Origin of the sequence: Pontixanthobacter rizhaonensis, assembly GCF_012972675.1 — a bacterium.
Classification (GTDB): domain Bacteria; phylum Pseudomonadota; class Alphaproteobacteria; order Sphingomonadales; family Sphingomonadaceae; genus Pontixanthobacter; species Pontixanthobacter rizhaonensis.
On the sequence record NZ_JABCRE010000002.1, the window covers coordinates 232,672 to 289,691 of the forward strand.

Annotated in this window: 54 protein-coding genes and 1 tRNA gene (2 of these 55 only partly in view); 26 read left to right on the forward strand and 29 right to left on the reverse strand. The window is 56.5% G+C overall.

The features are described 5' to 3' along the window. Positions 1-297: the 5' end (the start) of an MFS transporter gene (locus HKD42_RS00980; RefSeq protein ID WP_246236613.1), read on the reverse strand. It extends 1,062 nt beyond the left edge of the window; only the first 297 of its 1,359 coding nucleotides appear in the window; the start codon lies at positions 295-297; its stop codon lies off the left edge, out of view. Between the two features lie 178 nt (positions 298-475). Here HKD42_RS00980 and HKD42_RS00985 point away from each other — a divergent pair, with 178 nt between their 5' ends. Further along, entirely contained in the window at positions 476-1,066 is a 591-nt protein-coding gene (locus tag HKD42_RS00985; RefSeq protein WP_170009460.1) for a class I SAM-dependent methyltransferase, read from the forward strand. 3 nt (positions 1,067-1,069) lie between these two features. Here HKD42_RS00985 and HKD42_RS00990 read toward each other — a convergent pair whose 3' ends face one another. Beyond that, the gene (locus HKD42_RS00990) at positions 1,070-1,885 is read right to left on the reverse strand and encodes a DUF7847 domain-containing protein (RefSeq protein ID WP_170009462.1); all 816 of its coding nucleotides are present in this window, start codon (positions 1,883-1,885) and stop codon (positions 1,070-1,072) included. Between the two features lie 62 nt (positions 1,886-1,947). Between HKD42_RS00990 and lipB the strand changes: the two genes are divergently transcribed. Then, the gene (gene lipB, locus HKD42_RS00995; RefSeq protein ID WP_246236808.1) at positions 1,948-2,649 is read left to right on the forward strand and encodes a lipoyl(octanoyl) transferase LipB; all 702 of its coding nucleotides are present in this window, start codon (positions 1,948-1,950) and stop codon (positions 2,647-2,649) included. Positions 2,650-2,657: 8 nt separating this feature from the next. Further along, the gene (locus HKD42_RS01000) at positions 2,658-2,894 is read left to right on the forward strand and encodes a hypothetical protein (protein WP_170009464.1); all 237 of its coding nucleotides are present in this window, start codon (positions 2,658-2,660) and stop codon (positions 2,892-2,894) included. A gap of 18 nt (positions 2,895-2,912) precedes the next feature. Here the strand turns inward: HKD42_RS01000 and HKD42_RS01005 are convergent, their stop codons facing one another. Further along, entirely contained in the window at positions 2,913-4,019 is a 1,107-nt protein-coding gene (locus HKD42_RS01005) for an alkene reductase (protein ID WP_170009466.1), read from the reverse strand. 57 nt (positions 4,020-4,076) lie between these two features. On the opposite strand from HKD42_RS01005, the gene HKD42_RS01010 reads away from it, so the two are divergent. Next, the gene (locus tag HKD42_RS01010) at positions 4,077-4,988 is read left to right on the forward strand and encodes a DMT family transporter (protein ID WP_170009468.1); all 912 of its coding nucleotides are present in this window, start codon (positions 4,077-4,079) and stop codon (positions 4,986-4,988) included. Positions 4,989-4,992: 4 nt separating this feature from the next. Here HKD42_RS01010 and HKD42_RS01015 read toward each other — a convergent pair whose 3' ends face one another. From HKD42_RS01015 to HKD42_RS01030, 4 genes are read right to left on the reverse strand one after another with little or no spacing between them, the layout of a single operon-like run. Further along, positions 4,993-5,904: a restriction endonuclease gene (locus tag HKD42_RS01015; RefSeq protein ID WP_211483470.1), complete on the reverse strand. Its 912-nt coding sequence runs from the start codon at positions 5,902-5,904 to the stop codon at positions 4,993-4,995. Positions 5,905-5,906: 2 nt separating this feature from the next. Beyond that, on the reverse strand, positions 5,907-6,893 hold the full coding sequence (nadA, locus tag HKD42_RS01020; RefSeq protein ID WP_170009470.1) for a quinolinate synthase NadA: 987 nt from the start codon (positions 6,891-6,893) through the stop codon (positions 5,907-5,909). Further along, positions 6,893-7,585, reverse strand: a complete 693-nt coding sequence (locus HKD42_RS01025) for a DUF4230 domain-containing protein (RefSeq protein WP_170009472.1) — start codon at positions 7,583-7,585, stop codon at positions 6,893-6,895. The genes nadA and HKD42_RS01025 overlap by 1 nt, the downstream gene beginning before the upstream one ends. After that, positions 7,570-8,451, reverse strand: coding sequence for an MBL fold metallo-hydrolase (locus tag HKD42_RS01030; protein WP_170009474.1), 882 nt, complete (start codon positions 8,449-8,451; stop codon positions 7,570-7,572). The genes HKD42_RS01025 and HKD42_RS01030 overlap by 16 nt, the downstream gene beginning before the upstream one ends. Positions 8,452-8,529: 78 nt before the next feature. Between HKD42_RS01030 and glpK the strand changes: the two genes are divergently transcribed. After that, the gene (gene glpK, locus HKD42_RS01035) at positions 8,530-10,002 is read left to right on the forward strand and encodes a glycerol kinase GlpK (RefSeq protein ID WP_170009476.1); all 1,473 of its coding nucleotides are present in this window, start codon (positions 8,530-8,532) and stop codon (positions 10,000-10,002) included. Between the two features lie 3 nt (positions 10,003-10,005). Here glpK and HKD42_RS01040 read toward each other — a convergent pair whose 3' ends face one another. Further along, the gene (locus tag HKD42_RS01040) at positions 10,006-10,533 is read right to left on the reverse strand and encodes a DUF1465 family protein (protein ID WP_246236615.1); all 528 of its coding nucleotides are present in this window, start codon (positions 10,531-10,533) and stop codon (positions 10,006-10,008) included. 28 nt (positions 10,534-10,561) lie between these two features. Continuing rightward, positions 10,562-10,759, reverse strand: a complete 198-nt coding sequence (locus HKD42_RS01045; protein WP_170009478.1) for a DUF465 domain-containing protein — start codon at positions 10,757-10,759, stop codon at positions 10,562-10,564. A gap of 189 nt (positions 10,760-10,948) precedes the next feature. Between HKD42_RS01045 and HKD42_RS01050 the strand changes: the two genes are divergently transcribed. The 5 genes from HKD42_RS01050 (at position 10,949) to tilS (ending at position 16,554) form a co-directional block, all read left to right on the forward strand. Beyond that, positions 10,949-11,104 carry a YdcH family protein gene (locus HKD42_RS01050; RefSeq protein ID WP_170009480.1) on the forward strand — a complete coding sequence of 52 codons (156 nt, stop codon included), beginning with the start codon at positions 10,949-10,951 and terminating at the stop codon, positions 11,102-11,104. 94 nt (positions 11,105-11,198) lie between these two features. Next, positions 11,199-13,469: a phosphoenolpyruvate--protein phosphotransferase gene (gene ptsP / locus HKD42_RS01055; protein WP_170009482.1), complete on the forward strand. Its 2,271-nt coding sequence runs from the start codon at positions 11,199-11,201 to the stop codon at positions 13,467-13,469. Positions 13,470-13,609: 140 nt separating this feature from the next. Then, entirely contained in the window at positions 13,610-14,461 is an 852-nt protein-coding gene (locus HKD42_RS01060) for a helix-turn-helix domain-containing protein (protein ID WP_170009484.1), read from the forward strand. A gap of 172 nt (positions 14,462-14,633) precedes the next feature. Then, positions 14,634-15,581: a tetratricopeptide repeat protein gene (locus tag HKD42_RS01065; protein ID WP_246236622.1), complete on the forward strand. Its 948-nt coding sequence runs from the start codon at positions 14,634-14,636 to the stop codon at positions 15,579-15,581. After that, entirely contained in the window at positions 15,538-16,554 is a 1,017-nt protein-coding gene (gene tilS, locus HKD42_RS01070) for a tRNA lysidine(34) synthetase TilS (protein ID WP_170009486.1), read from the forward strand. The genes HKD42_RS01065 and tilS overlap by 44 nt, the downstream gene beginning before the upstream one ends. On the opposite strand, the gene HKD42_RS01075 is transcribed toward tilS, so the two are convergent. From HKD42_RS01075 to rimO, 9 genes are all read right to left on the reverse strand, one after another. Next, on the reverse strand, positions 16,551-17,327 hold the full coding sequence (locus tag HKD42_RS01075) for a L,D-transpeptidase family protein (RefSeq protein WP_170009488.1): 777 nt from the start codon (positions 17,325-17,327) through the stop codon (positions 16,551-16,553). The two genes, tilS and HKD42_RS01075, sit on opposite strands and share 4 nt — an antisense overlap. Before the next feature lie 98 nt (positions 17,328-17,425). Beyond that, entirely contained in the window at positions 17,426-20,203 is a 2,778-nt protein-coding gene (locus HKD42_RS01080) for a phosphoenolpyruvate carboxylase (protein WP_170009490.1), read from the reverse strand. Next, positions 20,200-20,793, reverse strand: coding sequence for a bifunctional 4-hydroxy-2-oxoglutarate aldolase/2-dehydro-3-deoxy-phosphogluconate aldolase (eda, locus tag HKD42_RS01085; protein WP_170011997.1), 594 nt, complete (start codon positions 20,791-20,793; stop codon positions 20,200-20,202). Before eda ends, HKD42_RS01080 begins: the two co-directional genes overlap by 4 nt. Before the next feature lie 20 nt (positions 20,794-20,813). Then, positions 20,814-21,797 (reverse strand): glucokinase, encoded by a 984-nt coding sequence (gene glk / locus HKD42_RS01090; RefSeq protein WP_170009492.1) that lies wholly within the window; start codon positions 21,795-21,797, stop codon positions 20,814-20,816. Then, positions 21,794-23,605: a phosphogluconate dehydratase gene (gene edd, locus HKD42_RS01095; protein WP_170009494.1), complete on the reverse strand. Its 1,812-nt coding sequence runs from the start codon at positions 23,603-23,605 to the stop codon at positions 21,794-21,796. Before edd ends, glk begins: the two co-directional genes overlap by 4 nt. Continuing rightward, positions 23,598-25,037 (reverse strand): glucose-6-phosphate dehydrogenase, encoded by a 1,440-nt coding sequence (gene zwf / locus HKD42_RS01100; RefSeq protein ID WP_170009496.1) that lies wholly within the window; start codon positions 25,035-25,037, stop codon positions 23,598-23,600. Before zwf ends, edd begins: the two co-directional genes overlap by 8 nt. A 129-nt stretch (positions 25,038-25,166) precedes the next feature. Next, complete coding sequence (locus tag HKD42_RS01105) at positions 25,167-25,982, reverse strand: transglutaminase-like domain-containing protein (protein ID WP_170009498.1); 816 nt, start codon at positions 25,980-25,982, stop codon at positions 25,167-25,169. Continuing rightward, positions 25,983-28,904 carry a class I SAM-dependent DNA methyltransferase gene (locus tag HKD42_RS13255; RefSeq protein WP_246236633.1) on the reverse strand — a complete coding sequence of 974 codons (2,922 nt, stop codon included), beginning with the start codon at positions 28,902-28,904 and terminating at the stop codon, positions 25,983-25,985. Between the two features lie 293 nt (positions 28,905-29,197). Further along, a complete protein-coding gene (rimO, locus tag HKD42_RS01115; RefSeq protein ID WP_170009500.1) occupies positions 29,198-30,583 on the reverse strand; it encodes a 30S ribosomal protein S12 methylthiotransferase RimO in 1,386 nt (461 codons plus the stop codon). Positions 30,584-30,675: 92 nt separating this feature from the next. Between rimO and HKD42_RS01120 the strand changes: the two genes are divergently transcribed. Further along, positions 30,676-31,089, forward strand: a complete 414-nt coding sequence (locus HKD42_RS01120) for a DUF1761 domain-containing protein (RefSeq protein ID WP_170009502.1) — start codon at positions 30,676-30,678, stop codon at positions 31,087-31,089. A 30-nt stretch (positions 31,090-31,119) separates the two neighbouring features. Here the strand turns inward: HKD42_RS01120 and HKD42_RS01125 are convergent, their stop codons facing one another. The 4 genes from HKD42_RS01125 to serS are packed head-to-tail and all read right to left on the reverse strand — an operon-like array spanning position 31,120 to position 35,047. Next, positions 31,120-32,220, reverse strand: coding sequence for a potassium channel family protein (locus HKD42_RS01125; protein WP_425500356.1), 1,101 nt, complete (start codon positions 32,218-32,220; stop codon positions 31,120-31,122). 6 nt (positions 32,221-32,226) lie between these two features. Beyond that, positions 32,227-33,012 carry a M23 family metallopeptidase gene (locus HKD42_RS01130; RefSeq protein ID WP_170009504.1) on the reverse strand — a complete coding sequence of 262 codons (786 nt, stop codon included), beginning with the start codon at positions 33,010-33,012 and terminating at the stop codon, positions 32,227-32,229. Further along, the gene (surE, locus tag HKD42_RS01135; RefSeq protein ID WP_170009506.1) at positions 33,009-33,767 is read right to left on the reverse strand and encodes a 5'/3'-nucleotidase SurE; all 759 of its coding nucleotides are present in this window, start codon (positions 33,765-33,767) and stop codon (positions 33,009-33,011) included. Before surE ends, HKD42_RS01130 begins: the two co-directional genes overlap by 4 nt. Beyond that, complete coding sequence (gene serS / locus HKD42_RS01140) at positions 33,767-35,047, reverse strand: serine--tRNA ligase (protein WP_170009508.1); 1,281 nt, start codon at positions 35,045-35,047, stop codon at positions 33,767-33,769. The genes surE and serS overlap by 1 nt, the downstream gene beginning before the upstream one ends. 62 nt (positions 35,048-35,109) lie before the next feature. On the opposite strand from serS, the gene HKD42_RS01145 reads away from it, so the two are divergent. Together HKD42_RS01145 and HKD42_RS01150 are read left to right on the forward strand one after the other, a co-directional pair. Further along, entirely contained in the window at positions 35,110-35,331 is a 222-nt protein-coding gene (locus tag HKD42_RS01145; RefSeq protein ID WP_170009155.1) for a hypothetical protein, read from the forward strand. 31 nt (positions 35,332-35,362) lie between these two features. Then, on the forward strand, positions 35,363-35,617 hold the full coding sequence (locus HKD42_RS01150) for a hypothetical protein (protein ID WP_170009510.1): 255 nt from the start codon (positions 35,363-35,365) through the stop codon (positions 35,615-35,617). 73 nt (positions 35,618-35,690) lie between these two features. Here HKD42_RS01150 and HKD42_RS01155 read toward each other — a convergent pair whose 3' ends face one another. Then, a complete protein-coding gene (locus HKD42_RS01155) occupies positions 35,691-38,039 on the reverse strand; it encodes a TonB-dependent receptor (RefSeq protein ID WP_170009512.1) in 2,349 nt (782 codons plus the stop codon). Positions 38,040-38,139: 100 nt separating this feature from the next. Between HKD42_RS01155 and HKD42_RS01160 the strand changes: the two genes are divergently transcribed. Together HKD42_RS01160 and HKD42_RS01165 are read left to right on the forward strand one after the other, a co-directional pair. Continuing rightward, positions 38,140-38,781, forward strand: coding sequence for a TetR/AcrR family transcriptional regulator (locus tag HKD42_RS01160; protein ID WP_170009514.1), 642 nt, complete (start codon positions 38,140-38,142; stop codon positions 38,779-38,781). Positions 38,782-38,859: 78 nt separating this feature from the next. After that, on the forward strand, positions 38,860-39,501 hold the full coding sequence (locus HKD42_RS01165) for an SOUL family heme-binding protein (protein ID WP_170009516.1): 642 nt from the start codon (positions 38,860-38,862) through the stop codon (positions 39,499-39,501). Between the two features lie 10 nt (positions 39,502-39,511). Here the strand turns inward: HKD42_RS01165 and sppA are convergent, their stop codons facing one another. After that, positions 39,512-41,392 carry a signal peptide peptidase SppA gene (gene sppA / locus HKD42_RS01170; RefSeq protein ID WP_170009518.1) on the reverse strand — a complete coding sequence of 627 codons (1,881 nt, stop codon included), beginning with the start codon at positions 41,390-41,392 and terminating at the stop codon, positions 39,512-39,514. 112 nt (positions 41,393-41,504) lie between these two features. Between sppA and HKD42_RS01175 the strand changes: the two genes are divergently transcribed. Further along, positions 41,505-42,533, forward strand: a complete 1,029-nt coding sequence (locus tag HKD42_RS01175; RefSeq protein ID WP_170009520.1) for an aspartate carbamoyltransferase catalytic subunit — start codon at positions 41,505-41,507, stop codon at positions 42,531-42,533. After that, positions 42,530-43,762 (forward strand): dihydroorotase, encoded by a 1,233-nt coding sequence (locus tag HKD42_RS01180; protein ID WP_170009522.1) that lies wholly within the window; start codon positions 42,530-42,532, stop codon positions 43,760-43,762. Before HKD42_RS01175 ends, HKD42_RS01180 begins: the two co-directional genes overlap by 4 nt. Before the next feature lie 7 nt (positions 43,763-43,769). On the opposite strand, the gene HKD42_RS01185 is transcribed toward HKD42_RS01180, so the two are convergent. After that, on the reverse strand, positions 43,770-45,056 hold the full coding sequence (locus tag HKD42_RS01185) for a DUF418 domain-containing protein (RefSeq protein ID WP_170009524.1): 1,287 nt from the start codon (positions 45,054-45,056) through the stop codon (positions 43,770-43,772). A gap of 101 nt (positions 45,057-45,157) precedes the next feature. Then, a complete protein-coding gene (locus tag HKD42_RS01190; RefSeq protein WP_170009526.1) occupies positions 45,158-46,366 on the reverse strand; it encodes an SPOR domain-containing protein in 1,209 nt (402 codons plus the stop codon). 223 nt (positions 46,367-46,589) lie between these two features. On the opposite strand from HKD42_RS01190, the gene HKD42_RS01195 reads away from it, so the two are divergent. From HKD42_RS01195 to bfr, 5 genes are all read left to right on the forward strand, one after another. Next, positions 46,590-47,306 (forward strand): ParA family protein, encoded by a 717-nt coding sequence (locus HKD42_RS01195; RefSeq protein WP_170009528.1) that lies wholly within the window; start codon positions 46,590-46,592, stop codon positions 47,304-47,306. Positions 47,307-47,328: 22 nt separating this feature from the next. After that, positions 47,329-48,015 carry a hypothetical protein gene (locus HKD42_RS01200; RefSeq protein WP_170009530.1) on the forward strand — a complete coding sequence of 229 codons (687 nt, stop codon included), beginning with the start codon at positions 47,329-47,331 and terminating at the stop codon, positions 48,013-48,015. Positions 48,016-48,038: 23 nt separating this feature from the next. Then, entirely contained in the window at positions 48,039-49,436 is a 1,398-nt protein-coding gene (locus tag HKD42_RS01205; RefSeq protein ID WP_170009532.1) for an SPOR domain-containing protein, read from the forward strand. A gap of 149 nt (positions 49,437-49,585) precedes the next feature. After that, on the forward strand, positions 49,586-49,777 hold the full coding sequence (locus HKD42_RS01210; RefSeq protein WP_170012001.1) for a (2Fe-2S)-binding protein: 192 nt from the start codon (positions 49,586-49,588) through the stop codon (positions 49,775-49,777). A 125-nt stretch (positions 49,778-49,902) separates the two neighbouring features. Then, positions 49,903-50,382, forward strand: a complete 480-nt coding sequence (bfr, locus tag HKD42_RS01215) for a bacterioferritin (protein ID WP_170009534.1) — start codon at positions 49,903-49,905, stop codon at positions 50,380-50,382. Positions 50,383-50,428: 46 nt separating this feature from the next. Here bfr and der read toward each other — a convergent pair whose 3' ends face one another. Beyond that, the gene (gene der, locus HKD42_RS01220; protein ID WP_170009536.1) at positions 50,429-51,910 is read right to left on the reverse strand and encodes a ribosome biogenesis GTPase Der; all 1,482 of its coding nucleotides are present in this window, start codon (positions 51,908-51,910) and stop codon (positions 50,429-50,431) included. Positions 51,911-52,038: 128 nt separating this feature from the next. Here der and HKD42_RS01225 point away from each other — a divergent pair, with 128 nt between their 5' ends. Next, complete coding sequence (locus HKD42_RS01225) at positions 52,039-52,812, forward strand: CHAP domain-containing protein (RefSeq protein ID WP_170009538.1); 774 nt, start codon at positions 52,039-52,041, stop codon at positions 52,810-52,812. A gap of 3 nt (positions 52,813-52,815) precedes the next feature. Here the strand turns inward: HKD42_RS01225 and HKD42_RS01230 are convergent, their stop codons facing one another. Continuing rightward, positions 52,816-53,145 (reverse strand): DUF3297 family protein, encoded by a 330-nt coding sequence (locus HKD42_RS01230; protein ID WP_170009540.1) that lies wholly within the window; start codon positions 53,143-53,145, stop codon positions 52,816-52,818. A gap of 179 nt (positions 53,146-53,324) precedes the next feature. Between HKD42_RS01230 and HKD42_RS01235 the strand changes: the two genes are divergently transcribed. From HKD42_RS01235 to HKD42_RS01245, 3 genes are all read left to right on the forward strand, one after another. Then, a tRNA-Leu gene (locus HKD42_RS01235) sits at positions 53,325-53,409 on the forward strand. 70 nt (positions 53,410-53,479) lie between these two features. After that, positions 53,480-55,051 (forward strand): trigger factor, encoded by a 1,572-nt coding sequence (tig, locus tag HKD42_RS01240; protein WP_170009542.1) that lies wholly within the window; start codon positions 53,480-53,482, stop codon positions 55,049-55,051. A 216-nt stretch (positions 55,052-55,267) separates the two neighbouring features. After that, complete coding sequence (locus HKD42_RS01245) at positions 55,268-56,512, forward strand: acyltransferase family protein (protein WP_170009544.1); 1,245 nt, start codon at positions 55,268-55,270, stop codon at positions 56,510-56,512. 4 nt (positions 56,513-56,516) lie between these two features. On the opposite strand, the gene HKD42_RS01250 is transcribed toward HKD42_RS01245, so the two are convergent. Next, a protein-coding gene (locus tag HKD42_RS01250; protein ID WP_246236636.1) for a TonB-dependent receptor plug domain-containing protein crosses the window boundary here: on the reverse strand, positions 56,517-57,020 show its 3' portion. Its footprint extends 1,572 nt past the window's final position; the window shows 504 of its 2,076 coding nt (coding positions 1,573-2,076); its start codon lies beyond the right edge, outside the window; its stop codon occupies positions 56,517-56,519.

Genomic DNA, 57,020 nt, shown 5'->3' on the forward strand with positions numbered 1-57,020 from the left:
GCCCATCGAAACGATAAAGCCGATCAATCCCAAAGCCATCATTGCTTTGCGGCCGCGCTTATCAGATCGCCGCGCCCAGATTGGCGCACATACGACCCACAGCAGGGCGGACCATGTATAGGCCAAGCTGATCCACACATCGTCCACCTGTAGCGCCGTACCAATGGACGGCATGACCGATTGCATGGCGGTGTTCCCCGCCGCAGTGGTCAGCATGACGGCGAACAGCAATGCCATCCGGTCACGAGAGATCGGTTTGCGCGTATTTTCAACCGGTGAATGATCGTTGCTACTCATCCACAGAGCGCTACGCTCCTCTTGCAGCGCTTGCAATCCGCTGCACCAATAGTCCGGTAGCCGGGTGCGTTTTCTGCGACTATAGTAAGTCTATGAAGGACAACCAAAATACAAAGGTGATCATGTGACTGACGGTTCCATCCTGCCACAGCGGCTGACACGGAAAATAAAATTGAAAATGGCCCGTTTGTTTGGACAATGGGGCGTGTTCTTCCGCGGTTTTGTGGAGCACCCGCGCATGGTCGGATCGATTATTCCGTCGTCACGCTATACCATCCGCAAGATGCTTGCGCCGGTTGATTGGAACGAGTGCCGGTTGTTCGTGGAATATGGCCCCGGTGTCGGGACTTTTTGCGGCCCGGTTCTGGATCGGCTGCGCCGCGATGGTGCATTGGTGGTGATTGATACCAACCCGCTATTTATCGAATATTTGCAGAAAACCATCACTGACAGCCGCTTTACCGCAGTTCATGGGTCGGCAGCTGATGTCCAGCAGATCATCCGCGATCTGGGCCATCAGGAAGCCGACTATGTCTTGTCCGGTCTACCGTTTTCGACATTGCCCGAAGGCGTCGGCCCGGCCATCGCCCAGGCTACCCATACCGTGTTGCGGCCTGGCGGGGCGTTTCTGGTGTACCAGTTCAGCGCCAAAGCGCGCGATTATATGGCGAAGCACTTTAGCCGGATCGATAATGGCTTTGAGTTTTGGAATATCCTTCCGTGCCAGTTGTTCTGGGGTTGGAAAGATCGCCCGTCAGAAACCGTTTAACGCCTATTCGAAAATCTCAATATCTGTAGTCGGCAAGCCGTGTGTCAATTGGCGGTGGATGGCGGTGTAAACCGACAGCAAGAGTACCGATGATACCGCGCTAATGATTGCTGCTGGTACGGCTTCGATCCACACCCCAATGTCGCCTCCGACAAGGGCTGCCACCAATCCGAACACCATGCCGATCACGGCTGACACAACAATAATGGCAATGATCAGCAAGAATATAAAGCCGAATACCCGGCGCGTATTCCCCTTCACCAAAGCCCAGGAACGGCGCAAAGCGGCAACCGGATTATTCACATCCTCAACCGCGATCACCGGCCCGACGATAATGAAACGGATCATGGCGATGAACAGCGCGATGCCCAAGGCAATACCCAAGACGGAACCAATAACGGCTGAACCGGTAGCGGCGCTGATGGCGCCGATCACCCCGAACGCCAAAACCGTTGCTAAACCGATGAGCAGCGTCGCCCCCAAATAGGGTAGAGTAGCGCCCAATCCGGCCTTAATCGCTTCCCCGACGGTTACACTTTGCCGCTTACCCAAAAGGGCGAACACGGTCATCGTACCAACGGTTGTTGCGACGACATAGATCAGAAATAACGGCCAATTGCTGGTCAGATAAGCGATCATGGCTGCCTGAAACTGGTCCGGGTTTGCGGCGGCTGCTTCCAGCTCTGTGCCAGGGGCAAGAACACTAAGCGCAAGGGTCGGTAAAAAGAAAAATACGGCCGCGATAATGCCCAACACATCTTTATTGGCCAGCGCAATCGCCGTTGCATCATTCCATGCTTGGCTCATATCGAGTTTCATTTCCGTTCCCCAATTCCTGTTTTGCCCTTGATAACCGCAGAGAGGCACGCCACGCAATGTCTATGAACCAAACCATGCCTGAAAACTTGCCGGTTCGCGCGCAGCACAGCCGGGGTGCGAGCATCGCGATCCGGCGTGCGGAGGGCCAAGTCCCCTATCGTGACGCTTTGGCCGAAATGGATGTCCGCAACCGCGCGATCGCTGCCGGGGAAGCCAGCGAATTGCTGTGGCTGCTGGAACATCCTCCGGTTTACACAGCAGGAACCAGCGCGGGTGAGGGTGAGCTGCTGGATCCACGGTTTGAAGTGGTCGAAGCCGGGCGGGGCGGGCGTTACACCTATCACGGGCCGGGCCAGCGGCTTGGCTATGCGATGCTGGATCTGACCAAGCGCGGCCGCGATGTGCGCTGTTTTGTCCATGCGTTGGAAGGCTGGGTTATTGATACGCTGGGTGATCTGGGCGTTGAAAGTTGGCGGTCCGAAGGCCGGATCGGCATATGGACGCGGGATATTGACGGCAGTGAAGCCAAAATCGGCGCCATTGGTGTGCGGGTCAGACGGTGGGTGACCATGCACGGCTTTTCCGTGAACATTGATCCGGACCTGTCGCATTTTGCAGGTATCGTGCCATGCGGCATTGCCGAATTCGGCGTGACCAGCCTGGCCCGTTTGGGTGTCACCATTACAGCGGCGGAATGGGACCGCGCCTTACTTGCGCGGGGCGAGGCTTTCCTCAATATGCTGCCTGAAAATCCGGACCGTTAGGATAGACTATGATCAAAAATGCCGTTTCACTTGCTGCCGCCCTGTTATTGATCGCCGGATGCTCCGATGATCCAGAACCAGCACCGGTAACCGATGATGCCAGCGCCAGCGGAAATGTGCTGGAGCGGTCGATTACCGATGAAATGCTCCCGCTTGATACTGTTCAATCGCAATCCCCCTCAGCCGCCAGCGATGACGCCAGCGGTGAAGGAGAGGAAGATAGCGAGGCCGAAGCGGCCGAGTAAACCGCCGCTAACCGCCGATCATTGTTGGTCCGGTTGTTCGGCCAGTGTAGGATAGTCGATATATCCGGCTGCTCCGGGCAAATACCAGCTCTGCGGGACATTGGTGTTGGGTGCCCAGTCTGCGCCTTTGGCAATCCGGTCCGGTAGATCGGGGTTGGAGATAAACGGGCGGCCAAAACTGATCGCATCGGCTCTGCCGGATTCAATATCCGCCACGCCTTCTTCAGCGGAATAATCGCTGTTGAGTACCAATGGGCCGGTATAGATCTTGCGGATCACAGGATCCTGTTTGGGCACATCTGTTCGGCCAAATGTGCCGTCAGGTCCCGGCTGGCGCAGCTCCAAAAAGCCCAAGCCAAGATCTTCGATCACTTGTGCAGCCGCCCCGAACAGGGCTTCCGGATTACTGTCATCAGCCCCTTGGGTTGCGCCGTTGGGGGATAAGCGAACGCTGACCCGGTCTGCACCCCAGACATCAATCAGGGCCTCCAGTACTTCGCGCAAGAAACGCGTGCGATTTTCCGGCGATCCGCCATATTCATCGGTCCGTAGATTGGTTGTCTCACGCAGGAACTGGTCCACCAGATACCCGTTGGCCCCGTGCAATTGTACCCCGTCAAAACCCGCTTTCTTGGCGTTTGCAGCAGCGTGGCGGTAATCTTCAATTACGCGCGGGATTTCATCAAGCTCCAAAGCGCGGGCTTGCTGGTGCGGTTGGCGGCCAGTGGGGGTGTGGGCGTGATCGGGCGCGGTGGTGGCACTGGCTGATACGCCCGGTTCGCCGCCCAAGAAATCAGGGTGGACGATCCGGCCCATATGCCACAGCTGCAAGATGATCTGGCCGCCTTCTTCATGGACAGCATCGGTCACGGCTTTCCAGCCTTCGACTTGTTCGTCGCTCCAAATGCCCGGGGCATTCGGCCAGCCCAACCCTTCCACGCTGATGCCGGTGGCTTCGCTGATAATCAGGCCAGCACTCGCCCGTTGGCGGTAATAGGTGACCATCATATCGTTCGGCACAAAGCCGGGGCTGGTCGCGCGCCCGCGGGTGAGCGGAGCCATCAGGATACGGTTCTTTGCCGTGATCGCGCCCAGTGTGATCGGCTGGAAAAGTGCATCGTTCATAGTGTGCCCCAATAAATTAGGTGTTTGCTTTCTGTTTTTGGGAGCTAAGGGCCGCGGATGGTCAATACAACCACAACAACGCCGATCAGGCTTGATAGCAATGCTTGGCCGCGCTGGATTCTGGTGTTGGCGCTGCTGGCAGGCAATGTTGCGCTGGCCACAGGGCCGTGGTTTGTGCGCCTTGCCGATACCGGGCCGGTTTCATCAGCATTTTGGCGATTGTTCCTTGCTCTGCCGTTTCTGGTACTGCTGGCCCGCGGCACCGGGCAAGCGCTAACGGGTATTCCCAAAAAGACACTGCTGTTGGTCGCATTGGGTTCGGTCGCTTTCGCGCTGGATCTGTCGAGCTGGCATATCGGGATCGAGAAAACCCGCCTTGGCAATGCGACCTTGTTTGGCAATGCGGGCAGCATCGTATTGCTGTTCTGGACCTTCATCATCACCCGCACATTGCCGCGCGGGCTGGAGTGGGTCGCGATTGTCTTTGCACTGGGCGGGGCAAGCATATTGATGGGCCGCAGTCTGGAAATTAGCACCGCCACGCTGATCGGCGATTTGTTCTGTCTCGCCGCTGGGCTGTTTTACGCGGTCTATCTGCTGACCCTGCAAAATGCCCGCCAAGGGATCGGCCACAATATCGGGGCATGGAGCTTGCTGGTATGGGTCAGCATCTTTGCCTGCCCGGTTATATTGGCGTTGGCGCTGGCTTCGGGTGAACCGATCTGGCCAACCGATTGGACGCCGGTGGTGATCCTGTTCGTAACCAGCCAATTGATCGGGCAGGGCTTGCTGGTGTTCAGCCTGCGCCATTTCCCGTCCTTGATTATAGGCTTGGCGTTGTTAACCCAGCCAGCCGTGGCTGCGATAATCGGCTATAGCGTTTTTGGCGAAGTGCTGATGCCGGTGGATATTATAGGGATGGTTCTGGTCGGCGCAGCATTATTGGTGGCGAGATCGCGGCGAGGGTAGGCTGTCATTCGAAGAAGTCTTCATCCACTTTTTTGATATGAAGAACCTCTTGGCTTCGGCAACCAACATTGTATTTTAGGAGTAACTCGCCCAGGCGTTTGGCATCAATGAGAACAATTCTGCCACCAATTTGGTTTGCTGTATCAATGGCTGATTTTGTAAAACTTGAAGTGGTTATGAATATCCCTTTTTGCGCCTTTTTTAAGCTGAGCGCACCGAAGAAATCTCTTATCGCCGCTGGACCGACAGTGTTGTCGGAAGCGTAGCGTTTTGCTTGGATGTATATTTGATCGACGCCCAATGCATCTTGATCGATTACACCATCAACGCCGTCGTCACCGGATTGGCCAATCGCCCTGCCAGCATCTTCTCCGTTTCCACCATAACCCATTTCTAGCAAAAGACTGACCATAGCTCGCTCAAAGAACGCGGGTGTTCCCTGCCGAAGTCGATCTATAAGTTCGGCCGATACGGTCTTATTAATCTGTGAGTGAGAAGACCGAAGCACCTCCTCTGGAGTTGCTGTTGTATTTGCTTCGTCTAGAGTTCCGCTCAGATTGGAGGCGGTATCCTCACGGGAACGGTTTTGGAATTCAACAAAGTCAGGGAATTGTCTCAGAAATTTGACATTAATTTCAGGAATATTCCGGTTGAGAGCATCTTGCCCGCGCGCCGTGATCACGAAATGCCCTCGCTTTGTAGATGTGACCAAACCTGCTTGTTTCAAATATGATTTTGCCCAGTGAACGCGGTTGCCGATTATTGTCTGTTTTCCGCTTGGAAGTAACTCTGCACGTTCGTCTGGACTTAACTTCAATTCACTAGCGATTGTCTCAACAACGTTTGCGATTCTTTGCTCGCCCTTGGACGCTTCTTTTAAAACGGGAAGCATAAGAGACTGATAGTCTGGTATCATCTCTAACGCGCCCCCAGATCACCCTTACCGACAGTGCCGCTGGCCATATCGAGCATCGCGTCGAGGCTTTTCTTGGCTTTCAGGCGCAGTTCTTCTTCGATCTCGATTCGCGGTTCCAGATCGCGCAGGGCGATGTAGAGTTTTTCCAGCGTGTTGAGCGCCATATAGGGGCAGATGTTGCAGTTGCAGTTGCCGTCTGCGCCGGGTGCGCCGATGAAGGTTTTCTCCGGCAGGGCCTTTTCCATCTGGTGGATAATATGCGGCTCGGTCGCGACAATCAGAGTGTCACCGGGGAATTCTTTGGCGAATTTCAGAATCCCGCTGGTCGATCCGACATAGTCCGCGTGATCGACAATCGTCGGCGGGCATTCGGGGTGCGCGGCAATCGGCGCATCGGGATGTTCTTCTTTCAGTTTCAGCAATTCGGTTTCGCTGAATGCCTCATGCACGATGCAGACACCGGGCCAAAGCAGCATTTCACGGTCAAATTTACGCGATAGATACCCGCCCAAATGCCGGTCAGGCCCGAAGATGATTTTCTGGTCCGCCGGAATTTGCTGGAGGATCGTTTCCGCGCTGGAGCTGGTCACGATCACATCGGATAGCGCCTTCACTTCGGTTGAGCAGTTAATATATGTCAGCGCGATATGATCAGGATGCGCCTCGCGGAAAGCGGCGAATTTGTCCGGCGGGCAGCTGTCTTCCAACGAACACCCGGCATCCATATCGGGCAGCACAACGATCTTTTCAGGGCTGAGGATTTTCGCCGTGTCGGCCATGAATTTCACGCCGCAAAAGGCGATCACATCCGCATCGGTTTCCGCCGCCATCTGGCTGAGCTGGAGCGAATCCCCGACATAATCGGCCAGATCCTGAATTTCAGGGCGCTGGTAATAATGCGCCAAAATCACCGCATTGCGCTCCTTACGCAGCCGGTTGATTTCAGCCAGCAAATCATCACCGACGGGCATTTTGGACACTTCGCTCATTATTGTACCTTCTCTCCGTCGAAACGGACATTCACTGTAATATCGTCATATCCCGCCACTTGCAGCGGAATGGTCAAATTTTGTCTGACCGCGTCTTTAGCGGCGGATCGCGCCAATGCCAAAACTTCCGGGTTCTTGGCAAAGGCAGCTGCCTTTATTTCCGCTTGGCGGGAATTTTCACGGCTCAGGTTGGCCGATGCACCCCGGCTGACCCATACGCCCTCGGTAAAGGTTTTCTGGCGTGCCTCGTCCAGATTGGGTTTGGAGATTTTCAACATTGGCAGGGTGATATCCATCACTTGCTCGCCTGCATCCCATGCAATCCGGTCGCGCCCGATTGTGGACAGGTTCACGCGGTATTCGACCAATGCAGGAATGATCGCTGCTTGCCGCGATTCCGCCAATGTGATCGGCCCCAATGACGTGGTGTTTGTGCTTTCCGCCACGACTTCAAACCGGCTGCTGAATACCGTCAGCGAGTTTTGCTTTTCAAAGGCCAGCATGGCGCTGCCAACCGGATCGCCTTCTTCCTGATAGAAAAACGCGCGCCAGCCCAGCCATGCGACAGCAGCAATCAGCAGGATGACGATGAACCACGGCACAGCCTGTATCCGCGCCAGAGACCGTTCGGGCTTAGGCGGTGTTATAAGGGTCTCGGTGCCGGTTGTTTCGGTTTTCAAATCGTCTGCCATATGTCCCCTGAACATTGCGCCATGCCGCGGCTTTCCAAATCCAGCAGATGGGCTTTGACGGACATTCCTGCTGCACCGGTCAGGCGCGGATCAAGCCCCTTATACATGGCTGGGACCAAGTCTTCGATGCTGCGCGGTTCTTCCGCCAGCAAGCGGACAATCTGGTTTTCCCGCTGGCGGCGATGGCCGATCATTCCGCGTACCAATTGGCGCGGTTTTTCAATCGGTGCGCCATGCGCGGCGTAATAGACCCGGTCTTTCCCATCGTCCGCGCGGGCATAGAGCCGGTCGAGACTGGCCATATAGTCACCCATATTGCCGTCTGGCGGTACGACGACGCTGGTCGACCAGCCCATCACATGATCGCCGGTGAACAGCGCGCCGCTTTCCTCCAGCGCAAAGCACAGATGGTTGGAGGTATGCCCCGGCGTGTGAATGGCGGTGAGTGTCCAGCCGGTTCCCGTCATTTGCTCACCATCTTCGAGCACTCTGTCCGGTGCATAGGTGGTGTCGAAGGATTCATCCGAACGCGGGCCATCAACTTCTAATATGAGCGGGGCACACCCGATAATGGGCGCACCTGTCAATTTCGCCAACGGCGCCGCCGCGGGGGAGTGATCGCGGTGGGTATGCGTACACATAATCGCAGCGACTTTGGCATCGCCAATGGCTGCCATCAGCGCATCCAGATGTGCGGCCTCATCCGGGCCCGGATCAATTACGGCAACATCGCTTTCCGCGCCGACAATGTAAGTCTGCGTTCCGGTATAGGTATAAGGCGACGGGTTTGGTGCCAGCACGCGGCGCACCAGCGGTTCGGCTTGTTCTGATAGGCCCGTGGGCCAAGGTTTCTCTGGTATCCCCATAAACCCGATATGGGCAGTGTAGGGGGGCTTGTCGAGTGAAAGCGGTACCCGCTACCACAGCGGCAAAGGGAGAATATCATGAGCGACCCGGCGATTCTGGTTCTGGATGAAGGGACCACCTCTACGCGGGCAATGCTGTTTACAGCCGACGGTGCGATGCTCAGCAGTGCCCAACAGGAACTGACCCAGCATTATCCCGCGCCGGGGCGTGTCGAACATGATGCGACCGAGATTTGGCACCGGACGCTCGCTTGTGCGCGGGAAATGGTCGAAAAAGCGGGCGGCGCAGACCGGATTGCGTGTATCGGCATCACCAATCAACGCGAAACGGTTGTCGCGTGGGATAAAAGCACTGGCGAACCGCTGGCCCGCGCGCTTGTTTGGCAAGATCGCCGGACAGCAGATTTTTGCGAGCGGCTGAAAGCCGAGGGGCATGAGGCAGCGGTTCAAGACCACACCGGTCTGCTGCTCGACCCCTATTTCTCCGGCACCAAAATGCGCTGGTTGGTGGATAATGAACCCGCCGTAAAAGCGGCCAGTGATGCGGGCACTTTGGCCCTGGGCACGATAGAAAGCTGGCTGGTCTATAAGCTAACCGGCGGAACCTTTATCAGTGATGCCAGCAATGCCAGCCGTACCTTGTTGCTAAAGCTGGGCGGTAGCCAGTTTGATGACGGGCTGTGCAGCCTGTTTGAAGTGCCCAAGGCCGCATTGGCAGAAGTGACCGATAATTCAGGCGATTTCGGGTCGACTTTGCCTGAATTATTTGGCGCGCCAATCCAGATAAGCGGGATGGTCGGGGACCAGCAATCGGCCACGATCGGGCAAGGCTGCCTTTCTGCCGGTGAAACCAAAGCGACCTATGGGACGGGGGCGTTCATTCTGGCCAATAAGGGCCATGACATACCGGCATCTTCCAACCGGTTGCTCGGCACGGTCCTGTATCAGGAGGACGGACAGCGGACCTATGCCTTGGAGGGTTCGGTATTTGTCGCTGGCAGCTTGGTGCAATGGCTGCGGGATGGTTTGGGACTGCTTGGCACAGCTGCCGAAACTGAAACGCTTGCCCGGTCTATCGATGATAGCGGCGGCGTAGTGATTGTGCCTGCGATGTCGGGGCTGGGCGCACCGCATTGGCAGCCGGAGGCTCGCGGTGTGATAGCTGGCCTGAGCTTTGCGACGGGGCGGGCGCAGATCGCCCGCGCAGCCTTGGAAGCAATGGCCCATCAAACATATGATTTGGCACAGGCCTTTGCTGCTGATGGGGCAGAGTGGACATCGCTCAAAGTGGATGGCGGGATGAGCGCGAATGACTGGATGGCGCAGGATATTGCCAATTTGCTGGATCTTCCGGTTGAACGGCCGGAATTTGTCGAAACCACGGCGCTGGGTGCGGCGATGCTGGCAGCCAAGGGTGCGGGCATGGTTGGATCGTTAGAAGAGGCCAGCGAAACGATGCGGGGCAGCCTTGGCACATTCCGCCCGTCAATGGAGAATTCCGTTCGTGAAGCCCGGCTTACAGCATGGCGAAAAGCGCTGGCGGCGGCTTAGCGACTAAGCTCTGCCAACGGCGTGGCCAAGGCGTTCTTGCAAGCGCCGGATCGCGGCTGGCCGCATTTCAAACCCGTCACGCCATGCTGTATCAAGGCGCGAAATCCGCGCGTGCAATTGCTCGGTTTCATAAATCAAGCCGCGGGTGGGTTCTTCCAGCAATTGCATATTGGCAGCTTCGGACCCCCTGTCAGGCGGCAATTTGCTGTGACGGCGAAGCTGGAATTCGCTGAGGTCGCCATCAAAATAGGCTCGCTGGTTCAGAAGCCATGCCAGCACATGCATTACCCGTGTCGTGGTGCGCAGCCCCTCTACCGAAATGGCCATCCGGACTTGGTCGGCGGCCTCGCCAGTGTCATGCACGGGGTTAAGGTCAAATACTTGGCGCACTTCATCGGCAAGGACCAATGCCTCGCAGTACAACGCCTCGATAATCGGGCGGCTTATGTCGGTCGTTTGCCCCATCCTGCGATCTTCGTATGAGCCGATGCGGCGTAGAACCAGAGGCAGATCAGAACTATCCCGAACCAAATCGGGACTGTTCCATTCTGGGGCATTTTTAGGCGATAATATCAGGAATAAGCGCGTTCTCGACCATCATAATTTGGTCTTTGAGGCCCAGCTTGCGTTTTTTCAGTCGGGCAATTTGCAATTGGTCAGCCGATCCAGACTCGCGCAAAGCGTCTACTGCGGCATCCAAATCACGATGTTCTGTCCGCAGCATCGCCAGTTTTTTGCGCAATTCCTGCTCGTTCACGATGCGCATCCCTATCACAAACGATCCGCGCAACTCGTCGCGTGGATCTGGTAAACCAACGCTTACGGGTTAATTCGCTCTTCGCAAGTGCCGCTGAATATGTTTCTATGCATTTCAGCGGCGCGTCCGCCGGGACGAGTCGCTGACCCTTTCATCAAGAGAGGGTGTCAGACCTAAAAGGAGAGCCATATGGAATCGTCCCACATCAGCGCCCTGGAAACCAAACATGCCGGTATCGAAGCCCAGCTTCGCGAAGAACAGAACCGGCCCGCGCCTGATACTGCGACTATCCAAGCTCTGAAAAAGAAAAAGCTCCGAATTAAAGAGGAATTATCGGCTCACTAAACCAGCCGTTTCCGCATCGCTGCACGATGAAGTTATCGTATGCGGGGCCCTAAGAGGCATTAACAAGCCATCCTACATAGTGTAATCGGCTGCCATGACCGCCGCTGCATCCGCTCGCCAGATTTTGACGCAATTGCATGAGATTATGGCATCGCGCACCCATGCGCAGGGCAAACTTGATCGGGTGGTCGATATTATTGCCGAAAGCCTCGATAGCGAAGTGGTCTCGATCTATCTCTTGCGGGAGGGGATGCTGGAACTGTTCGCCACGCATGGCTTGAACAAAAGCGCGGTCCACGTGACCCGAATGGCGATTGGCGAAGGGCTAACCGGCACTATCGCGGAAAACGTCAAAACGCTGAACCTTGCCGAGGCAAAGGCGCATCCAGACTTTCAATACCGGCCCGAAACGGGGGAGGAGAAATTCCATTCCTTCGCCGGGGTTCCGATTGTGTACCGGGAGCGTCCCGTTGGGGTCGTGTGTGTTCAGCATGTTGAGCCGCGGCGCTATGAAGAAGTTGAGATTGAAGCGCTTCAGACGACCGCGATGGTGCTGTCCGAACTCATTTCCAACAATGAATTGATTGATGAGGAAGAGGCGCTGGGGCTGGCGCCGGAAGCCACCGGGCCGTTGACGCTATCGGGCCTGTCCTTGGTGAAAGGGCTCGCCAGCGGATATGCCGTTTATCACCAGCCGCGTGTTACCATTGATCAGGTGATGGCGGATGACATCGAAGTCGAACGGCAGCGGGTTTACCGTGCTTTCGACAAGATGCGCGAACAGATCGACACGATGGCCAGCAATGCTGAATTCGGCAAGGGCGGGGAGCATGAGGAGGTCCTCGAGACCTACAAAATGTTCGCGTATGATGAAGGCTGGGGCCGCCGCATTAATGAGGCGATCGATTCCGGGCTGACTGCCGAAGCCGCTATTGAACGGGTCCAGCAGCGCACCCGGATGCGGATGCGTGAAATTGATGACCCCTTGCTGGCGGACCGGATGCATGATCTGGAAGATCTGGCTAACCGGCTGCTGCGGATTGTATCGGGCCAATTGGGCACAGCGGCGACACAGGGTCTGCGCCGCGATGCCATTTTGATCGCCAAGAACCTCGGCCCGGCAGAGTTGCTGGAATATGACCGGCGCCGTCTCAAAGGTGTGATCCTTGAGGAAGGGTCGCTTACTGCCCACGTGGTGATCGTTGCGCGTGCAATGGGTATTCCCGTTTTGGGCCAGACGCGCGGATTGCGCGGTCTGGTCCGTGAAGGGGATGAAATTCTTCTCGATGCTGACGAATCGACAGCCACCGTCAGGCCGGCGCAATCAGTGGCGGATGCATTCGACACCCGTTTCGCGAAAACCAAAGAACGCCAAGCGGCCTATGCAGAGCTGCGCGATGTAGAGCCGTTTACCCGCTGCGGCACGCGCATTCAGGTGATGATGAATGCCGGTCTGCGTGATGATATCACCAACCTGAATCTGGTTGGCGCCGACGGGATCGGTCTGTTCCGGACGGAATTCCAATTTCTGGTTTCCGCGACACTGCCGCAGCGGGAACGGCAATTGCGATTGTACCGGGATGTGCTGGATGCCGCTGGTAAGCGGCCGGTTATTTTCCGTACAGTGGACATTGGCGGTGATAAGGCCGTTCCGTATCTGCGTTCAGAGCAATCAGAGAGCGACGAAAACCCGGCGATGGGGTGGCGGGCCTTGCGCTTGGCACTTGAACGGGATGGCTTGATGAAAGTCCAAGCCCGCGCCCTGATCGAAGCGGCAGCAGGCCGGTCATTGAATGTGATGTTCCCGATGGTGTCAGAACCTTGGGAATTTGATGCGGCCAAAGCGGTGTTTGAACAGCAGCTTGCCTATTTGAAGAAACAGAAGAAAGATCTGCCGGAAAGCATCCAATATGGCGCTATGTTGGAAGTGCCTGCCCTGGCCGAGGTCCTTGATCTGCTTATTCCCCGTGTCTCATTCCTGTCGATTGGCACGAATGACCTCACTCAGTTTCTATTTGCCGCTGATCGCGCCAATCCCAAGCTGGCGGAACGGTACGATTGGCTCAGCCCGGCTATTTTGCGCTTCCTTAAGCGGATATCGCAGGCGGCCGTCGGCCAGCCTGTGGATCTGGGCATTTGCGGGGAGATGGGCGGCCGCAAATTGGAAGCGCTGGCCTTGCTCGGCCTTGGCTATCGCCGCTTATCGATCACTCCCGTTTCGGTCGGACCGATCAAGGAACTGGTGCGGCAAGTCGATCTGGCTGAAATCACCAAAGCCATGAATGATTGGCTCGCATCACCGCCAGCGGATTTACGGGCGGAAATGAAACGCTGGGTCGAAGAGCGCGGTATCAACGCCGATTAACGCTTGCCCGAACCAACCGGTCCGCCGTGGGGCTCGGATGAGCGAGATTTTACATTTGCATCAGTTTACAAGCTTGACAGTTAGGCCGTTGACCTATTGTTTCGAAAAAAAAGAAATGGCCGGGTGGCAAGGGATTATAAATGAGCGACGAAGCAGAGCTTCCAGAGACCGAGCTACCGTTGGATGGTGCTGGCGGGCGATTGAGACAGGCGCGTGAAGCCGCCAGCATGACAATCGAACAGGTTGCGGCGAAAACGCGGATTCCGCAACGTCATCTGATATCGATTGAAGCCAATGATTTTACGGCTCTGCCATCGCGAACATATGCGATTGGCTTCTCGCGAACATATGCGCGGTCTGTCGATGTTAATGACCAAGAGATTGCCGACCAAGTGCGGGCTCATTTGGCCGAAGCAGGCGATGATTATGAGGAGCAGCGTAGCGTCACTTTTGAGCCTGGTGATCCGGCGCGGGTACCATCGCGGGGTCTGGCATGGTTTAGCGCCTTTGCGGCATTGCTGTTGATCGTGGGCGGCCTGGCATTCTTCCGCGGGTACTTCATACCGGGATCAGGCCCTGCATCGCTCATCAGCGGAGAACAGGCGGCCGCCGATGAACCATCAGATACTGTCGAGGGTGCGAGCGCCCCGGCGCCAGCAGCTCCTTCTGGCCAAGTGGTTTTCACCTCCCTGCAAGACGGCGTGTGGGTTAAATTCTACGACGCTGAAGGCGAGCGGTTGATGGAAAAGCAGATGGAGGAAGGCGAAACATATGCGGTGCCAACTGATGCTGCCGGGCCGCAGGTTTGGACAGGCCAGCCAGAAGCGTTGGCGATCTCCATCGGCGGGCAGTCTATCGGTACATTGTCGGATGAAAGCCAAATTGTTCGCGATGTGGATGTGACAGCGGATGCTTTGTTGGCGGCACAGGAAGAATCAGCATTGGCTGCGCAGGACGAACCAGCCGATCCCGAAGAGAACCCGTCGGAGTAGGAAATCAGCCCGCATCTCCACGGATTTGGTGGTTCTGGCCCTCGACAAAATAGCTGCCATTGGGCAGGAATTGTGAATGATCACGGCTGTTCAGCCTGTGTTTGACGTCATGCCGTCATTATAGACGGTGTGAGCCGGTAATCCGGCGCAAAAAGTTGGAGCGTGGAAGACCATGAGTAATCGTTTGAGCCGTATCGTAATCAGCGGCCTCGCCATCTTCGCAGTTGCGGGTACGGCAATGCCGCTATCAGCACAAAGTAGTGGTGACGAAGCGCGTCTGCGTAAGCTTGAATCAGAAGTCCGGGCCTTGCAACGGACTGTTTTCCCGGGCGGTGATGGCCGGTATTTTGAACCGCAAATCACCGGCACACCAAGCGCTGGCGGAGTGAACACATCCCCGTCTACAACAGCTGTCACCGATATTCTGATCCGGCTGGATGCCATGGAAGCGCAGATTGCGGCGCTGACTTCGCAGACCGAAGAAAACAGCAACGCCATTCTGCAATTGACCAACCGTTTGGTCGCGCTGGAGACAACCCCCGGTGCTGGTGTGGCAGGTGCGGGTGGCGCTGTTTCAGCGGGCACGCCGACGGACATATCGAGCCCGACCGGTACCGGCACAGCAACAACAGCCAGCTCAACCCCGGTGCCTGCGACCTCGACAGTGGCCACCGGCCCCACGGCAGAACGGTTGGCTGCGGTACAACAGATTGCGAAACCGCAAACTGATGACGCTGCGGATGATGAATATTCCTATGGCTACCGGTTGTGGAATGCGGGTTTCTATCCAGAGGCACAGCAGCAACTGACCATGTTTGTAGAGAAATATCCGACCCACTGGCGCGCCACCTATGGCCGCAATCTTTTGGGCCGTGCCTATCTGGATGATGGCAAGGCGCAGGAAGCAGCGCCTTGGTTCCTGAAAAATTACTCTACCGGTAAAACTGATGCGCGGGCGCCAGATAGCTTGCTGTATTTGGGTGAAGCCATGATTGCGCTCAATGATACCAGCCGGGCGTGTATCGCATTGGCTGAATTTGGCGATGAGTATCCCGCTTTGGCCTCGGGCCGGTTGGGTGACCAGTATCAGCGCAATCTCGATAAGGTCGATTGCAATTGATAGGCCGCTCGATCCTCTGCTGATCGATCCTGTACTGACGGGCCGCTTTCGGGCTGACACCGATCAGCTATGGGCACAGGATGAACGTCTGGGGCTCGCCATATCTGGCGGTCCTGACAGTATGGCTTTGCTTGCATTATGCCATGCGATCCGGCCCGGCAGCATAGAAGCCGTTACCGTCGATCATGGTTTGCGGGCAGAAAGCGCTGCCGAAGCGGAGCAGGTGGCCCGTATATGCGCCGATTTGGGCGTTCCGCACCAGATACTCCGCATCACAGTTGCAGAAGGCAATGTGCAGCAAGAGGCGCGACTTGCCCGCTATGCCGCGATGGAGGATTGGCTGAAACGGCAGGAAATTGGCTGTCTGGCAACCGCCCATCATGCCGATGATCAGGCCGAAACCTTTTTGATGCGGCTTGGCCGTGGCAGCGGGGTTGCCGGTCTTGCCGGGGTGCGCAAAGACAGCGTCGTACCTGGCGGAACGCAGCGGCTTATCAGACCATTACTGAACTGGCGGAAAGCTGAGCTGGTGCAAGTGACGGATGGGGCGGGGCTTGGCTATGTCACGGACCCTAGCAATGCAGACTTATCCTTTGACCGTGTTCGGATGCGTCAACAATTGGCCGAAACACAGTGGCTGGACCCACAGGCGATTTCGGCCAGTGCCGCCCATTTGGCAGAGGCCGACGCAGCCATCGAATGGATGGCGGAACAGGAATGGTCCGGGCGTGTCCGGCGTATCGGGCAGCGCCATATCTACCGGCCCTTCGCCCCGCCGATTGTGCAAATGCGGATTGCAGCACGGCTACTGAAAGCGATCACCGGCAAGCAACCGCGCGGATCGGTTGTGGCAGATTTGGTCACCCGCTTAAGCGCAGGGGAATCCGGTAATGCCGGAGGCGTTCTGGTGACTATCGTCGGTGACGCTTGGCGGTTCGAGAAAGAACCGCGCCGCCGGACGCAGGAACCTTAAAGGATCTGATCACCCATCCCGATGCGTTTACCGCGGGTGATGATGACCTTGTCACCTTTTTTGACCAACGCGAACAGCTTAGCCGCGAATGGATCAGGCGTGCCGATACAGCCGTGACTTGCGAAGCCATTCTCCACTTCCGATGCGTGGATCGAAATACCATCCCATGTCAGACGCAGCGTATATGGCATCGGGACGTTGTAGATGCTGGAAATATTATCCTTCTTCTTTTGAAGGATGGGGAACACGCCAAGCGGGGTCGGGTGTTCTTGCGTTCCAAGCAAAACGGCTGTTGCACCGATTTCATAACCGCCCTGAAAGACTGACAAAACGCGGGCATCAAGATCAACCGTCATAACGATTGGGCCGGGGGGAACACCCTCATCATCCCAGTGCCACTCACCATATTTGATCGGTCCGTCGATCGGCAGTACCCGCTTAATAACGAAATCCTCGTCTTTTTTCTTCGCAGCGGGCTCAGGCTGAATTTGCGTGTCACCAGCTGTGCTGCCGTCCGATGTCATATCGGCGGTTTGCAAACTGGCTTCTGAAGTGCTTTCCCCGTCGGCGGGCATCATTTCCGCATCAGCTGGCGCGCCGTTGATGGCGGCTTCGCTAACCGGAATTGCATTTTCCAGCGAGGGTGCTGCTTCAGCAAACTCCACTGCCTCAGCGCTATCGCTTTCGGCCATAGTGCTGGCCAAAGTCGCTCCGCCAAAGACGAGTACTAATGCGGCTGTTGCGCCGCCAATCCATTTTATCATCGGGCTCATCCGTGGGTAGATGCCGCAAAAACGTTAAAAATGCGAGTCTCTGGATTGCACCCGTCCCACGGCGATACAGCTATTTACAGCCAGCTTAACGTCACCGTCTAGCCATGAGCGCCAAATTCGTTCGCGATAGCGGTCCCGATCCTGAGGCTGAGATCATAAGAGCGTTCCAGTGGATCAATGTAATCACGCTGTATCACGCGGTACCCTTCGCCATCCCCGTCAGGATAATCGCTTGGTTCATCGACCGCGAAATCCTCCAGTCCGGGGAAGCTTGTGGGATAGGCGCGGCGCAGCTGGGCAAGCGCATCGTCGATCCGTAATGTGAAGACCATTTCCAGCACATCGTCGCGGCTGATGTCATTGGCGCGGCTAAAGGTCGGGATCGACACGGCCTTGATAAACATATGCTGCAACAGGGTGAGGCGCAAAGCCTGCAATGCGCCGATGGACCGGCGAACTGTTTCGCGTTCTGGATGTGGTTCCTCATCCGGGATGAGTTCCAGCAGGCGGTGCAGTTTCAAAGCGTCCACCCGCAATCTGGATGCGAGGCGGCGGAAAACACCGGTGCGGTCATCCTTGGTCAGATATTCGGCGAGGGTTTCGCACGCGTCGGATAGATGGCTTTCGGTGCCGCGATAGGGGCGGCTGGCCCAATAGGCGGAATTGAAAAGCTCCCCAAACGCAGCCACTGTTTTAATGCTGGCCAGCGCGTTGGATGCACGGACCAGACGGACCAATTGTTTGCCGCGTTCGCTATCATTGAGCAGCGCTGCAATGTCTTCATAATTGCCGTCCGCGGCGCTGCCGACACCGGAAATGATGTTGATCGGATAGCCCAATTGTTGAAGCACTGCGTTGTGCGGAATGGCGCGAATTTGGCGCAAATTCATGTCGCGATCTGCGCTGAGATCGGACTGGCGGCGCGAGACCCGGCTACCGGTGTTGTTTAGCAAGCCCAGGCCAAACGCGGTCAAAGCCCGGCTATATGTCGCGCTTTCCAAGTGATCGCGCTGGTGCGATCTGACCGCGCGGTAGAAATCGAGGCTGAGGTCGGTCCGCCGGTAAAATGGATCGGTTGGCGCATCTGCGCTGTTTGATGATGGCTGCAAGGTTGCAATTCGGGTAAGCGTTGCCAGTGCCAATTCCGGTGTGGCGAAATGCAAATAGCCATCGCCGCCTTGAAAGCTCACTTCCGGTTCCAGCCGGATACCAGCGCGCACAAACCGCCGGCGAGCCCACGGGCTTAGCGGCCATTCAAGCCGGTCTTTAAAGCCGCCCGGATGCGCGCCGCGGCCCATGCTTTCGCCGTGGGTGTTAAAGATCAGCGCGGCGACATCAGTCAGGCCATTGTCGCGCATTGCATCAGCCATGCGGCCCTGCAAACGCTCAATCGCCAGGCTTGCCGGTATCTGGCCGACAAACCGGCCAGCATCGGAAAAGCCCGTTTGAATGGCAACACGGCCGCGGCTGCGGGCATAGGTTTGATAGGTGGGTTCAGCCAGCAAAGCGTCGAGGAAACGGCCGCCATGCTCCAGCGCGCTTTCCGTCTCGAACAGGGGTGAAACGTCGACCTTGTCTTCAATGCCGAACAGTTTGGAGAAATACAGCGCTGCCAAAATGGTGGAGGGCTGTTCGCATTCCGCAATCAGCATCCGGATCGGCGCATCACCATCAATGTGATGAATGATCTGCGCCATCGCCAGAAATTGGCGAATGGCGGTGCTGCTTTCGATCGCCAATGCGGCAAAGTTGGATCGCAAGGGCTGCACAGTTTCCAGCAGATCACGCAAAGTCGCCATTGCGCCTTTGCTGCTGAGATCGAGCGTGTTTTCCGGATCGATCCGGCGGCGGATGGCGTTGTGCAACTGGCTGGAATTGACGCGGAAATGGATCCAGCTCATCCCCAAACCATCTGCCCGCATCGACGCTGCCAGCGTTTTAAGGGCAATTGCCCGATCTTTATCAGCACCAATTGCTTCCGCTTCGAGCAATTCGATCACCGGTGTGAGCGACAGCATCTTATGCGGATGATCTTCTGTCAGAGTATTCGCTGCCGCGGACAAAGCCGCCGGTTCAGACAAATCTGTGCGGAAATCAGCCGCCCGGTCCTGCGAATATGTGGTCGCATTGCGCAGCGTTTCCAGCAAAGGATGGCCATCATCAATGGCTTGCAGTGCGGCGACATAGCGTTCCAGACGCTGTGCCTTTTCAGCAAGGCGGAAACCGATGGAATCGAACCATTTGATATCGGTCCGGCCATCCATATCGTAGCCGACCCAGCTGGCGAACCGGAAGGGTAGGGGGCTCGCTTCGGTCCATTCGGTTGGCCAAGCAGAGTGCGCTTGATCCAGCGCTTGCGCCACGATCTGGTCCCGCGCGTCTTGGGCATTGGCAATGGCGAACATCGCCTGCTCATGCTCGTAGCGCAAAGTGATGGCGGGCCGCTGTGACACCGGGGTGCACGTATCATCGGTAATCTCTGCATCGCTGCTGGCGGCATTGGCCACAGCGGCGGATTGATCCGGGGTCAGCAGGAATGTGGGGTGCGCGGTAAATACGGCGTGGAGGCTGGGGTTTTCCCATTGCGCTCGGAAGGCCGCGAAATCGTCAGCGGCGCAATAGCGGGCAAGAATATCTGTGTTGGCGGTTTGGCTCACCGGCGCAATATTACTGCGCAGCCGCGATGCGCGTGTTTTGAGTGAATGACATTCAAGCTCGCTGATCATGCCTTCAATATCGTCGAGCGATAATTCACCCGCTTCCAATTGGCGGGATAGATCAAGCGACAGTTGGAAAACCGGATTGAACAGCGGCGTTTCCTGCGTCTGTTGGTGCAGTTCGCGCAGCCGTTTTGTCAGTTCAGCAACGGTTTTCATGCGCGCAGCCCCATCGCTTCACGCGCCATTGCCTCCACTGCTTTTTGGTCTGGCGCACCTTTGGGCGCAACCCAGCTTCCGCCGACGCACAGCACCGGATCAAAGGAGAGCCATTCTGCAGCATTCGATGCGCTGATCCCGCCGGTCGGGCAGAAACGGCATTGACCAAATGGCGCAGCCAACGCTTTCAGCGCCGGAAGACCGCCCGCAGCCATTGCCGGGAAGAATTTGAAATGGGTCAGGCCCAAATCGAGGCCAAGCATAATATCGCCAGCATTGGCAGTGCCTGGCAGGAACGGCACATTATGCCGGATCGCTGCTTGGCCCAATGATGTGGTGAGGCCGGGCGAGACGATGAATTCGCTGCCTGCATCCAAGGCATCTTCCAGCTCGTCTTGATTGGTTACTGTACCCGCGCCGACAACAGCCCCTTTGACCTGTTTCATCGCGCGGATCGCGTCGAGCGCAGCGGGCGTGCGCAAGGTAACTTCCAATGCCCGCAATCCGCCGGCCACCAATGCTTCTGCAAGGGGAACCGCATGATCAATGTCTTCAATGACAATTACGGGAACGACCGGCGCAAGCCGCATGATGGTTTCGATATTGTTGCTCACTGCGTGTCTCCAAGATGTTCTGATGCGAAGGCCGCAGCGGCGCCAAACAGGCCGGGCTGCGGATGGACAATAAGTTTGACGGGCATCGCCGCCATAAGTTCTGCGAAACGCCCTTTGGCGCGGAACCGTTCTGCGAAACCAGAAGCGGTTAAAGTGTCACGGATACGGTAACCCAAACCACCTGCAATCACGACGCCTTTTGCGCCGTGGGCAAGAGCCATGTCACCCGCCACACTGCCGAGTGAAAGGCAGAACCGGTCGACTGCGGCAGCGGCGAGGCTGTCCGATCCGTCTTGGCCTCTGGTCCAGATGGCGATGTCATCTTCATCGGCGAAGGTTTTACCCTCCATCGAAGCAAGCGTTTGATAAATGTCGGAGATGGCTGGGCCGGCAACAACACGTTCCACCGATACGCGATTGTGCCGCTTGCGCAGACGCGCCAAAATCGCATCTTCGATACTATCAAGCGGCGCGAAATCGATGTGTCCGCCTTCGGTGGCCGAGACACGGTAGGTACCGCTTGCTTCGCGGTAGAGATGGGCCACGCCCAAACCGGTTCCGGGGCCAAGAACTGTCAAACGACCGGTTGAAGGCAGCGGTGTTTCCGGCCCCGTCAAATGGATAAATTCATCGTTTCGGGCACGGGCCACCGCATGGGCGACGGCTTCAAAATCATTCACAATGGTGAAGTGATCGACGTCCAATTTCTCTTGGATCATGGCGGGCCGGATAAGCCAAGGGTTGTTGGTAAAACGGATCACGTCACCACCAACGGGACCGGCAATGGCCATGCTCACCGCACGCGGCAGTGTCCCGCCTTGGCGTTCGCGGAAATCTTCCCATGCGGTTTCGAAGCTCGCATGATCGCTGGTGTGCAACGTCTCGGGCTCACCCATTGTGATGGACCCGTCATCGGCAATCACCGCGATCGTAAATCGCGCATGAGTACCGCCAATATCAACCGAAACAAGCTGGGTCATAATCCCGCCATCGCCAGCATTGCTGACCCGCCTTGCTCTGCCCCGTCGGCATTGGTGCGGAACATCGTGAACAGTTCCCTGCCAAAACCGGTATCACCTGCGGGATCCGCGACCGCGTCCCGGGTGGAAAGATCTGCCGTGGTGCTAAGCGCACCGGTTTTGGCGCAGAGTTTGACCATGTCACCATCGCGTAACTTGGCCAGCGGGCCGCCGCCAAGCGCTTCGGGTGTGCAATGGATGGCCGCCGGTACTTTGCCGCTGGCGCCCGACATCCGCCCATCGGTGACAAGCGCCACCTTGTATCCGCGTTCCTGCAATACGGCGAGGGGCGGGGTGAGCGAGTGGAGTTCCGGCATACCGTTGGCGCGCGGACCCTGATGCCGCACCACAACCACAACATCGCAGTCAAGTTCACCGGCCTTAAACGCGGCAGTGACATCAGCCTGATGTTCAAACACGCGGCAGGGAGCCTCCACCGTATAACGGTCTTCTGAAACGGCGCTTGTCTTGAAGGTGGCCCGGCCCAGATTGCCTTCAACCAGCCGCATACCGCCGTCTTTTTGGAAGGGGTCGCTGGCGGGGCGCAGCATGGTGTCATCGCCGCTTGGGCCAACATCGCGCCAAGTCAGTGTTTCCCCATCCAGCCCGGGTTCTTCACCGTAACGCGACAGATCACTATCCCCGACGGTCATAACATCTTGGTGGGCAAGGCCCGCATCCAGCAATTCGCGAATGACATAACCCATTCCGCCCGCAGTATGGAAATGGTTCACATCGCCTGACCCGTTGGGATAGACACTGGCCAGCAGCGGCACGACCGATGACAGGTCCGACAAATCGGTCCAATCCAATTGCACCCCTGCGGCGCGCGCCATTGCCGGAATGTGGATGGCGTGATTGGTCGATCCGCCGGTTGCCAGCAGGCCGACCGCAGCGTTGATAATCGCCTTTTCATCAACGCAGTGGCCAATCGGGCGGTAATCATCCCCGCCAATGCCAATCTCTGCAACGCGGTGCACCGCTGCACGGTCAAGCGCTTGACGCAGCTGGGTGCCCGGCTGCACAAAAGCGCTACCCGGAATATGCAGCCCCATCATTTCCATCATCATCTGGTTGGAATTGGCAGTGCCGTAAAAGGTGCAGGTGCCGGGCGAGTGATAGCTGCCCAGCTCGCTTTCCAGCAATTGGGCGCGGGTTGCTTTGCCCTCTGCGTATAGCTGGCGAGTGGCTTGCTTTTGCTTGTTAGAGATACCGCTGGGCATCGGGCCGCTGGGCACGAAAATCGCGGGCAAGTGGCCGAACCGCAATGCGCCGATCAGCAGGCCGGGTACGATCTTGTCGCAAATTCCCAGCATCAATGCGCCGTCATACATCGCATGGCTGAGCGCGACGCCAGTGCTGAGCGCGATCACATCACGGCTGAACAGTGACAGTTCCATTCCGCTTTCGCCCTGCGTAACGCCGTCGCACATGGCAGGCGTTGCCCCTGCTACTTGAGCCGTTGCGCCGATTTCGCGGGCGTAGATTTTCAGCCGTTCGGGATAGCGGCCATAGGGCTGATGCGCGGACAGCATATCATTATACGCGCTGACGATCCCGATATTGGGGCCGCGCTGCGCCATCAGGGCTTTCTGGTCTTCCAACGCGCCGGCATACGCATGGGCAAGGTTGGAACAGGATACTTGATTGCGATCTGGCTGATTGTCAGCCTCACGCTGGATCAGATCGAGATAGCGCCCGCGGCTACCCTTCGATTTTTCAATCACCCGCTGGGTCACGCGGTGAAGAGTATCGTTCAAACTACTCATTCCAGCTTACTCCGTCACGTTCGGCCAGCGCAATGGCGGCGCTGGGCCCCCAACTGCCCGATGTATAGGTTTTCGGGGTGAGGCCAGACTGTTCCCAACCGGCGCGAATGGCATCGATCCATTCCCACTGGGCCTCAACTTCGTCGCGCCGGACAAACAATGTCTGGTCGCCTTCGATCAAGTCCAGCAACAGCCGTTCATACGCGATCCGGCGGTGCTGCCCGACAAAGGCATCGGGCATGGCGATATCCAGCGGAACAGAACGGAGGCGGATACCCTCGGCCCCCAAACCCGGTACTTTCGCCATCAGATTGAGCGAGATATTCTCTTCCGGCTGAATGCCGATCACCAGCCGGTTCGGCTCCATCTTCGCGCCTTTGCCTTCAAAGATGGAATGCGGCACGCGGCGGAACTGGACCACAATTTCTGTCCGACGCTGGGGCAGACGTTTGCCGGTGCGCAGGTAGAACGGCACGCCTTTCCACCGCCAATTATCGACATGGGCTTTGATCGCGACATAGGTTTCTGTGTTTGACGGTTTGCCCAGCTCATCATCATAACCGGGCACAGCTTCGCCGCCGATGGCACCGGCGCGATATTGGCCGGTGACAGTCTCTCCATCGGATACGGGGCGCAAAGACCGCAGCACTTTGACCTTTTCATCGCGCACAGCGGTCGCATCGAAATTACCCGGCGGTTCCATCGCCACCAGAGCGAGCAATTGCAGCATATGGTTCTGCACCATGTCGCGGATTGCGCCGCTGCCATCGTAATATTCCGCCCGGCTTTCCAGCCCGACAGTTTCGGCCACGGTGATTTGGACATGGTCGATATGCGCCGCATTCCACAGCGGTTCAAACATGATATTCCCGAACCGCAAAGCGAGCAGGTTCTGGACCGTTTCCTTGCCCAGATAATGGTCGATCCGGTAAATCCGGTCTTCGGAAAAGGCGCTGGCCACAGCGTCATTGATCGCGCAGCTGGTTTCCAGATCGGTACCCAGCGGTTTTTCCAAACCGATCCGGACGATTTCCCCGTCCAGCCCGGCATGGTGCAGCCCCTTGATCGTCGGCTCAAACAGGCTGGGCGCAGTGGACAGGAAAATCGCCAGGCCCCGCTCTGTCGGGCCGACCGCTTTGGCTAGATCGGTAAACCCGTCCAGCGTGGTGGCATCAAGCGCTTGATAGGAAAGCCGATTGAGAAAATCCGCCATCCCGCCGCGCCGATCCGCGGGCATATATTTTTCCAGCGCCTCCCGCGCAAAATTGCGGAACTCCGCATCGCTCATCTCGCTGCGGGCGGTGGCGATAATTTTGAGATCGGGCGCGATCAGTTCGTCCGCATGAAGCGCGCAGAGAGAGGGCAACAGCATACGCTGGGCAAGGTCGCCAGTGGCCCCGAATAATAGCAAGCGGTCTGCGGTAAAACTCATGCGCGTCTATTCTCCCAAAAAAACGGCTTGCAGCCACCTAGCAAGCCCGCGCGCTGCACGCACCCCGCAATGGATAAATAGCAATCGTATTCATGCGCCCTCATAGTGCGGGCGGGGCAAGCAGGGCGGTTACACGCGCTGCACATCCACCGCGCTGGACTGGAAATCGCTGGGCCCGAAACTGGTCAGGAAGCTGACATCGGCAGCATCGCGGCCCACCCCGATCACTGCAATATCCCGCGCCGTGGCCATGCCCGTGGCATCAACCAAATGCCACGCGCCGCAGCCCCCCTCCGCGCCGCTGCTATCGGCCAGATACACTTCGGCCACCGCGTGAAAGTCTTGCGGTGTTACAGCGGGGCCATAACAACTGACATAGCGCGCCGGAATGGCGCTGGCCCGGGCCAGCATGACCAGCACATGGGCATAATCGCGGCACACTCCGGCGCGGTCGATAAAGCTGTCCGCACCCGTGGTTTCCGGCCCGCTGGCACCGGGGGTGTACGTGAAATGTTCCGCAATCCAGCGGCGGATCGCATCAATCCGGATGCCGCCCTGTTCGGGCGCGGCGCTGTCCGGAAATTCCTCGTCAACATAGCCGCCGAACCGCCCGGCGGGGCAATAGCGGCTGTCGAACAGATATTTCACCGCATCTTCGGGCAAAGCATGAGGCGGCACGGCGGATAGGCGATCCCACACCGGCGCAGGCCGGGTAATCTCCACCTGCGCTGTATGCGATGCGGTTACCGGGCCATCAGCCCGCAGCCACACCCGCTCCCCAATTCCGTCCTCCGCATTCAAACGCGAGACACCAGTCAGGCTGGAAAACTCAGTCGCCGCCGAGATAATCCGCTGCCCGGCATACTCCGCCACCTCAAATTGCAGCAAGCAATCGGTCGGCGCGGCAGTGCTAAACGCAAAAGTGGAGGTGATGGAGAGGGGCAATCAGGCCTTGTCCTTCTTCGCTGTCTTGCGCGCCACGCGTTTGTTCTTGGCCGCGCCTTTGGTGGCGAGCGGGTTGACCAACGCCTCGTACCGGCCAAACAAATGTTCCACCCGGTCGCGGTCGCTATCAAACGGGGCAGAGCGGTATAGCTTGTCCACCGCCAGATCGAGCGCGCGATGCGCCTTGCGCAAATCGGCGGGCATCGTGTCGGGATCATACAGATCGGCAAGGCTGGAGGTTGGGTGGTTCTCCCGCGCATCAAGCACGGCTTGGGCGAGCTTCTCGATTTTTGTGCGCTGTTTGTCGGAAGCGTCTGGCCACGGGAATGTGTTGTAGACCAGCCCGATGGAGTAACGGAAATCGTTCTTTAGGCGTCCACCGATATGGCTAAGCCATGCCATATGGGTGCGACTGGTTAGTATGGCGAATTGGGCAAGGGTTGCATCGATCAAAACCAGTGCTGCGTCGCTTGGGATTGTGGGCGGTTTGACCCAGCCAAAAGGAACATAATCGCGGCGTTCTGAGCTAACGCGGGGGAGAAGCATGAAAGGCCGTTTTGGCAAAACATTTATATGATACCGGGTAGGGGTTAGCGCTAAGTCCTGAGTTGGTTTGCTTTTGCTGTTCTCTCTCAGTTGGCGAACTGCATTAACACGCTCAAGAACGCTAGGCATTGCCCTAAGGGCGGACGGCTCAATGTCATGCAGGGCAAGGATCTTTCGGGTATAGCCATTTATGAATTCGTGAGCGCCAACATAGGGTCTTCCGTACTTCTTAGCTCTAGGTTCCGATTCACAAAAAGTAGCCCATTCGTCTTCTTTGAAGATAAAATTTCCACCATCAATTGGCTTCGACCCTATAATAAGCCGGCTCTCCGCCGATAGCGGTGCTTTGGCTTCTGCTATTACCAAGTGCCGGTCTTTCGCTCCTTTCGCATCAAAAAGATACGCCGTCAGCGCGCCATGTGTGCTTTCGACCGGATCGGTTTTGATATCGGGGTAGCTGAAAAGCCGTTTTTCTTTGGGTTCAAAATCGCGATGCGTAAGCCCGATAATCACCACATGGACATGGGCCTTGCCCTTGGCTTCGCTGAACCAGTTGAAAGTGCGGTGGGCGAAGGCAATTTCCAGCTTATACCGGTCAAACAATAGCGGCCATAATTGCGCCACCTGTTCGCCCTGCGTAATCGAATTGGTTGAAACAAATGCAATTTTGATGCGGTGGTTCCCTGTCCCCCTACCGCTTGCGGGAGGGGTTAGGGGTGGGGCGCGGTCCGCAGGATCGCGCTGTGCGTCGGCTGTGGTTTGCCCACCCCCAGCCCCTCCCGCAAGCGGGAGGGGAGAAGTGTTGCCATTTAGATATTGGCCCGCCTTCAGGAACCATGCCGCGACATAGTCCAGCGTCCCGCCAGAACCGCCGAGATTGGCAATAGAGCGCACTTGAGCGCGTTGTTCCTTGCTTTGGTATTTTGCGCCAATAAACGGCGGATTGCCGATAATGTAATGGCATTTGGTCGCGGGCAGAACATCGTTCCAATCCAATTCCAACGCATCTGCATGGCGAATATGCGCGCCCTCTGTCAGCGGGATACGGGCATAATTCAGGCGGAATGCTTCGTTGATTTCATTATTGGCAATATGGTCCGCCATCCACATGGCAACCTCTGCAATCATCGCGGGGAATTCTTCATATTCAATGCCGTAAAACTGGTTCACGGTGATCCGCGTCATCAATTCGGCATCTATCCGCTGATCGCCGTACAGCTCTTGCAAGCATTCCAGTTCCAGCCGCCGTATTTCGCGATAGGTGACCACCAGAAAGTTACCGCAGCCGCAGGCCGGATCAAGAAACGTCATGCGCGATAGACGCGCCTGAAATTCCAGCAGGGTTTTTTCCTTGGCAGTCCGGCGGACTTTTAATTCTTCCAGTTCCAGCCGAAGTTCATCCAGAAATAGCGGGCCGATAACTTTCAGGATGTTTTCTTCGGATGTGTAATGCGCGCCCTTCGCGCGGCGCTGCTTCGCATCCATCACGGATTGGAACAGGCTGCCGAAAATGGCGGGGCTGACCGCTGACCAATCATGGCGGCAGGCATCCAGCAAATCTTCGCGCAATTTTGCATCGAAAATGGGTGTGCGCAGGTTTTCGCTGAACAGCTCGCCATTGATATAGGGGAATTGCGCCAGTTCGCCCGACAGGTTGGATTGCCGCTTATCCTCCGGCGTATCCAGCACTTCAAACAGTTCGTTAATCACCCGCCCGACATTGCTGCCGTCAATCATGGTGTCATTATCAATCAGCTGTAGGAAAATATCCTTCGGCTGGAAAATGCCGGTATCATCGGCAAACATACAGAATAGCAGCCGCACCAAAAACCGTTCCAGATCGTGGCCGGTATAGCCATTGTCATGCAGCGCATCATGCACGCGGCCCATCAATTCTGCCGCTTTGATCGTGACTGCTTCCTGCCGTTCAAAATTGACGCGGCGGCCCAGCATGAAATCAAATGCGGTGATGTGTTTGTGCAGATCGGGGAGAGTGAAGGTGAGCTCGGTATTCTCCTCCAGATCAAGCAAGCGCCAGTTCTGGAAATCGCAGGTCAGGATATAGCGCGGCTGTTCGGTCGCATGAATTCCGTCGAGATAGTCGAGCGCTTGGCCCTGTGCGCGGTCCAGATCCAAGCTGCCGCTTTTCTGTTCAACCAGCAGAGTGCCGGGCCAAAACAGATCAATAAAGCCGTGCTTTTTCTTCAGCAGATTGACGCGTTTTTCGTAAATCGCGGTTTGGCGGCGGGAAATGCCAAAGATATTGAAGAATTCATTGTAGAATGTTTGCGTTTCGGCGCGTTCACGCGTTTCGCCCGCCCAGTCTTCGCTGAATTTCTTGGCGCGCCGCCCGATTTCATCCCATCCTAATCTCATAGGTTTGGTATCACGTTAGTGTGATGAATTGGCAAGCGATTTACTGATCTTGATACCAGCCCGCGCGCGGGGCGCGGTCGGGTTTTCCTACATCACCGGTATTTGGTACCGGTGGCGGCGCTCTTTCATACTGTTGATCCCCCTATGCTGCGCCTCATCTGCGTGTTTTGCGCGCGCACAGTGTCAACTTCGCATATTTGCTACAAGTCGTTCAATAATAACGGAAACCTGTGCAAATGCGCGCCTGACACAGTGTCAACTTTGTCAACTTCGGGCGGTGTGCCGTGTGATTTTTACACCGGCACCGCATACAGATCATGCGCGTCGGCATCTTCCACGGTTACGGTCACAAAATCGCCCGCGGCAAGTGCCTCGGGCACGTTGCGCAGGAAGACATTGCCGTCAATTTCCGGCGCGTCGGCCTGGCTGCGCGCGGTGGCTCCGATGTCGCCATCTTCGTCCGGCTCGCCCACTTCATCCACGATAACAGGGATGGTGGTGCCGATCTTGGCTTCCAATTTGGCGGCGCTGATGCGGGCGGTGACCTCCATCAATTTGGCGTAGCGTTCTTCTTTGATCTCCTCCGGCACGGGATCGGGCAGGGCATTGGCCCGCGCGCCTTCGACCGGTTCAAAGCGGAAGGCACCGACGCGGTCGAGCTGGGCTTCTTCCAGCCAATTGACGAGGTACTGGAAATCTTCCTCTGTCTCGCCCGGGAAGCCGACCACAAAGCTGCTGCGGATGGCGATATCGGGGCAGATATCGCGCCAGTTTTTGAGGCGTTCCAGCACCTTTGCCTCGTTAGCCGGGCGGCGCATGGATTTGAGAACCTTGGGGCTGGCGTGCTGGAAGGGAATGTCCAGATACGGGGTCAGCAGCCCCTCTGCCATCAGCGGGATCACGCTATCGACATGGGGGTAGGGGTAGACATAGTGCAGCCGGGTCCACGGGGTGTCCCCCTCCGGCGTTTTGAGCTCGCCCAGCTCGCGCGCAAGGTCGGTCATATGGGCGCGGACTTCGCGGCCCTTCCACTGGCGCGGATCATGCCGGGTGTCGACGCCGTAGGCAGAGGTGTCCTGGCTGATGACAAGCAGTTCTTTGGTGCCGGCCGCGACCAGTTTTTCTGCCTCTCGCAGAACGGCATCAATCCGGCGGCTGGCCAGCTTGCCGCGCAGGTCGGGGATGATGCAGAAGGCGCAGGAATGGTTGCAGCCCTCGGAAATTTTGAGGTAGCTGTAATGGCGCGGGGTGAGCTTGATATCCGGCTGGGGTATGAGGTCTACAAACGGCCCTTGCGACGGCGGGGCATGGGTATGAACGGCATCGACGACCTGTTCATATTGATGCGCACCCGTAACGGCGAGGACTTGGGGATGGGCGGCGCGGATCGCCTCCGCCTCGTCACCCATGCAGCCGGTCACGATAACGCGGCCATTTTCGGCAATGGCTTCTCCGATCGCGGCGAGGCTCTCTTCCTTGGCGCTATCGAGGAAGCCGCAGGTGTTGACCAGCACCACATCCGCCCCGGCATAATCGGGGGACATGGCGTAGCCATCTGCCCGCAGCCGGGTGAGGATACGTTCGGAATCGACCAGGGCTTTGGGGCAGCCAAGGCTGACCATGCCGACCTTCTTGGCGTCTGGCAGTGTCTGCGGGGGAGTGTGTGATGCTGTGCTCATGATTGAGGGGCGCTCTACACGCGAAGCCCGGTTTGCGCTATAGTAAGCGTACCGGGTCGCAAAACCGGCTTTATCCTGGGAGGGGAAACAGCATGTTTGAGGTAAATTGGCTGGCGATTGTGCTGGCGGCGATATGCGGCTTTATCGTGGGCGGCATTTGGTATGGCCCGGTAATGGGCAAGAAATGGATGGGCGCGGTCGGCCTGACAGAGGAACAGATTAAAGAAGGTAATATGGGCCTGATTTATGGCGGGGCGTTTGCGTTCTCGCTGCTGGGCAGTTGGACATTGGCGCATACCTTCGCCAGCTATGCCGCGTTGGGGGCTGATTTGTCAGTTCTGGCGAAAGTGATGACCGCGTTTGGTGTGGCGATAGGGTTTATTATCCCGGCGCTTGGAACCGCTTATTTGTTCTCGCAAAAGGGCAAGGCACTGTTCTTTATCGACGCCGGATATTGGATATTGTTCTATATCGCGATGGGGCTGGTCCACGCATATTTGCCGTAAAGCTTAGGGGGCATGATGGAAGATTGCGGTTCAGTGGCGGCCATTATGGCCGTCCCCGCGGTCCTCTCCGCTTTCAGTAGGGACAATCTCGACCACGATGTCGCCAGTTTGCAGATTCTGGCATTCATCTTCCCAGAAGCCGAGAATCCGTCCCCCGCGATAAACCCGCAATCCGCGGCCGCCAGTGCGCAGTTCCGCGATCGAGCAGCCGCATTCTTCGGCGGTAATTTCCCGCTCAACCAATTGAACGCGCCCAGTGACGGAGGCTAGATCAGCCAAATAGTCGGCAATATGCGCGCCCTTTGCTGAACCAGCGAGAAGCAAGCCAGTAAAGCGGACCGGATTGATGACAATGTTGGCACCCGCCTGCCGGGCCAATATTTCGTTATCATCGGCGCGGACGACAACGCTGATCGGTAAGTCTGGTGCCAAATGACGTACGGTTAGGACGATCAGGATTGATGTATCATCGCGTCCAGCGGAAACGAGAACGTTCTTGGCTTCGGTAACGCGTACCGCATTGAGCGTTTCATCACGCGTGGCGTCTCCTGCCATCACGTTACAGCCAAGTTTCTCGGCTTCTGCGAGACGGTCTTCGCTGGGGTCGATGACAACGATATTGTGCGGGTCAGTGCCGCGCTCAATCAGCTCTCCGACAGATTCCGAACCGGATACGCCATACCCCAGTACGATCACGTGGCCCGATAGTTTTTCCTGAATACGCGCCATGCGAAACTTCTCCCAGCTGCGCTTGATGATGAAATTATAGGCTGTGCCCACGAAAATGAAAAAGACAGCAAACCTGATCGGGGTGACAATAACAGCCTCCACCATTCGGGCCCTGTCGGTCACCGGGGCAATATCGCCAAAGCCAGTTGTCGTGACAGAAATCATGGTGAAATACACCACATCGAGGAAACTCACCTCGCCATCGACGCTATCCACCAGCCCGCCGCGGTCAAACCAGTGGATCGCAATCACGATCCAAATCAGCAATAGGGCAAGCCCGATCCGGATCCCCAAATCACCCCAAACGGGTAACCGTGTTGCGCGTCGCAGGGGGCGGAACTTTGGACCGCGCATCCGCCGTTTGCCGCCGGTATCCCCAATCCTATCTATCGGTTTATCCATGAATGTTTATCGTTGGGGCAGCTTGCTCGCCGGGTCAACGCGCTTGTTGTTCTTCATAATTTCAAAATGCACTTCCGGACGTGTCGCAATACCGGCTTCACCGGCTGTTCCAATGCGCTCACCAGTCTTGACGACATCGCCAAGTTTCACGGTTATCCGGTCAAGATGGCCGTAGCGCGTGCGCCAGCCATTCCCGTGATCGACGACCACTAGGCGGCCAAACCGCTTGGGTTCTTTATCGGCGAAAACGACTGTGCCCGATGCCGATGCGCGAACCATGTCGCCAAGATTAGCCTGGAAATCCAGACCATCATGCCCGCCGCCATCTTCGCGCAGAGAATAGCCGAGCATCACTTTGCCATCATGCGGCCAACGGAAATATGGCTCTGTGCGTGCGGGTTGGGGGTTAGTGACCGCCTTCATAACAGCTGGAATGATAAGCCGTTTGCCAGTTATCATTGTGTATGGCTCGGACAGGCCGTTTGCGATGGCTATATTTTGGAAAGGCACACCGTAACGCTGGGCTATGCCGAAGCCGGTATCGCCTTCTTTGACGATATGTACCCTCTGCCGCGGGATTTGCAGTGTCTGCCCGACACGCACGTTGTAGGGTTCCACCAGACCGTTGGCTGCGGCGATGACCGCTGCCGGCACATTCGCGCGGCTGGCGATCCCGCCCAGCGTTTCACCTTCTTCGACCGTGTGTTCTGTTTCGGTCGCTGGATTACCGGCAGCCAGCAATAGGGGGATTGCTGCCAACAGAGCTACCTTCTTCAGGCCAAATCGCATCATGTTTCATACCTCTCCGCCAAAGCGCCAATGGAGGCATAGTGGGTGAGATCCAGTTGCAGCGGAGTCACCGAAACGAAGCCTTCATCTATCGCTTCCAAATCTGTCCCGTGATCGAGCGTATGCTCAATCGCATGCAGCCCAAACCAGTAATAGGGCAGACCGCGCGGGTCCTTCCCTTCGACTACCGAGCCGCGCGAGTAGTCATGGAAACCTTGCCTGACTGCGCGAATCCCTGCAACTTTTGAGGCGGGAAGTGGTGGAAAGTTTACATTTACCAATGTGCGAGAGGGCAAGGGTGCTTTCAGCAGTGGCCCAATCGCCCGCACGCCCCACTCACGGGTCGCCGCAAACTGTTCATGGTCTGCATTGCGATCATATACTTGGCTCAGCGCAATCGACCGGACACCCGCCAATGCGCCTTCGATGGCGGCAGACACTGTGCCTGAATAGGTGATGTCATCCCCCAGATTGGCGCCGCGATTAACACCGGACAGGATTACATCGGGCGGGCTGTCCAGCACTTTACGCAAGGCCAGCGTGACGGAGTCTGTCGGTGTTCCGGTGACTGAGAAGCGTTTTGGCCCGTGCTTATGTAGCCTTACAGGTGCGTTAAGTGACAGCGAATGCCCGGCCCCGGATTGTTCTTCATGCGGGGCGCACACCCAGACATCGTCGCTAAACTCGGCTGCGATAGCTTCCAGCACTTCGAGGCCCGGCGCGAAGATACCATCATCATTGGTCAGCAATATCCGCATCAGTGGACCGGCTTTAGCGTTTCAACGCCGGCCATATAGGGTTTCAAAACCTCTGGCACAGAGACGCTGCCATCGGCCTTCTGGTAGTTTTCCATGATCGCCACCAATGTTCGGCCTACTGCAAGGCCAGATCCGTTGAGAGTGTGGGGATAGACGGTCTTCTTCTCGCCTTCTGGCTTGAAACGGGTGTTCATCCGCCGGGCCTGAAAATCACCTGTGTTGGAGCAAGAGCTAATCTCACGATAGGCGCCTTGGCCGGGGAGCCACACTTCCAGATCGTAGGTCTTTCGGGCACCAAAGCCGATGTCCCCGCTGCATAGCAGGACCTTACGATAGGGCAGCTCCAAAGCTTCCAGAATTTCTTCGGCGCAGCGGGTCATGCGCTCATGCTCGGCCTCGCTTTCCTCCGCGCGAACGATGCTGACCAATTCACATTTTTCAAATTGGTGCTGCCGGATAAAGCCGCGTGTATCCTTGCCAGCGGACCCGGCTTCGCTGCGGAAGCATTGCGTGAGAGCGGTGAGGCGCATCGGAAATACGTCTTCGGCCAGGATCTGGTCTTGCACCGATGCCGTCAGGCTGACCTCCGCAGTGGGTATCAGCCAGCGGCCATCAGTCGTCTGGAATGAATCCTCTGAAAACTTTGGCAGCTTGTCGGTGCCGTACATCGCTTCATCCCGGACCAGAATGGGCGGGGCGCATTCGGTGTAGCCATTGGCGCCAATCTGATGATTGAGCATGAATTGCCCCAGCGCGCGGTGCATCCGGGCCATGTCGCCGCGCAGGAAGGTAAATCGCGCACCGGATAGTTTTGCGCCTGTTTCAAAGTCCATGCCGAGGGCAGGGCCGATATCGGCGTGCTCTTGCGGATCGAAATCGAATGACGGTTTCTCACCCCATGTCGACAATTCGACATTGGCCTCTTCGTCTTCGCCGTCAGGCACATCAATGGCGACCAGATTGGGCAGCCGGGCCATAAAGTCTGTAAGTTCATTACCAAGCCGGCGGTCTTCCTCTTCCAGCTCCGGCATCCGCGTTTTGAGTTCGGCAACTTCTGCCTTTAACGCTTCGGCCCTGGCGGTGTCGCCTTGGCCCATCGCTTGCCCGATGGCTTTGGATGCACCATTCCGCCTAGATTGTGCTTCCTGAATGGCGGTTGCAGCAGCTCTGCGTGCTTCGTCCAGCTCGATAATTTTGGCGGCTACAGGCTCTATGCCGCGCCGTGTGATGGAGGCGTCGAAAGCTTCGGGATTTTCGCGGATAAATCGAATGTCATGCATGGTTATGCGCTATGGACTCGTTTTGATTTGGCCTCAAGCGCGCGGACCCCTATTTGTCGTCTATGACTGCGCTTCTCCACTTTGTCGGCTTCCGTGATGACCGATATTGGAATGCTGTGAAGATATGGGGTCAGCCAGATATGATCCACGAAGCGTGGGATTGTTATGCAGCGGACGATACTGCGCCTGGCGACACAATCGTCTTTGCAAGCGGGGCGTGGAACCAGCAACCGCGCAGTTTCACGGTGGAGGCTGCGCGGTCCAGAGCGGAACGAATTGCCTAGTTTTGCGTTGGTTTGGTGTAAAGGAGATCACATGATCAAGAACATCGTCACCGCGATCGCGGGCAAAAATCTGGCCAAAACCACAAGTGGTATTGGCGGCCCGCTGGGCACAGCGTTAGGCCTAGCATCTATGACGGTGCTACGCCGCGCGAGCGTTCCAACGATGATCGCGATTGCTGCTGGCGGGTATGCCTGGAAAAAATATTCAGGACGGCAAAGCGAAATGGCACCTACGCGGCCTACAGCGGCTCCCACAGCGCCGACAGTGAGGCCGACGGCCATCTAAGAAAACTGCAATTATAACAATAGGGCGTGTGCTCCTTACCGGAGCGCACGCCCTATGTGTTTTACTGGCGGTGCTAAAAGCGGATTTCGCCGGTCACGTAGAAACGACGAGGGTCGCCGTAGAAGCCGGTAAGAGTACCTTCCAGTCCCAAAGTCGGGGCGAAGGGTTGGCCTCCGGTTCCGCCAGCAACAAAGTTGTAGCCTGATATAATGTAGCGTTTGTCGGTCAGGTTTTTGCCGTGAATTCCGATGCTGAACCGGTCATCATCATCGGTGTACACCAAACTGGCATTCAACAGGACAAAGCCATCTTGATCGAGAAACGCATTGGGCGTTTCAAATTGGCTCGCGTCGGACCGTAAGCTGGCTGAGCCAATAAAATCGGCCATGCCGGATGCAACCGGAATGCCCAGATTGAAACCCATATTTGCAGTGATTTCTGGCGTATTCTGGAATACTCGCTGGTCAGCGACATCGTTGCCGAACGCGTCGATAAATTGTTTATATTCTGCATCGACATAGCCAAGCGCCCAGTTGACATTCAACCGGCTACCCGCCCCGGCAAAGTCCTCGCCCACCAATGCGCGGCCTTCAAATTCAAAGCCGTTCACATTGGCTTTACCGGCATTTGAGGTAATTCCGATAAAGCTTTCAAACACACCGTTATTGTCGGCATCCACACCGACGGAGCCCGGGATTTGAACAGCATTATAGCTGCCGAAAAATGCAGCCATGCTGATGTTCAAACGGTTGTCCAAAAGAGAGGCTTTCCAACCCAATTCATAGCTATCGACAGTTTCTGGTGCAAAGCGCAGGAATGCAAATTGGTCATCCCGATCAATATCGCCGTCGCGATCCAAATCGGGCGCCGCGGTGGTTTGGCCGCGGGGGTCAAACCCGCCGCCTTTAAAACCCCTTGAATAGGTGAAGTAGATATTGTGGTTTTCGTTCGGCTTGTAGCTGATCGAAGCACGCGGGGTGAATTCCTCAAAAGTCTCGCTGCCGTTGAAGTCAGATGTTACCGCAATGGCAGTTGCGTTTGATGGGGGGAACAAAGGCGAAAAGCCGCCGATAAAGGTAGTGCGCAGTACCCGGCTGGTGCGCTTATCGCTGGTGAAGCGTCCGCCCAAGGACAGGCTGAGCTGGTCAGAGAAGTCATAAGTGAAATCGCCAAAAATGGACCAAGTTTTGGTGTTCACGTCACCCAATGTCTGAGCGTTCAGGCCGGGAAGGCTGAGCAACGCGCCTGTGTTGGCAAGCAAGACATCGAATGCCGTGAAGGCATCGGCGTCCAGATAATATGCGCCAAGCACCCCGTTCAGGCGATCCCCTTCATACAGCAGTTGAAATTCCTGGCTGATCTGCTTGTTTTCATAGATTGCCGGGACATCCAGATCGGCCGCCGGCAGACTGTCAAAATCAATTGGCGCGGTTGACTCATCCTTGCGGTAACCGGTGATGCTTTTGAGCGTAATCGTATCACTGACTTCCAAAGCGATGTTGAGCGCACCGCCATATGCTTCCACTTTTTGGTCTACCACGTTCAGCCCCGCACGGGTGTTGAACACATCGTCCAACACTGGCGCGGCGGTTAACAGGCTTGGAATAAGCCGGTGCCCTTGGCGTGCCTCGCTGGTATCTCTGACGTAATCACCCGACAGTCGGACAAATAAAGGCCCGTTGTCGAACTCCAAAGTCGCGCGGCCAGCCCAGACGTCTTTATTGTAGTTCTCGGTCCCCAGAGTGAGATTGTCACCAAACCCGCCTCGGCTCAGGCGGGCAGCACTGGCACCGAATTTGAGGCTTTCTGTAAGCGGGGCAGACCCGCTGATAACAAGATCGGCTTGGTCATAAGAACCATAGGTGCCGCGAATTTTCACCTGCATTTCATCTGGCAGTCGGGCGGTCACATATTTGATTGCGCCGCCGATGGTGTTGCGGCCATACAAGGTGCCTTGCGGTCCGCGCAGAACTTCAATCCGCTCAACATCGTAAATATCAAGGACAGCGGCTTGAGGGCGGTTGAGATAGACATCGTCCACATACAGTCCAACACCCGCTTCAAAGCCTGCGACTGGGTCCTGCTGGCCGACGCCGCGGATAAACGCGGATAATGTGGTGTTGGTACCGCGTGACACTTCCAGTGTGAGGTTGGGGACCTCTTGCGCAACCTCGGTCAGTTCCAATGTGCCTGTCTTTGACAGATCTTCACCAGAAATCGCGGTGACCGAAAGGGGGACATCGACCAGTCTTTCGGCCCTTCGGCGGGCGGTGACAACAATGAAACCGTCATCTTCGCCAGTCTCTGCCGTGTCTTCGATAGTTGCATCTTGGGCGGCGACCGGCGCTGCGCTGAGCGCGATAGCGGCAGATGCAGCGCCTGTGAGGCACATCAATTTCAAAGCGCGATTCGTTGAACGCATGGTATCTCTCCCTTGTGGTTGGACTACCAATATTGAAACATGAACCACTTTTCAAATTCAGACTTGCCAGCGTGGCAATTGATGCTTAATCGATCAGCCTATGGGGTCACAAAACAGCACGATCAGCGCCACGCCAACGGCTGAAAACAGCAAGCAGCCACGGACGGAGCGGGGCCGCAAAACATTGCGCAAGCTGCTGGATGCAGCCACCGTTGAATTTGGAGAAAACGGGTTCCACGAGGCGTCTATCAGCGGGATAACCCGCCGCGCTGGTGTCGCTTTGGGTAGTTTCTACACATATTTTGACAGCAAAGATGCAATCTTCCGCGCGCTCGTGGTTGATATGAGCAACTCGGTCAAACAAGCGGCAAGGGACGCCATTACTGAGCCTATGTCGGCGCTCGATATCGAGCGGCAAGCGCTGCGCGGGTTTCTGGAATTCGCTTCCGAGCATAAGGAAATCTACCGCATCATTGATGAGGCAGAATTTGTCGATCCGGCCAGCTATCGCACGCATTACGAAACAATCGCAGCGCGGATCAATGACCGGCTGCAAACCGGCGCTAGAAATGGCGAATTTCGGCCAGATCTAAGCGAAGCCCACGCATGGGCGCTTATGGGAATGAATGTATTTCTTGGTTTGCGCTATTCGATCTGGAATCGCGACGGCGATAGCTTGGATATGGTCAGCGATGCAGCGCATTCGTTACTCGCCAAAGGGATCGCTACAGCCCGACAGTGATACCGGAGATTGCTCAGCGGAACAATTTACCGATCAGGCCATTGGCAGCAGTGAACCTCTGTTCTGATTGGATATGGAATGTCTAACGCTGTTTCACGATTTCTTACTATTGCGATTGTTTCAGGAGCGATTGCGATGGGTCCCGTGCCTATAGTGTCTGCACAAGAAACAGAACAACCGAACTTTTCGCTTCTCATCCAAGAGGGGCCGATAGAAGTCAGGAAATATACGCCAATGATCGTCGCCCAGGTGACGGTTAGCGGTGAGCGTCGCCGCGCAATGAGCGGCGGTTTTCGGCTGATTGCGGACTATATTTTCGGGAACAATATCTCGTCCAACAAGATCGCGATGACGTCTCCCGTTACCCAGAAAACCAGCGAGAAAATTGCCATGACCTCGCCCGTCACCCAGCAAGAAAATGCTGATGATATTTGGCAGGTTCGCTTTATTATGCCTTCTGAATACTCAATGGAAACCTTGCCGCGGCCGGTCAACAGCGCGGTGCAGCTGCTTGAAATTCCGGCGCAGTCTTTTGCGGTCATTCGCTTTTCCGGAACGGCAAATAACGGCGATCTCGCCGCTCAAACCGATGTGCTGCGCCGCTATATGGCGTCGAACGGCATGGAGGCTGCTGGAGCGCCTACCTATGCATTTTATGACGGACCGTGGACGCGCCCAGCCAACCGCCGCAACGAAGTGATGGTGCGATTGGCTGATTAGCGCCCGCTACTTAATCCGCAAATTGCATCATCGCTTTGGCGAACCACCCGCGAGAAGCGGTTGTGGAGGCCGCCTGTGCAGGAGTGTTGGGGCATTCCAAGCAATAGGCTTGCATTCCGCGAACCGACATTATCAGATGAAAGTCATCACGAGCCTGCGCGAGGAGCGCCTGCTGCTGGCCTGACACCATCGCGAACAGATCCCCTTGTTGTGCGGTGTCAGCACTGCCGCCCATCAGGCCGCGCAACAGATTGTCATATTCGCCGGTAGAGCTGGTCAAATATTGGACGTGCCAGTCGCCGTCTTCCAGTCCGGCTTCCTTGGCAGCCCATTCGACAGCATCGTCAATGCCGCCATATTGATCGACCAGCCCAATTTGGCGGGCAGTTCCGCCGTCCCAGACACGGCCTTGACCCACTTCGTCTACCTGAGCGGTCGTCATATTGCGGGCCTCGCCCACGCGGGTCAGGAAATCAGAATAGCCGTCTTCAATGGAACTCTGCAAAATTGCGTCTACTTCTGCGGGGAAGCCGGCAACCAAATCAGGTTGACCCGATAGTGGGGTCGTTTGAACGCCGTCGGCATTAAGGCCCCACTTTGCTGCTGCCCGTTCAAAAGTCGGGATAACCGCGAAGATGCCAATAGATCCGGTAATCGTTTCTGGTTCCGCAAATATCCGGTCACCTGGCGTCGAAACCCAGTACCCGCCGCTTGCAGCAACATTGGCCATAGAAACGACGATGGGAATGTCCTTCGCCTTGTGACGCAGGATGGCGCGCCGGATTTCTTCCGATGCCAGCACCGAACCGCCCGGTGAATCAACCCGAACGACCAATGCCTTCAGTTCATCATCCAATGCATCATCGAGGAGGGCCGCAATCCGGTCACCGCCTGCGGTGCCGGGGCCTGCTTGACCGTCAACGATCACGCCTGCGATGGTAACGACACCGATGGCGTCGCCGTCACTATCCACGGGGTTGTCGGCCAGCCAAGCGCCGAGTTCTGTATAGGCATAGGAACCCGGCGTTTCGTCCAAGTCGTCTTTGCCCGCAATTTCCGCCACACGTTCGCCAAATTCGACCCGGCTGCCCAGCTTGTCGACCATGCCAGCAGCGAGCGCCGCAGTAGCCAAGTCACCATTACTGGCAGCAACCCATTCGGCGGGTGTTTTGGTCACGAGGTCGAGATCGAGATCGGGGCGGGCTTTTTTAACGTTGGCCTGCCATTCTTCCCAAAGCGAGCCATAAAGCGCTTCGGCATTTTCACGCGCTTCAGGGGACATGTCGCCGCGAAGATATGGCTCCACGGCCGATTTATAGGTGCCCACTTTGTAGACCCGCGCATTGATATCCAAATTTTCCAGCAGTTCACCGTAATACAGGCGTGATCTGCCAAGACCGGCGATCACTGCGCCGCCCAATGGATCCACCCATACTTCACTGGCGTGCGCAGCGAGTTTCATACCATCATCAGCATAGCCAACGGCATAGGTAAGGACCGGCTTGTCAGCAGCTTTGACGCGTTCAATCGCCTCACCAAGCGCCTGCATATGCACCTGTCCGCCGCCCAGAAAACTGGTCAGGTCAAGGACAACCGAATTGATACGATCATCAGTGGCGGCGCTATCGAGCGCATGAACCAGATCGCGGATTTGATATTCAGGGACGGGTTCCTGACCCGATAGCAGCGCTTCCACCGGATCAATGGCCGATTTTTCTTCCACCACGACCCCGTCAAGATTGAGCAACAGGGCACCATCGCGAACCGAGGCTGGGCTTGGACTGGCGGTTAGAACGCTGAACAATAGCGTGAAGAACAATAGCAGAAAGATCAGACTTAAACCGTCTTTGATACCTACCAGAAGTCGCCAGACTTTGCCCGCGAATGCCATATTGCCTATTCCTTGAAATGTTGCCCCGCGCATTTGTTAGGCATTCTCAGCGCGAGATACCAGTCGAAACCGCTTGAGCCGTCAACCTGCCTCGACTAGGGGCTTTGTTTTAATGACATCGACGCAATCTTCACCGGCTCATGCTGGCCTCGTTCGGGAATATCCCGCGGGCAGTTTGGCCTATCCTCATCGCGATCTGCTCGGCATCGGGCAGATGGAGCGCCACGAAATTCTATTCCTGCTGGATGAAGCGGAACAGTGGGTCGATCTAAACCGGCAAAAAACCAAACATAGCGACGCTTTGGCTGGCTTGACCATCATCAATGCCTTCTTTGAAGCGTCAACGCGCACGCTGCTGAGTTTTGAAATTGCGGGCAAACGGCTGGGCGCCGACGTGGTCAATATGCACGCCGCCACCAGCAGTGTGAAAAAGGGTGAAACGCTGATCGACACGGCGATCACTCTCAACGCGATGCGGGCGGACGCGATCGTGATCCGCCACGGATCGAGCGGCGCGGTAGAATTGATTGCGGATAAGGTCGATTGCCCGGTGTTGAATGCTGGGGACGGGCAACATGAACATCCGACCCAAGCATTGCTCGATGCCTTGGCACTGCGCCATGCTTTGCGCGAACGCGGGCACAGTGCGGATGATTTTACCGGCTTAACAGTGACGATTTGCGGCGACATTTTGCACAGCCGCGTTGCACGCTCCAACATTCTGTGTCTGACTGCACTCGGGGCCACAGTGCGATTATGTGCCCCGCCAGCCTTGATGCCAGCACAGGTTGACGCGATGGGCGCACAGCCGTTTTCTGATTTCGACGCGGCACTGGAAGGCGCAGATGTGGTGATGATGCTGCGACTGCAAACGGAGCGGATGGAAGGGCAGTTCATCCCGTCTGCGCGCGAATATCACCACTTGTTCGGCTTGACCAAAGAACGGCTTGCACGCGCTGCCCCGGATGCATTGGTGATGCATCCCGGACCAATGAACCGCGGGGTGGAAATTGACAGCGAAGTGGCCGACATGATTGGCCGGTCGATTATCACACGGCAGGTTGAAATGGGCGTGGCGATCCGGATGTCCGCATTGGATGTGCTGACCCGCAAGACGCGGCAAGTGGAGGGTTGGGCATGAAGCAGCAAACCCCGCTAACGATTACTGGCGGACAATTGGTTCTGCCGGACGGTATGCAATCTGGCGGAATTCGTCTGGTTGATGGCCTGATCGAACAATTGGGCGATGTTGACGCGCAGAGCGGTGACACTGTTGTGGATGCACGCGGCCAGTTGATCGCGCCTGGTCTGGTTGATTTTGGCGTGTTTGCAGTGGACAAGCCTGCATTCCATTTCGGTGGTATTACGCGCGCAGCAGTTATGCCGGATCAAAGTCCGCCGCTTGATTACCCGTCGCGGGTCAAGCTTGTCGCGCAGAGTGGGAAACCGGATTTCTGGGTGCATCCTTTGGCTGCAGCTACGAAGGGTTTGGCAGGGCAGGAACTGTCAGAGATAGGCTTGATGAAGGCTGCTGGCGCTCGCGGAGTGGCGACCGGCCGTAGCTGGATTGCCGATTCCGGCACAATGCTGCGCTTGTTACAATATGCCGCGATGCTGGACTTGGTTGTCGTGAGCCATGCGGAAGATGCGGGCTTGTCCGGCTCTGCCGCTGCGACTGCGGGTGATATGGCGACACGGCTTGGTTTACCAAGCGCACCTGCGGAAGCGGAGGCACTGGCGGTGGCACGTGATATCACATTGGCAGAAATGGCTGGCGCACGGCTGCATCTGCGCCAAGTGACAACGCAGGCCTCGATTGATCTGGTGCGTGGCGCAAAGGCGCGCGGCGTTTCCGTTACAGCCGGAGTAACCCCGGCACACTTTATGCTGTCAGACCTAGCGACGGCAGAATTCCGCACATTTGCAAAGTTTTCCCCGCCGCTGCGTAGCGAGGAAGACCGGCAGGCCGTTATCGCAGCGATTGCTGACGGAACAATTGATGTAATTGCGTCAGGCCATGATCCGCGCGGTCCAGAAGATAAACGATTGCCGTTTTCCGATGCCGACCCCGGAATGGCAGGGGCGGAGACGCTGCTTGCAATGACGCTGAACCTGGTCCGGGACGGGGTGATTGATTTGCCTCGCCTGATCCGGTTGCTTGCTGGCAACCCAGCCGCGTTACTGGGTGTCAATGCAGGTGCGCTGGCAGTGGGGCAGGAAGCGGACATATGCTTGATCGATCCCGACAAGCCATGGATTGTCGATTCCGCCCAAATGGCCGCCACAGCAGGAAATACGCCTTTCGACCGGCAACCGGCACAAGGTCGCGCGACCGCTGTGTTCAAAGGCGGGGTGCAGGTCGGGTTATAAGCACGCTCTACCGTTTAAGCGGGAACATCTTGCCATAAGTTAGGCACCGCCAGATCCATTCTAGCGGACCATATTTGAATCGTTCCAGCCATGGTTTCGACCACAGCAGCATCACGGCCCATGCGCCAAGCACCACCAAATAGAGCTCCGGGCGAGTCAATTGGCCATATAGGCCGCCAGCCCAACCGTGGAAAACGAACAGCATCAGGATGGATGTGCCAAGATAGTTGGAAAATGCCATCCGGCCAGCTGCTGAAACGCGCTGTCCAAGCCAGCCCGTCGCGGCTGGCCCATAGACCGCCAATAATGCGAGCAAGCCCAAGATAGCGGGCAATCGTGGCAGCGGGGAAATGCCGACAAATGCAGCCAGAGTGCCCCAGTAATTCAGGCCGTCCTCAAGCGCCCATAAAGCAACCGGCAGCGTCAATAGAGAGCCAGCGATAACACCAATCCAGCCCCAGATTTGCATTTTCGACCTGTTCATCCCGCCCGAGAATAGGCCGAGCTTGTAAAAAGCCATGCCAATCAGCATCAAGGGCAGTGTCTCAAACGCAAACAGCAGTAGGGAAAACAGCGGGTCCCACGTGTGTTCTGTTAGATTATAGTGGACGAATTCCAGATAATTACCCTCGGTAATGATCTGCGCCTCCTTGGCCGCTTTGGCTTGTTCAAGCGTAGTTTCGCTCGCCATATCCGCGCGGATCTCGGCCATTTCTGGCGTAGTCCCTATGTCTGTTTCGGCGATCATGTAAGGGAAAATCATAAAGGCTGCGTAGAACAGCGCGCCTATGAAATAGCCTACTAGGCCCAGAACCATTTGCCGTTTCGCGCTCATTTTAACGAATGCCATCGCGGCAAATCCGGCGATGGAATACAGGATCAGAATATCACCGCGCCAGATCATAAAAAAGTGGATCAAGCCAAACACTAGCAGCCATAGTAAGCGCTTGGCCTGTAGACGCCTGCCCGAACCGCGTTCCCATGCTTTTTCAAGGAACAGCATCATGCTGGCGCCAAACAGAATGGTGAACAGCCCGCGCATTTTGGCATCAATTAATACAAACTGGGCAACCCACATCCAATTGGATGTCTCACCATGCGGGGTAAGAAAGGCATCTGGCCACATATAGGCGATAAATGGCTGGCCAAAGGCGACGATGTTCGCCGCCAAAATTCCCATGACCGCGAAGCCGCGAATAAAATCGAGGCTGGCGATCCTGTGGCCTCCAATCGCGGATAATGGCAGCGGGGCATCAGATGTTGGTTGGTCGGCAGACACGGTCGCGTCGGTCATGAAAATCCCCCTGAGAGGCCTCGTTATCACTAGCCCCCGACTTACGGAATGGATTTCTGCCAGACGCGATCAGCCGTCTACCAACGACCAATTCGCTGCCTTTATTTAGTGACCAAGCAATTCTGGCCATTGCGCTTAAGCGCGTTGCAGGCGGTTTGCGCTGCGGAACGGCTGGTGAACCCGCCGGCTTGCAAACGCACAAGGCGCCCTGCTGGAACAACTACCTTTTTTGATCCGCGCAAAGCAGCGTTGCCGGATAGTTTTGACCAAAGGCGATCTGCGTTGCTGCGCACACCAAATGCGCCGAGCTGCACACGCCAAACACCATTGGCGCTGGTGCCGCTTGCCCGCGTTGGTGCCTGAGCCCGCGGCGGAGCTGGCCGCGCCGCCGGTGCAGTTGTTCTTGGCGCAGGTGAGGGGGCCCTTGCTGTGCGAACAGGTGTTGCCGGTGCCGCATTGCGCCGTGCAAAGTCTGCACCCGCATTGGCCGGCGTTTCTGTGCCCGTCACCCGCTCTGCTTCGGCGACAGCCGTTCTTGCAGCGGCAATGGATGGAGCGACGCTGGTCCGTTGGATCGGCTGTGGAATTCTGTTTCCAGCACTTGGAAGAGGCGCACTATTTGTCGGCGCCGCAGCCACGCGCGGCGGAGGAGTAGGGGCCACCCGGGTAGGATTGGTGCCCGGAGTGGCAGAACGTACACCCAGATCGGCCGCAGCCAATTGTTGCGAGCGGTTCGTTTCTGCTTGTCGTTTCAAGTTCTGTGCAACCAGCTGCGCTTGTTGGCGTTGTTCAAGCGGAATGAAATCATCCATCTGCGCAATTGCTGGTTTGGCCTGAGGCAGGCCAGTGGTGTTGGCGAGGGTCAGCAATGCATAGGCACGGACCCAGTCTTTCTCGACTAGATCACCGTTAAAGTGGGCGATGCCGATCAAATATTGTGCCCGCGGATCTCCGCGGTCAGCGGCTGCCTTAACATAAGGCATAGCTTCTTCACGGCGGCCGTCTTGAAACAACAGCAGTCCGTAATTGTCGGCCGCTTTGATGTGCCCTTTGGCGGCGGCTTTGGCGTACAGAATTTCGGCTTGTTTGGAATTGGCTTCAACGCCGCGGCCCAGCCGATAAGCTTGCGCCATATTAAACTGCGCATCAGGATCGCCAGCATTGGCAGGCTCGCGCCATTCGCGAACGGCAGCGGCATAATCTCCTTTGCTCCATGCATCGACGCCCGATTTGACATCCGCAAGGGCAGGGGCTGCTGCGGCCAATAGCCCGCCAGCTAGCATAAATTTTAATGCGCGCGCATTTAACATATCTGTCTGCGAACCTTCTTCATCGCGATAATTGTGCCAACGGTATAGTGAACAGGGCGTTAGTAAAGTGTTTCCATGCCCAAGGTTTTTACAAATACGGCATTTTTTGGTGTTTGAGCCAATCCTTTAGAACGGCGTTAACCTAAAATTAGTCCTATCCTGCGATCTCCTAACACGACCCGCAATGAGCGGAATGTAAAACGGATTATCAGGGGAACAGGCCTTGCGTGTATTAGCATTGGCATCGCAGAAGGGTGGATCAGGTAAGACCACCTTGTCAGGGCATCTGGCAGTTCAGGCGCAACGCGCCGGAGCTGGACCGGTCGTACTGATCGATATTGATCCTCAGGGTTCGCTCGCCGATTGGTGGAACGAGCGCGAAGATGACTATCCCGCATTTGCGCAAACTACGGTGGCTCGCTTGGCGAATGACCTTCAAGTTTTGCGTCAACAAGGATTTAAACTGGCTGTTATTGATACGCCGCCAGCAATCACGTTGGCTATTCAATCGGTCATCGGCGTTGCCGAGTTGATCGTTGTGCCCACTCGGCCAAGCCCGCATGATCTGCGCGCCGTGGGTGCGACTGTTGATCTGTGTGAACGCGCTGGCAAGCCTTTGGTGTTTGTCGTCAACGCTGCCACTCCCAAAGCAAAAATTACGTCGGAAGCCGCTGTCGCTTTGTCGCAGCACGGCACCGTTGCCCCGATTACACTGCATCACCGTACGGACTTTGCAGCCTCGATGATTGATGGCCGTACCGTAATGGAAGTCGACCCTGACAGCCGCTCTGCTGCCGAGGTGACCGCCCTGTGGAACTACATGGCCGACCGTCTTGAAAAGAACTTCCGCCGCACAGTGTTTGCGGCGCCTAACTCTATTTCCCAAGCCGCCCCGGCGCATCGCTCAGCAGGTGGCTTTGGCCGCCGCGTAGCTCAGTAATCTTGAGGGCAGGCCAAACACGATGAGCGATAATTTTGCATCTTTAGGACCCAGCCTTCTGGCCCGGAAAGGCGGCGCAAAGCCAGCCATGCGGCGGCAGGTCGGTGTTCTGCCGGGGGCTGGAGCAGCTGCCCAAAACCTAGAAGATCTGGGATGGAATGATATGGGTGACGACGTGGAGGAAGCAGCACCTGCTTCTCACCAACGTCCAGCCGATGTCCTTCAGCTCAGCCCGGCGACCAGTGGTTCGGTTGATGAAGCCGAGGAAGCGGAGCACGCGCAAGAGCTTGCAGCCGCTCTGGATACGCCGCTGCTTGCCCAAAAGCCTAATGTACTTCGCCAACAGCAAGAAATTGCGGATCGTCTGGAAGCAGACCGTCCAGAAGCGGACCGAGGTGATGCGGCACCCGAAGCCAGCGCAGTTGCGCCAGCTCAAGTCGCTGAACCTGCACCGGTTGCGGCAGCCGCACCTAAGGTCAACGCTGCCCAGTTGGTGCGTAGCGAACGTAAACGGCGCCCTGCGCTGCAGCGCGGCAAACGGGCTGCGTTTACTCTGCGTCTCGATGCAGATCGCCATCTAAAACTGCGCCTGGCCTGCACTTTGCGGGGCCGGAGCGCACAACAATTAGTAACCGAGGCGCTCGATCAGCTGCTCGGAAGTATGAATGATGTAGATTCACTGGCCGCACAAGTGCGCGGCGCTGACTGAACGACTAACTAGGGGTAACGACCATGCTTAAGACTGCGCCACATAAGGCCACTCAGAAACGGGCTATCCTGCTTGCTGTCACAACTGCGCTTGCGACAAGCGCACTGGGCGGCTGTGCGACTAAGGCGGCACCCGTTGCTGCCGTGTCAGCAGGGCAGGCGCAGCAGGCATTGGTGAAAGGCGATACCAATTCCGCTCTTAGCCATGCTGAGCAAGCCGTATTAGCCGAACCGCGCAACGCGGCATATCGCGCCATGCTGGGTGCTACCTATATGGAAGCGGGGCGTTTCAAATCGGCGGCAACCAGCTTCAAAGATGCGATGTCACTGGGCGATAACAGCCCGCGTACTGCGCTGAGCTATGCACTGGCGGCAGTTGCAGCAGGCGATAACAAAGCCGCATTGGCTGTGCTTGATGATTGGCGCGATGATATTGATCCTGCAGATTTGGGTCTGGCATTCGCTCTGGCGGGCCAACCGCAACGCGGTGTGCATGTTTTGGGGAATGCCCTTCGCGGCGGCCAGAACACTGCCAAAGTTCGCCAGAACCTCGCATATTCCTATGCGTTGCAAGGCGATTGGCGCGCTGCGCGTCTGATGGCGGCAGAAGATGTTCCTGCGGACCAAATTGATGACCGCATCGGTCAATGGGCAGAAACTGCCAACCCGGAGGCTTTCCAGCAGCGGGTAGCCAACCTTCTGGAAGTGCCTGTTGTTTGGGATGGCGGCCAGCCTACCCAATTGGCACTAACAAACAGTGTCGGCGCAGAACAACTGGCAGCAGAAGCGTCTGCCCTGGTAGATTCTTCACCGAAAGTCGCAGCTGCGCCCGCATCAACACCGAATTACGAGCTGCCACCTTTGGGCGGTGAATTGATGCCCGTAAGCGGACCATCAACAACGGTTGAGCCGGTTAAGGCCGCTCAGGATTATGCCGCTTCATCGGTGGCGAAACCTGAAAGCTTCCAGGATGCCTTCGCCACCAAAGCACCAACAGGTGCTACTCTGGCTGAAGTCACTGCCAGCGCTGTGAAATTCGTGTCTGACCCTGTCGTGCAGAAAATGCCTGCGCGTCTGGGTGCTACTACAGCCACATCCGCAGCGACGGCCAGCAGCGCGCCAGTGGCTGGCGACCACCTTATTCAACTCGGGTCCTTCTCTAGCGAAGCGGGTGCAAAGCGGGCTTGGGGCATTTATGCCAAAGACTTCCCGCAGCTTAGCAAATACAAAATGGTTATCACGCAGGCCAAAGTGCGCGGTAAAACGTATTTCCGCGTGTCTGCCGGTGGTTTTGATCAGCGTGCTAGCGCCAATTCGGTCTGCTCCAAGGTCAAGGCATCTGGCAATGGCTGCATCACTTGGGCCGCTGCTCAGCCGCTCCCAGGCGCTGTAGATCGCGGTGTCCGGATGGCGGCACGTTAAAAAACGCCCCGATAGAAATTTATTTTCCTCCAGCGAGAACTGCCCTCCCTTCACGGGGAGGGCATTTTTTTGCCCAAAAAGGTGACAAACAGGCTTGCTATTGAGAGTAAGTCGCATTAACTCTTTCCATATTGAAGGAGATTGCCACCGTGTACATCTGTATTTGCAATGCCATTAAAGAGACTGATTTGCGCGGTGCCGCTTGTCAGAATGCAGGCGATGCAGAGGCGGTATATGCGTGTATGGGCAAGCGTCCGAACTGCGGCCAATGCCTAGAGGCTGCTAATGCGATTGTGTCTGAAGAGCGGGAAATGGCTCTTATGCCTGCCTATGCAGAGTAGGTTTCTAGTCTAACGCAAATCACTCGCAAGTGGCTGAATTCCGCCATTTTTTGGATATGTCACTCTTGCCAGAATAGAGCTTCGCGGTCATATATGGCGCAGACGGGCTATTCAGGAGACGTGCCATGAAGGGCGACGCAAAAGTAATCGAATTTCTAAACAAGGCACTCACCAACGAGCTGACTGCCATCAATCAATATTGGCTACACTATCGGGTTCTCGATGATTGGGGTGTGACCCGGCTCGCGGAGTATGAGCGTCACGAATCGATTGATGAGATGAAACACGCTGATCAATTGGCGGAACGCATTTTGTTCTTGGGCGGTCTGCCAAACTTCCAGGCGATTCATAATCTGCGTGTCGGTGAGACAGTGGAAGAAATCCTCAAGGCCGATCTCGCGGTTGAGCATGACGCATGTCCGCTGCTGACAGACGCGATCGAACATTGTGACAAAGTGCGCGACTATGTGACACGCGATTTGTTGGCGGGTATTCTTGCCAGCGAAGAAGAGCATGTCGATTTCTTGGAAACCCAATTCGATATGATCGAACGTATGGGGCTGGAAAATTACGTTCAGCTGCAAAGCAAGCCTGCGGGCGAGTGATAGCTGACGGGTTAGGCAGGCTGGGCCAATCCTGGGCCAGCCTGCATTAGCCCTTCGTGCGTTCCTGTTTACTGGCTTGCTGTCGCACGTGATACGGGTTTGATGACCCCTTGAACGTGATCCGAACGGGTACGCTATCAAAGCCCAGATTCTTGCGGATGCCGTTGATTAAATAGCGTTCATAGCTGGTCGGCAGCATTTCCAAGCGATTGCCGAACACAATAAAGCGTGGCGGCCGGGTGCTCGATTGGGTGATATAGCGCATCTTGATCCGCTTGCCTTTGGGGGCAGGGGGCGGATTGGCATTGATGGCGTCTTCAAACCACCGGTTCAGGCCAGCGGTTGGCACACGCTTGGACCAGCTGGCCCGCAGGGTAAAGGCTGCGCCAAGCATAGTGTCGAGCCCTTTGCCGGTTTTGGCGGACACCGCGAAAAGCGGCACACCGCGCACTTGCGACAATCCTTCGTTGAGCGCTTCACGCACGCCGTTGAACAGGCTGGAGGCATCTTCGGCGATGTCCCACTTATTGATGGCGATCATCAGCGCACGGCCTTCTTCAAGCGTCTGGCTGGCGATTTTCAAGTCCTGGTGTTCCAAACCCTGTGTCGCGTCGAGCAGCAACACAACCACTTCTGCGAAGTCGATTGCAAGTTTGGCATCTTGGACAGCAAGCCGTTCCAACTTTTCTGTCACTTTGGCCCGCTTGCGCATTCCCGCAGTGTCGATCAGCCGTATTTCCCGATCTTCGCCCATCGCGGGATCATGCCACACCCAGTCCACTGCAATCGAATCGCGCGTAATACCGGCCTCTGGGCCAGTGAGTAGGCGATCTTCACCCAGCAATCGGTTGATCAGAGTGCTTTTGCCTGCATTGGGCCGGCCAACAATCGCCAGCTTCAGTGGGGCTGATAGATCTTCCTCTTCCGGAACATATTCTTCGCCCGCTTCCTCGGCGGCGGCCCGTGCGGCAATCTCGTTTTGTTGCTTGGTATAATCGGCAGCGGCTTCTTCAGCTTGGATGCGGGCTTCACTGTCACCGATGATTGGCCATAACGCGCCGAACAGGTCGGCAATGCCTTCGCCATGCTCAGCAGAAACCGGCACCGGATCACCAAAGCCCAGCGCATAACTTTCGTAAATGCCTGCTTCGGCGGCTTTACCCTCTGCCTTGTTACAGACCATCACCACTGGAACTTTCTGGTTCCGCAGCCATAAGGCAATTTCTTCGTCCAGCGTGGTCACACCAGCGCGGGCATCAATCACCATCATGGCAGCATCAGCGCCAACCAAACTAACTTCCGTCTGTTTGCGCATCCGGCCCGGTAGCGTGTCGGGGTCATCATCTTCCCAACCAGCAGTGTCGACGACTTGGAATTTCAGCCCGGCAATCTCAGCGTCACCGCTGCGCCGGTCGCGTGTTACGCCAGGTTGATCGTCCACCAAAGCGAGCTTTTTGCCGACCAGACGGTTGAACAGGGTCGATTTGCCGACATTCGGGCGACCAATAATGATGACTTGTGGGAGCATGATGTCAGCGCAGGTGGCGTGTTCTTACCCGAATGGCAAGTATTCCTGCTGATTGGCCTTGTTATGGTTAGTTCACGTTAACCCTACTGCGCAGCTATGCAGCAAGACTAATGCGTCATTAGGGATGCATGATACGTCGCGTTACACAACTCATCGCCCTGAGCGCTTTGACCCTTACAGGGCTATCGGCCGCACCCGCATCGGCAGAATCTTCTGACCCATTTCGGAGTGCAGGGCGCGGCAGCGTTGAACTCCCTCCCTACCTGCAATGTGTGCCGTATGCACGCGAGCAGTCGGGCGTTCAGATTTACGGCAACGCCCATGAGTGGTGGGACAAGGCAGAAGGGCGCTTCAAGCGTGGGAATCGCCCAAAAGTGGGTGCTGTGATGGCATTCCAACCCCACCGCAATATGCGGCTGGGCCACGTTGCAGCGGTCAGCAAGGTCATCGATAAACGCACAGTTCTGCTGCGCCACGCCAATTGGTCACCGATCAATGGCCGCCGCGGGCAGATTGAAAATGATGTGCGGGCTATTGATGTGTCGCGCGCGAACGACTGGAGCCAAGTCCGGGTGTGGTATCATCCGATACAAGCCTTGGGCAAAACGGCATGGCCAGTGCACGGCTTCATCTATTCGGATAAAGGACCTAATTTTGGCCGCGCGGCTACAGTGGCTCGATCGGCAACCCCGTCCGCGCCGCGCAGGGTAGCGCCGGTTCCAACAGTCAACCGGAAGCCGTCCAAGCCGTTTCAGAATGCCTTTGCGGATCTAAACACATCGGTTTCACCCGCACGGGCCAGCGTGCGTCCGGCAGTCAGTCGCCCGGTTGCGCGCGGCCGGCCAGCGTCAAGGAATAGCGTTGATGACTTCGCGTCTATCATCGCCAAATATGACCGCTAGATTTTAATCGGCCTTGGCGACGGGCGGTTCGTCGCCCAGATCTTCAAACCATGCTTCGACAGGGCCCTTCAGCTTAAGCGTCAAAGGGTTGCCTTTGCGATCCAGCGTTTTGCCTGCCTGAACACGCACCCAACCTTCGGAAATGCAATATTCTTCGATGTTGGTGCGCTCGGTCCCTTTGAAGCGGATGCCGACGCCGCGTTGCAACACTTCGCTGTCGAATAATTTGCTGCGCGGGTTCACCGAAAGGCGATCAGGCGGGACATCCGGTCCAGCAGTGGTCGCGGTTTCCGGTGTTGTTTCGGGCGTTTCTGGGGCGTTTTCTTCAGTCATTTTTGCGCTGTAGTGACCCAAGGCAGCGGGGGCAAGAATGCAATGATCATAATATCTGGCAAATTTGCGGCCTAATGCCCAACAGTCTGCTTGCCCTTTTGCCCATGTCCTTTTAAGGGCACGCCCTTGCTCGCGAGGTTCGCGCCCATTCGGCGTGTGCGCGCGGCGTTGTTCAAGTTGCGGGCGTGGCGGAATTGGTAGACGCGCTGGTTTTAGGTACCAGTATCTTACGATGTGGGGGTTCGAGTCCCTTCGCCCGCACCAGAACAGCGCTGTAGCCCTCGACCGACACAGTTATAATGTTTGAGATTTTGAAAAGGTTTTAGTGCCCGCCATGCAAATCAAAGAGACCACCAACGAAGGCCTTTCGCGCGCTTATGAAGTTGTCATTTCGGCAGCAGACATCGCTTCGCGAATCGATGCTGAAGTGAAGAAGATTGCGCCGCAGGTGAAAATGCCCGGCTTCCGCCCGGGTAAAGTACCCGCCAATCTGGTCAAGAAAATGCATGGTGAGCAGCTTCACGCGCAAACCGTCAATGATGTGATCCGCGAATCAGTCGACAATCTGATGAAAGAAAAGGCACTTCGCCCTGCGATGCAGCCAGCGGTTGATCTTGCTGAAGGCTATGAAGAAGGCAAAGACGCGACATTGACTGTCGCACTGGAAATTCTCCCAGTAGTCGAAACGCCGGATATTGAAGGCCTGAAGTTGGAGCGCCTGACCGTTCCTGTTACAGACGAGCAGGTTGAAGAATCGCTGAAAAGCATCGCTGACCAGCAAAAAAGCTACAAAGATGCGGCCAAAACCAAAAAAGCTGGTGACGGCGATCAATTGATCATCGATTTCGTTGGCAGCATTGATGGTGAAGAGTTTGAAGGCGGAAAAGCCGAAGACGCACCACTGGTAATTGGCTCTGGTCAATTCATCCCTGGATTTGAAGAGCAGTTGACTGGTGCAAAGACCGGTGATGAGAAAACCATCACTGTGACTTTCCCGGAAGATTATCCGGCCGAAAACCTGAAGGGCAAGGACGCCCAATTCGCGATCACGGTGAAGCAAGTTAAAGTCGAAGCAGAAACCAAGCTCGACGATGATTTCGCGACCTCACTCGGCCTCGACAGCCTCGATAAGCTGAAAGAGCTTTTGAAAGGCCAGCTTGAGCAAGAAACCAACGGTCTGACCCGTACGCAAATGAAGCGTCAGCTGCTTGATCAGTTGGCCGCTGGCCATGATTTTGAAGTTCCGAGCAAAATGGTTGATGCTGAGTTCGAGCAGATTTGGGCGCAATTGCAGCAAGAAGCCGCAAAGGATGAGAATCCGGAAGACGCGCTGAAAGAAATCGAAGCGGAAAAAGACGATTACCGCAGTATCGCCGAACGCCGCGTGCGTCTGGGCCTTTTGCTGAGTGAAATCGGCCAAAAGAACGGCGTTGAGGTTACTCAGCAAGAGATGTCTATGCTGATCCAGCAGGCGGCTCAGCAATATAATGAAGCTGATCGTGAGCGCTTCATGCAGTATGTTCAGCAAGAGCCAATGGCAGCTGCCCAACTGCGTGCCCCGCTTTACGAAGATAAAGTCGTCGATTTCCTGTTTGAAAAAGCAGACGTGACCGAGCGTGAAGTCACGAAAGAAGAGCTGGAAGCTGCGATCGAAGCAGATGAAGCTGCTGAAGAAGCGAAAGCGAAAAAACCGGCAGCCAAGAAAAAAGCTCCGGCGAAGAAAGCACCTGCGAAAAAAGAAGCTGCAAAGAAGGCGCCGGCCAAGAAGGCAGCTGCTAAGGATGATGCAGACAAGCCAGCGGCGAAGAAAGCCCCGGCAAAGAAAGCAGCAGCTACGAAAAAAGCACCTGCGAAAAAGCCAGCGGCCAAGAAGGCCCCTGCCAAGAAGCCGGCAGCCAAGAAATAAGCGCTTTCAAAGCGTAACAAAAAGGGCCGCCCGGCATTGCGCCGCGCGGCCCTTTTTTGTCTTTGGTAACGATTGCCCGATGGATTGTCGCATTGGGGGACAGGGGGCAGAGATTTACCCAAACTTTGCAAATTCCAACTATGCCACGCCGAGCAAACAATATGGAGATAGGCGTTAACGGGTTACAAAGGGGGAACTCGTGAACCGTAAACGAGTATGACCACATCAACAGCCACCAGCGCGCCCCGGCCGCAGCATTACCACGATATTGACGGCGCTCGGTCCGTCCTGATGTTTTTGTCTGTCGCGCTTCACGCCGGAACGGTCTACGCGCCCGCCCGCCCGTGGATCACCGCGAACACCGCCCGGCATGAGTTTTTTGACTGGTTGATTTTCGGGTTTCACCTGTTTGTTACGCCAACGTTCTTTTTTGTCGGCGGGTTCTTTGCGGTTCTGCTGCTGTCGCGCAGGGCGGTGGGCGATTTCCTGCTTAACCGGTTGCTGCGAACAGGGGTGCCGCTGGTTACAATTGCGTTCACCCTCAACATGATCGAGCTATATCTGCGCTATGTCGATGCCGGCGGGGCTGAAAATTTTGTCGGCTGGATCGGGAGCCCCAACTTCATCGAGGTTTGGGCCAGTGGATTGTGGGCCTTGCATCTGTGGTTTCTGGTCAGTTTGATCCCGATGTTCTTGCTTGCCGCTCTCGTCCAGAAATTTGTTCCACAGGGATCTGTGCTGCGTAGCAAGGCTGTGGCAATCCCGGACTGGCTGGCCGTGGTTGCCAAATCAAGCGGTGCCTTTGCCGTGTTTCTTGTGCTGCTGGCGGTCGGCAATACCGCCAACTATCTGGTCGCAGGGCAAATGCCGGGCACTTATGAGCCGATCTTCCCCGGCTTCCAAAGCTGGTACAAGCTGGTCAGCGAATTTCCGTTTTTTGTGATTGGTGTAATGGCGGCTTTGTCCCCGTCATTTCTAGCCACATTGGTCAAATGGCGCGGGTGGATGCCATATGCGGCTGCCATTGCTTTGATCATTCAGCCCTATAGCACGCCGGAGCAGGGTGATCTGTTTTCGCTATTTATGCTGTTCGCCAACCAGCTTGCGATTTGGACGATTGTGTTGTTCATTTTGCAGTTCTTCCATCGCTATTTTATCGATGGAGGGCCGAAGACAGCATGGCTCGCGGATTGTGCGCTTTCCATGTACCTGTTCCACCATTGCTTGGTCTATGTTTATGGGCGTTGGCTTGTCGGCGTAGAGTGGCCGATCTGGCTGGAATTTTCCGTCCTCACCATCGGGGCCGCTGCGACGGTGATTATTGTTCATGAATATGTCGTGCGCCGCTTCCATTTGGCGCGGCTGCTGTTCAACGGGAAAACGGATATTGACGCAATTCGGCGCAAAAGGGCGGAAAAAGCGAACCAGAGACGCTATCCAGCTCTAAGCCCAGCGGAATAGACGCTCAAAAGTTGCCAGAGACACTGAACCGGAAAATTGGGCCGATCCTCAAATTGCGGTCCTCGATAAAGGCGATCTGTTCATCAGTCCGGGGCCCGTTGAATACGGTACGGATGGTCCGTTCCCGTCCGCCAAACAGATTGGCATAGGTCGCGCGCACGGTCAGGCCGAACACATCCTTATGTTCAACAAAAATATTGGCGAATGTTGGTCCTTCAAAGTCGAGGTTTGTCTCTGAAATACGGAATGAAGGTTGCCTGTGTTCGTAATTCAGGCCCGCACCGTAAGCGAAGTTGGTTCCGGGCACGTCATGGCGGTAGTCGATCTCGATATCCACGTCACCGGCATTGGAGAAAGCACGGTTTTCGCCGGTTAGCTGATCGCGTACACTGCTGAGAAACAGGTCTACTTCCCAATCCAGTTGGCCACCTGAAATACCCAAACTGTCTAGCTGAACAGTGGTGTTCCAGCTGATTTCGGTACTGCGCGCGCTGGGAACATTACCGCG

What these genes read in the sequence shown, in the direction of transcription:
- HKD42_RS00985 (WP_170009460.1), top strand. Translation starts at nt 476, where the DNA reads ATGGCCCGTTTGTTTGGACAATGGGGCGTGTTCTTCCGCGGTTTTGTG.
- HKD42_RS00990 (WP_170009462.1), bottom strand. Translation starts at nt 1,885, where the DNA reads ATGAAACTCGATATGAGCCAAGCATGGAATGATGCAACGGCGATTGCG.
- lipB (WP_246236808.1), top strand. Translation starts at nt 1,948, where the DNA reads ATGAACCAAACCATGCCTGAAAACTTGCCGGTTCGCGCGCAGCACAGC.
- HKD42_RS01000 (WP_170009464.1), top strand. Translation starts at nt 2,658, where the DNA reads ATGATCAAAAATGCCGTTTCACTTGCTGCCGCCCTGTTATTGATCGCC.
- HKD42_RS01005 (WP_170009466.1), bottom strand. Translation starts at nt 4,019, where the DNA reads ATGAACGATGCACTTTTCCAGCCGATCACACTGGGCGCGATCACGGCA.
- HKD42_RS01010 (WP_170009468.1), top strand. Translation starts at nt 4,077, where the DNA reads ATGGTCAATACAACCACAACAACGCCGATCAGGCTTGATAGCAATGCT.
- HKD42_RS01015 (WP_211483470.1), bottom strand. Translation starts at nt 5,904, where the DNA reads ATGATACCAGACTATCAGTCTCTTATGCTTCCCGTTTTAAAAGAAGCG.
- nadA (WP_170009470.1), bottom strand. Translation starts at nt 6,893, where the DNA reads ATGAGCGAAGTGTCCAAAATGCCCGTCGGTGATGATTTGCTGGCTGAA.
- HKD42_RS01025 (WP_170009472.1), bottom strand. Translation starts at nt 7,585, where the DNA reads ATGGCAGACGATTTGAAAACCGAAACAACCGGCACCGAGACCCTTATA.
- HKD42_RS01030 (WP_170009474.1), bottom strand. Translation starts at nt 8,451, where the DNA reads ATGGGGATACCAGAGAAACCTTGGCCCACGGGCCTATCAGAACAAGCC.
- glpK (WP_170009476.1), top strand. Translation starts at nt 8,530, where the DNA reads ATGAGCGACCCGGCGATTCTGGTTCTGGATGAAGGGACCACCTCTACG.
- HKD42_RS01050 (WP_170009480.1), top strand. Translation starts at nt 10,949, where the DNA reads ATGGAATCGTCCCACATCAGCGCCCTGGAAACCAAACATGCCGGTATC.
- ptsP (WP_170009482.1), top strand. Translation starts at nt 11,199, where the DNA reads ATGACCGCCGCTGCATCCGCTCGCCAGATTTTGACGCAATTGCATGAG.
- HKD42_RS01060 (WP_170009484.1), top strand. Translation starts at nt 13,610, where the DNA reads ATGAGCGACGAAGCAGAGCTTCCAGAGACCGAGCTACCGTTGGATGGT.
- HKD42_RS01065 (WP_246236622.1), top strand. Translation starts at nt 14,634, where the DNA reads ATGAGTAATCGTTTGAGCCGTATCGTAATCAGCGGCCTCGCCATCTTC.
- HKD42_RS01075 (WP_170009488.1), bottom strand. Translation starts at nt 17,327, where the DNA reads ATGAGCCCGATGATAAAATGGATTGGCGGCGCAACAGCCGCATTAGTA.
- HKD42_RS01080 (WP_170009490.1), bottom strand. Translation starts at nt 20,203, where the DNA reads ATGAAAACCGTTGCTGAACTGACAAAACGGCTGCGCGAACTGCACCAA.
- eda (WP_170011997.1), bottom strand. Translation starts at nt 20,793, where the DNA reads ATGCGGCTTGCGCCGGTCGTTCCCGTAATTGTCATTGAAGACATTGAT.
- glk (WP_170009492.1), bottom strand. Translation starts at nt 21,797, where the DNA reads ATGACCCAGCTTGTTTCGGTTGATATTGGCGGTACTCATGCGCGATTT.
- edd (WP_170009494.1), bottom strand. Translation starts at nt 23,605, where the DNA reads ATGAGTAGTTTGAACGATACTCTTCACCGCGTGACCCAGCGGGTGATT.
- zwf (WP_170009496.1), bottom strand. Translation starts at nt 25,037, where the DNA reads ATGAGTTTTACCGCAGACCGCTTGCTATTATTCGGGGCCACTGGCGAC.
- HKD42_RS13255 (WP_246236633.1), bottom strand. Translation starts at nt 28,904, where the DNA reads ATGAGATTAGGATGGGATGAAATCGGGCGGCGCGCCAAGAAATTCAGC.
- rimO (WP_170009500.1), bottom strand. Translation starts at nt 30,583, where the DNA reads ATGAGCACAGCATCACACACTCCCCCGCAGACACTGCCAGACGCCAAG.
- HKD42_RS01120 (WP_170009502.1), top strand. Translation starts at nt 30,676, where the DNA reads ATGTTTGAGGTAAATTGGCTGGCGATTGTGCTGGCGGCGATATGCGGC.
- HKD42_RS01125 (WP_425500356.1), bottom strand. Translation starts at nt 32,220, where the DNA reads ATGGATAAACCGATAGATAGGATTGGGGATACCGGCGGCAAACGGCGG.
- HKD42_RS01130 (WP_170009504.1), bottom strand. Translation starts at nt 33,012, where the DNA reads ATGATGCGATTTGGCCTGAAGAAGGTAGCTCTGTTGGCAGCAATCCCC.
- surE (WP_170009506.1), bottom strand. Translation starts at nt 33,767, where the DNA reads ATGCGGATATTGCTGACCAATGATGATGGTATCTTCGCGCCGGGCCTC.
- serS (WP_170009508.1), bottom strand. Translation starts at nt 35,047, where the DNA reads ATGCATGACATTCGATTTATCCGCGAAAATCCCGAAGCTTTCGACGCC.
- HKD42_RS01145 (WP_170009155.1), top strand. Translation starts at nt 35,110, where the DNA reads ATGACTGCGCTTCTCCACTTTGTCGGCTTCCGTGATGACCGATATTGG.
- HKD42_RS01150 (WP_170009510.1), top strand. Translation starts at nt 35,363, where the DNA reads ATGATCAAGAACATCGTCACCGCGATCGCGGGCAAAAATCTGGCCAAA.
- HKD42_RS01155 (WP_170009512.1), bottom strand. Translation starts at nt 38,039, where the DNA reads ATGCGTTCAACGAATCGCGCTTTGAAATTGATGTGCCTCACAGGCGCT.
- HKD42_RS01160 (WP_170009514.1), top strand. Translation starts at nt 38,140, where the DNA reads ATGGGGTCACAAAACAGCACGATCAGCGCCACGCCAACGGCTGAAAAC.
- HKD42_RS01165 (WP_170009516.1), top strand. Translation starts at nt 38,860, where the DNA reads ATGTCTAACGCTGTTTCACGATTTCTTACTATTGCGATTGTTTCAGGA.
- sppA (WP_170009518.1), bottom strand. Translation starts at nt 41,392, where the DNA reads ATGGCATTCGCGGGCAAAGTCTGGCGACTTCTGGTAGGTATCAAAGAC.
- HKD42_RS01175 (WP_170009520.1), top strand. Translation starts at nt 41,505, where the DNA reads ATGACATCGACGCAATCTTCACCGGCTCATGCTGGCCTCGTTCGGGAA.
- HKD42_RS01180 (WP_170009522.1), top strand. Translation starts at nt 42,530, where the DNA reads ATGAAGCAGCAAACCCCGCTAACGATTACTGGCGGACAATTGGTTCTG.
- HKD42_RS01185 (WP_170009524.1), bottom strand. Translation starts at nt 45,056, where the DNA reads ATGACCGACGCGACCGTGTCTGCCGACCAACCAACATCTGATGCCCCG.
- HKD42_RS01190 (WP_170009526.1), bottom strand. Translation starts at nt 46,366, where the DNA reads ATGTTAAATGCGCGCGCATTAAAATTTATGCTAGCTGGCGGGCTATTG.
- HKD42_RS01200 (WP_170009530.1), top strand. Translation starts at nt 47,329, where the DNA reads ATGAGCGATAATTTTGCATCTTTAGGACCCAGCCTTCTGGCCCGGAAA.
- HKD42_RS01205 (WP_170009532.1), top strand. Translation starts at nt 48,039, where the DNA reads ATGCTTAAGACTGCGCCACATAAGGCCACTCAGAAACGGGCTATCCTG.
- bfr (WP_170009534.1), top strand. Translation starts at nt 49,903, where the DNA reads ATGAAGGGCGACGCAAAAGTAATCGAATTTCTAAACAAGGCACTCACC.
- der (WP_170009536.1), bottom strand. Translation starts at nt 51,910, where the DNA reads ATGCTCCCACAAGTCATCATTATTGGTCGCCCGAATGTCGGCAAATCG.
- HKD42_RS01225 (WP_170009538.1), top strand. Translation starts at nt 52,039, where the DNA reads ATGATACGTCGCGTTACACAACTCATCGCCCTGAGCGCTTTGACCCTT.
- HKD42_RS01230 (WP_170009540.1), bottom strand. Translation starts at nt 53,145, where the DNA reads ATGACTGAAGAAAACGCCCCAGAAACGCCCGAAACAACACCGGAAACC.
- tig (WP_170009542.1), top strand. Translation starts at nt 53,480, where the DNA reads ATGCAAATCAAAGAGACCACCAACGAAGGCCTTTCGCGCGCTTATGAA.
- HKD42_RS01245 (WP_170009544.1), top strand. Translation starts at nt 55,268, where the DNA reads ATGACCACATCAACAGCCACCAGCGCGCCCCGGCCGCAGCATTACCAC.